This is a genomic window from Rhizobium sp. N122 (assembly GCF_002211295.1).
Taxonomy (GTDB): domain Bacteria; phylum Pseudomonadota; class Alphaproteobacteria; order Rhizobiales; family Rhizobiaceae; genus Rhizobium.
This window is the reverse complement of sequence record NZ_LOKU01000020.1, coordinates 1-57,671: the sequence shown is the minus strand read 5'-3', so window position 1 is coordinate 57,671 and position 57,671 is coordinate 1. Positions and strand designations below refer to the sequence as shown.

The 57,671-nt window shown below is 58.9% G+C and carries 47 protein-coding genes and 1 tRNA gene (1 of these 48 running past the window's edge); 38 read left to right on the top strand and 10 right to left on the bottom strand.

The genetic code is table 11. The features are described 5' to 3' along the window. The 3 genes in view from ATY75_RS15885 to ATY75_RS15875 are tightly spaced (at most 4 nt apart) and all read left to right on the top strand, a layout consistent with a single transcriptional unit that may run on beyond the window. Positions 1-326, top strand: the 3' portion of a protein-coding gene (locus ATY75_RS15885) for an ABC transporter ATP-binding protein (RefSeq protein WP_088938304.1). Its footprint begins 817 nt before the window's first position; 326 of the gene's 1,143 nt are visible here — the last part of the coding sequence; its start codon lies beyond the left edge, outside the window; its stop codon occupies positions 324-326. A gap of 4 nt (positions 327-330) precedes the next feature. Then, entirely contained in the window at positions 331-1,242 is a 912-nt protein-coding gene (locus ATY75_RS15880; RefSeq protein WP_088938303.1) for an ABC transporter permease subunit, read from the top strand. A 3-nt stretch (positions 1,243-1,245) separates the two neighbouring features. Next, positions 1,246-2,064 carry an ABC transporter permease subunit gene (locus ATY75_RS15875; protein ID WP_088938302.1) on the top strand — a complete coding sequence of 273 codons (819 nt, stop codon included), beginning with the start codon at positions 1,246-1,248 and terminating at the stop codon, positions 2,062-2,064. A gap of 2 nt (positions 2,065-2,066) precedes the next feature. On the opposite strand, the gene ATY75_RS15870 is transcribed toward ATY75_RS15875, so the two are convergent. Then, positions 2,067-3,959 carry an AsmA-like C-terminal region-containing protein gene (locus ATY75_RS15870; RefSeq protein ID WP_088938326.1) on the bottom strand — a complete coding sequence of 631 codons (1,893 nt, stop codon included), beginning with the start codon at positions 3,957-3,959 and terminating at the stop codon, positions 2,067-2,069. A gap of 240 nt (positions 3,960-4,199) precedes the next feature. Here ATY75_RS15870 and ATY75_RS15865 point away from each other — a divergent pair, with 240 nt between their 5' ends. Continuing rightward, entirely contained in the window at positions 4,200-6,152 is a 1,953-nt protein-coding gene (locus ATY75_RS15865; RefSeq protein WP_088938301.1) for an acetoacetate--CoA ligase, read from the top strand. 212 nt (positions 6,153-6,364) lie between these two features. Here the strand turns inward: ATY75_RS15865 and ATY75_RS15860 are convergent, their stop codons facing one another. Then, positions 6,365-10,231, bottom strand: a complete 3,867-nt coding sequence (locus tag ATY75_RS15860) for a PAS domain-containing sensor histidine kinase (protein WP_088938300.1) — start codon at positions 10,229-10,231, stop codon at positions 6,365-6,367. Positions 10,232-10,445: 214 nt separating this feature from the next. Here ATY75_RS15860 and ATY75_RS15855 point away from each other — a divergent pair, with 214 nt between their 5' ends. The 5 genes from ATY75_RS15855 (at position 10,446) to ATY75_RS34620 (ending at position 19,136) form a co-directional block, all read left to right on the top strand. Continuing rightward, the gene (locus ATY75_RS15855) at positions 10,446-10,895 is read left to right on the top strand and encodes a phasin (protein ID WP_049733034.1); all 450 of its coding nucleotides are present in this window, start codon (positions 10,446-10,448) and stop codon (positions 10,893-10,895) included. A gap of 130 nt (positions 10,896-11,025) precedes the next feature. Next, positions 11,026-11,102: transfer RNA gene (locus tag ATY75_RS15850), tRNA-His, on the top strand. A 678-nt stretch (positions 11,103-11,780) separates the two neighbouring features. Further along, positions 11,781-18,365, top strand: a complete 6,585-nt coding sequence (locus ATY75_RS15845; protein WP_088938299.1) for a M10 family metallopeptidase C-terminal domain-containing protein — start codon at positions 11,781-11,783, stop codon at positions 18,363-18,365. Between the two features lie 114 nt (positions 18,366-18,479). After that, a complete protein-coding gene (locus ATY75_RS15840) occupies positions 18,480-18,917 on the top strand; it encodes a DUF4174 domain-containing protein (RefSeq protein ID WP_065092099.1) in 438 nt (145 codons plus the stop codon). Positions 18,918-18,965: 48 nt separating this feature from the next. Beyond that, positions 18,966-19,136, top strand: coding sequence for a hypothetical protein (locus ATY75_RS34620; RefSeq protein WP_088938298.1), 171 nt, complete (start codon positions 18,966-18,968; stop codon positions 19,134-19,136). 102 nt (positions 19,137-19,238) lie between these two features. Here the strand turns inward: ATY75_RS34620 and ATY75_RS15830 are convergent, their stop codons facing one another. Together ATY75_RS15830 and ATY75_RS15825 are read right to left on the bottom strand one after the other, a co-directional pair. Then, the gene (locus ATY75_RS15830) at positions 19,239-20,120 is read right to left on the bottom strand and encodes a LysR family transcriptional regulator (RefSeq protein WP_088938297.1); all 882 of its coding nucleotides are present in this window, start codon (positions 20,118-20,120) and stop codon (positions 19,239-19,241) included. Next, positions 20,117-20,431 carry a putative quinol monooxygenase gene (locus ATY75_RS15825; RefSeq protein ID WP_088938296.1) on the bottom strand — a complete coding sequence of 105 codons (315 nt, stop codon included), beginning with the start codon at positions 20,429-20,431 and terminating at the stop codon, positions 20,117-20,119. Before ATY75_RS15825 ends, ATY75_RS15830 begins: the two co-directional genes overlap by 4 nt. Positions 20,432-20,610: 179 nt before the next feature. On the opposite strand from ATY75_RS15825, the gene ATY75_RS15820 reads away from it, so the two are divergent. The 10 genes from ATY75_RS15820 (at position 20,611) to ATY75_RS15775 (ending at position 31,457) form a co-directional block, all read left to right on the top strand. Continuing rightward, entirely contained in the window at positions 20,611-22,107 is a 1,497-nt protein-coding gene (locus ATY75_RS15820) for a CoA-acylating methylmalonate-semialdehyde dehydrogenase (protein ID WP_088938295.1), read from the top strand. Between the two features lie 155 nt (positions 22,108-22,262). Beyond that, complete coding sequence (locus ATY75_RS15815; protein WP_088938294.1) at positions 22,263-23,345, top strand: DUF898 family protein; 1,083 nt, start codon at positions 22,263-22,265, stop codon at positions 23,343-23,345. Further along, positions 23,335-24,384, top strand: a complete 1,050-nt coding sequence (locus ATY75_RS15810; RefSeq protein ID WP_088938293.1) for a M48 family metallopeptidase — start codon at positions 23,335-23,337, stop codon at positions 24,382-24,384. The genes ATY75_RS15815 and ATY75_RS15810 overlap by 11 nt, the downstream gene beginning before the upstream one ends. A 110-nt stretch (positions 24,385-24,494) precedes the next feature. Then, positions 24,495-24,977 carry an iron-responsive transcriptional regulator RirA gene (gene rirA / locus ATY75_RS15805; protein WP_065092105.1) on the top strand — a complete coding sequence of 161 codons (483 nt, stop codon included), beginning with the start codon at positions 24,495-24,497 and terminating at the stop codon, positions 24,975-24,977. A 359-nt stretch (positions 24,978-25,336) separates the two neighbouring features. Further along, a complete protein-coding gene (locus ATY75_RS15800; protein WP_003588419.1) occupies positions 25,337-26,932 on the top strand; it encodes an ABC transporter substrate-binding protein in 1,596 nt (531 codons plus the stop codon). An 87-nt stretch (positions 26,933-27,019) separates the two neighbouring features. Then, positions 27,020-28,024 (top strand): ABC transporter permease subunit, encoded by a 1,005-nt coding sequence (locus ATY75_RS15795; RefSeq protein ID WP_065092106.1) that lies wholly within the window; start codon positions 27,020-27,022, stop codon positions 28,022-28,024. A gap of 9 nt (positions 28,025-28,033) precedes the next feature. Further along, positions 28,034-28,924, top strand: a complete 891-nt coding sequence (locus tag ATY75_RS15790; protein WP_065092107.1) for an ABC transporter permease subunit — start codon at positions 28,034-28,036, stop codon at positions 28,922-28,924. Further along, positions 28,924-29,940, top strand: coding sequence for an ABC transporter ATP-binding protein (locus tag ATY75_RS15785; RefSeq protein WP_088938292.1), 1,017 nt, complete (start codon positions 28,924-28,926; stop codon positions 29,938-29,940). Before ATY75_RS15790 ends, ATY75_RS15785 begins: the two co-directional genes overlap by 1 nt. Further along, positions 29,937-30,890, top strand: a complete 954-nt coding sequence (locus tag ATY75_RS15780) for a peptide ABC transporter ATP-binding protein (protein WP_088938291.1) — start codon at positions 29,937-29,939, stop codon at positions 30,888-30,890. Before ATY75_RS15785 ends, ATY75_RS15780 begins: the two co-directional genes overlap by 4 nt. A 27-nt stretch (positions 30,891-30,917) precedes the next feature. Continuing rightward, positions 30,918-31,457 carry a gluconokinase gene (locus tag ATY75_RS15775; protein WP_088938290.1) on the top strand — a complete coding sequence of 180 codons (540 nt, stop codon included), beginning with the start codon at positions 30,918-30,920 and terminating at the stop codon, positions 31,455-31,457. On the opposite strand, the gene ATY75_RS15770 is transcribed toward ATY75_RS15775, so the two are convergent. From ATY75_RS15770 to ATY75_RS15760, 3 genes are all read right to left on the bottom strand, one after another. Next, entirely contained in the window at positions 31,447-32,694 is a 1,248-nt protein-coding gene (locus ATY75_RS15770; protein ID WP_088938289.1) for an FAD-binding oxidoreductase, read from the bottom strand. The genes ATY75_RS15775 and ATY75_RS15770 overlap by 11 nt on opposite strands. Positions 32,695-32,767: 73 nt before the next feature. Next, positions 32,768-33,271, bottom strand: coding sequence for an isoprenylcysteine carboxylmethyltransferase family protein (locus tag ATY75_RS15765; RefSeq protein ID WP_088938288.1), 504 nt, complete (start codon positions 33,269-33,271; stop codon positions 32,768-32,770). After that, positions 33,268-34,320, bottom strand: coding sequence for a type III polyketide synthase (locus ATY75_RS15760; RefSeq protein ID WP_088938287.1), 1,053 nt, complete (start codon positions 34,318-34,320; stop codon positions 33,268-33,270). The genes ATY75_RS15765 and ATY75_RS15760 overlap by 4 nt, the downstream gene beginning before the upstream one ends. A gap of 169 nt (positions 34,321-34,489) precedes the next feature. On the opposite strand from ATY75_RS15760, the gene ATY75_RS15755 reads away from it, so the two are divergent. Genes ATY75_RS15755 through ATY75_RS15745 form a run of 3 tightly spaced genes read left to right on the top strand, consistent with a single transcriptional unit; the run spans position 34,490 to position 36,474 of the window. Beyond that, positions 34,490-35,026: a tetratricopeptide repeat protein gene (locus ATY75_RS15755; RefSeq protein ID WP_088938286.1), complete on the top strand. Its 537-nt coding sequence runs from the start codon at positions 34,490-34,492 to the stop codon at positions 35,024-35,026. A 42-nt stretch (positions 35,027-35,068) separates the two neighbouring features. Beyond that, the gene (locus ATY75_RS15750) at positions 35,069-35,674 is read left to right on the top strand and encodes an RNA polymerase sigma factor (RefSeq protein WP_088938285.1); all 606 of its coding nucleotides are present in this window, start codon (positions 35,069-35,071) and stop codon (positions 35,672-35,674) included. Continuing rightward, complete coding sequence (locus ATY75_RS15745; RefSeq protein ID WP_088938284.1) at positions 35,671-36,474, top strand: Fis family transcriptional regulator; 804 nt, start codon at positions 35,671-35,673, stop codon at positions 36,472-36,474. The genes ATY75_RS15750 and ATY75_RS15745 overlap by 4 nt, the downstream gene beginning before the upstream one ends. Positions 36,475-36,496: 22 nt before the next feature. Here ATY75_RS15745 and ATY75_RS15740 read toward each other — a convergent pair whose 3' ends face one another. Continuing rightward, positions 36,497-38,422 carry an EAL domain-containing protein gene (locus tag ATY75_RS15740; RefSeq protein WP_088938325.1) on the bottom strand — a complete coding sequence of 642 codons (1,926 nt, stop codon included), beginning with the start codon at positions 38,420-38,422 and terminating at the stop codon, positions 36,497-36,499. Between the two features lie 840 nt (positions 38,423-39,262). Here ATY75_RS15740 and ATY75_RS15735 point away from each other — a divergent pair. From ATY75_RS15735 to ATY75_RS15660, 16 genes are all read left to right on the top strand, one after another. Continuing rightward, on the top strand, positions 39,263-40,180 hold the full coding sequence (locus ATY75_RS15735) for a galactose oxidase (RefSeq protein ID WP_088938283.1): 918 nt from the start codon (positions 39,263-39,265) through the stop codon (positions 40,178-40,180). 1,181 nt (positions 40,181-41,361) lie between these two features. Beyond that, the gene (locus ATY75_RS33955; protein WP_143535311.1) at positions 41,362-42,072 is read left to right on the top strand and encodes a hypothetical protein; all 711 of its coding nucleotides are present in this window, start codon (positions 41,362-41,364) and stop codon (positions 42,070-42,072) included. Positions 42,073-42,445: 373 nt separating this feature from the next. Further along, the gene (locus ATY75_RS15725; RefSeq protein ID WP_088938281.1) at positions 42,446-43,510 is read left to right on the top strand and encodes a Gfo/Idh/MocA family oxidoreductase; all 1,065 of its coding nucleotides are present in this window, start codon (positions 42,446-42,448) and stop codon (positions 43,508-43,510) included. Then, positions 43,507-43,992, top strand: a complete 486-nt coding sequence (locus ATY75_RS15720) for an acyltransferase (protein WP_088938280.1) — start codon at positions 43,507-43,509, stop codon at positions 43,990-43,992. The genes ATY75_RS15725 and ATY75_RS15720 overlap by 4 nt, the downstream gene beginning before the upstream one ends. Positions 43,993-44,216: 224 nt before the next feature. Next, positions 44,217-45,320, top strand: coding sequence for a DegT/DnrJ/EryC1/StrS family aminotransferase (locus ATY75_RS15715; protein WP_088938279.1), 1,104 nt, complete (start codon positions 44,217-44,219; stop codon positions 45,318-45,320). Beyond that, on the top strand, positions 45,317-46,912 hold the full coding sequence (locus tag ATY75_RS15710) for an oligosaccharide flippase family protein (RefSeq protein ID WP_088938278.1): 1,596 nt from the start codon (positions 45,317-45,319) through the stop codon (positions 46,910-46,912). The genes ATY75_RS15715 and ATY75_RS15710 overlap by 4 nt, the downstream gene beginning before the upstream one ends. Further along, the gene (gene hisH, locus ATY75_RS15705; protein WP_039618027.1) at positions 46,913-47,524 is read left to right on the top strand and encodes an imidazole glycerol phosphate synthase subunit HisH; all 612 of its coding nucleotides are present in this window, start codon (positions 46,913-46,915) and stop codon (positions 47,522-47,524) included. Further along, complete coding sequence (locus tag ATY75_RS15700) at positions 47,524-48,279, top strand: HisA/HisF-related TIM barrel protein (protein WP_225881681.1); 756 nt, start codon at positions 47,524-47,526, stop codon at positions 48,277-48,279. Before hisH ends, ATY75_RS15700 begins: the two co-directional genes overlap by 1 nt. After that, a complete protein-coding gene (locus ATY75_RS15695) occupies positions 48,272-49,432 on the top strand; it encodes an N-acetyl sugar amidotransferase (RefSeq protein ID WP_085741848.1) in 1,161 nt (386 codons plus the stop codon). The genes ATY75_RS15700 and ATY75_RS15695 overlap by 8 nt, the downstream gene beginning before the upstream one ends. Continuing rightward, positions 49,422-50,780 (top strand): oligosaccharide repeat unit polymerase, encoded by a 1,359-nt coding sequence (locus tag ATY75_RS15690; RefSeq protein WP_088938277.1) that lies wholly within the window; start codon positions 49,422-49,424, stop codon positions 50,778-50,780. The genes ATY75_RS15695 and ATY75_RS15690 overlap by 11 nt, the downstream gene beginning before the upstream one ends. Positions 50,781-50,788: 8 nt before the next feature. Next, a complete protein-coding gene (locus ATY75_RS15685) occupies positions 50,789-51,880 on the top strand; it encodes a glycosyltransferase (RefSeq protein WP_088938276.1) in 1,092 nt (363 codons plus the stop codon). Next, a complete protein-coding gene (locus ATY75_RS15680; protein WP_088938275.1) occupies positions 51,877-52,470 on the top strand; it encodes an acyltransferase in 594 nt (197 codons plus the stop codon). The genes ATY75_RS15685 and ATY75_RS15680 overlap by 4 nt, the downstream gene beginning before the upstream one ends. Next, positions 52,467-53,309 carry a class I SAM-dependent methyltransferase gene (locus tag ATY75_RS15675; protein WP_088938274.1) on the top strand — a complete coding sequence of 281 codons (843 nt, stop codon included), beginning with the start codon at positions 52,467-52,469 and terminating at the stop codon, positions 53,307-53,309. The genes ATY75_RS15680 and ATY75_RS15675 overlap by 4 nt, the downstream gene beginning before the upstream one ends. Before the next feature lie 9 nt (positions 53,310-53,318). Beyond that, entirely contained in the window at positions 53,319-54,269 is a 951-nt protein-coding gene (locus ATY75_RS15670) for an SDR family oxidoreductase (RefSeq protein ID WP_049735885.1), read from the top strand. Beyond that, on the top strand, positions 54,266-55,438 hold the full coding sequence (locus ATY75_RS15665) for a glycosyltransferase (RefSeq protein WP_088938273.1): 1,173 nt from the start codon (positions 54,266-54,268) through the stop codon (positions 55,436-55,438). Before ATY75_RS15670 ends, ATY75_RS15665 begins: the two co-directional genes overlap by 4 nt. Before the next feature lie 62 nt (positions 55,439-55,500). Next, complete coding sequence (locus tag ATY75_RS15660) at positions 55,501-56,277, top strand: glycosyltransferase family 2 protein (protein ID WP_064836835.1); 777 nt, start codon at positions 55,501-55,503, stop codon at positions 56,275-56,277. A gap of 4 nt (positions 56,278-56,281) precedes the next feature. Here the strand turns inward: ATY75_RS15660 and ATY75_RS15655 are convergent, their stop codons facing one another. Then, positions 56,282-57,106, bottom strand: coding sequence for a Wzz/FepE/Etk N-terminal domain-containing protein (locus tag ATY75_RS15655; protein WP_245317584.1), 825 nt, complete (start codon positions 57,104-57,106; stop codon positions 56,282-56,284). Between the two features lie 221 nt (positions 57,107-57,327). Continuing rightward, positions 57,328-57,671: polysaccharide biosynthesis protein (locus ATY75_RS15650; RefSeq protein ID WP_190241366.1), on the bottom strand; the 344-nt coding region annotated here is incomplete at its 5' end.

Here is a 57,671-nt window from a genome sequence, read left to right as displayed (position 1 = left end):
TCTCAGTCGACAGCGGCTTCAGCGTACGCGTCGCCGCTTCCGAGACGCCACCGGCCGGCAGCGCCGTCGGCTTCGCCATCCGGCCGGAAAAGATGCGGGTCACCCGCCAGGCGCCGGCCAACGCCTCGGTCAACGCCGCCAGGGGTGAACTCTGGGACATCGCCTATCTCGGCGACATGACCGTCTTCCATGTGAAATTGCAGAGCGGCAAGGTCGTCAAGGCCTCGTCCCTCAATGCGCAGCGCTCCGTCGACGATCCCTTCACCTACGATCAGGACGTCTGGATCTCGTTCGACGAGAACGCCGGCGTTCTGTTGAAGGATTGAGACCATGGGCAAGCTCACCTCCGGCCTCTACAATCGGCTCGTCATCACCATCCCTTATGCCTGGCTGCTGCTCTTCTTTCTGGCGCCGTTCTTCATCGTCTTCCGCATTTCGCTGTCGACGACGGCGATCGCCATGCCACCTTACGAGCCGGTCTTCTCGCTTGCCGACGGCTGGACCGGGCTCTGGAGCAAGATCGGAGAGCTCTCCTTCGACAACTACAGCTACCTCATCGAGGACGCGCTCTATTTCAATGCCTATGTCTCGAGCGTGGTGATTGCCGGCATCTCCACCTTCCTCACGCTGCTGATCGCCTATCCGATCGCCTATGGCATGGCGCAGGCGCCGCGCACCATCCGCCCGACGCTGGTGATGCTGGTCATCCTGCCGTTCTGGACGAGCTTCCTGATCCGCGTTTATTCCTGGATCGCCATCCTGAAGCCGGAAGGGCTGCTCAACCAGCTTCTCTTGTCGCTGCACATCATCGACAGCCCGCTGATCATCCTCAACACTACCACCGCCGTCTATATCGGCATCGTCTATTCCTATCTGCCCTTCATGGTGCTGCCGCTCTATTCGGCGCTCGAAAAGATGGACGGCACGCTGATCGAGGCGGCCCAGGATCTCGGCTGCACGCCGATCCGGGCCTTCTGGCGCGTCACCTTTCCGCTGTCGATCCCCGGTGTGGTGGCCGGCTGCATGCTCGTCTTCATTCCCGCCGTCGGTGAATTCGTTATTCCCGACCTGCTCGGCGGTTCGCAGACGCTGATGATCGGCAAGACGCTCTGGAACGAGTTCAACGCCAACAGCGACTGGCCGGTCTCCTCGGCGGTCGCAACGATCCTGCTGATGATCCTGGTGATCCCGATCGTCTTCTTCCAGAACGCACAGGCCAAAGCCGAAGAGCGGGAGAAATAAGTCATGCAGAGATGGTCCCGTTTCAACATCGTCTCCGTCACGCTCGGCTTTGCCTTCCTCTACTTGCCGATCGTGCTTCTGGTGATCTTCTCCTTCAACGAATCGAAGCTCGTCACCGTCTGGGGCGGCTTCTCCACCAAGTGGTATGTCTCGCTGCTCTCGAACCAGAGCCTGCTCGACGCCGCCTGGGTGACGATCCGTGTCGGCCTGCTGTCGGCGACGCTCGCCACCATCCTCGGCACGATGGCGGCGCTGACGCTGGTGCGCTACACCCGCTTTCGCGGCCGCATGCTGTTTTCCGGCATGATCTACGCGCCGCTCGTCATGCCTGACGTCATCACGGGCCTGTCGCTGCTGCTGCTCTTCGTGGCGATCGGCTTCGACCGAGGTTTCTGGACGATCATGCTGGCCCATACGACGCTGACCATGTGCTTCGTCGCCGTCGTCGTGCAGTCTCGGCTGCTGAGCTTCGATCGGTCGATCGAGGAAGCGGCACAGGACCTCGGCGCGCCGCCGGTGCGCACCTTTTTCGAGATCACCCTGCCGATCATCGCGCCGGCCGTGATCTCAGGCTGGATCCTGGCCTTCACCCTGTCGCTCGACGATCTGGTGATCGCGAGCTTCACCTCGGGGCCGGGCGCCACCACGCTGCCGATGAAGATCTACAGCCAAGTGCGCCGTGGAGTAACGCCTGAGATCAACGCGGTCTGCACGATCCTGATCGGCATCGTCACGGTCGGCGTCATCTGCGCCTCGATCGTCACCAAGCGCCGGGAAATCCAGCGCGAGCGGGATGAGCGAGCTGCCGCCGCCGGAGCTTAACTCTATTGCGCGTGCGGCGTATTGCCGAAGAGCGGCACCGGCGAGATCACCGGGTTCGGCCATGAGCCGCCGATGAAGAACGGCAGGAGCGGCAGATCCGCCGCCTTGGCCGGGTCGGTCGACTCAAGCGATCCGGACAGCGCCAGCCCGTTCGACTGATAGGTGATGACCCCGGACAGCGTCAGCGTCTCGGCCGTGCCGGCGATCTGGGCGTCGTGCATCTCGGCGGAGCCGTTGGCGAAATCGGCCTGCAGGTTCAACTGGTTGAACGCGAAGCCGCCGCCTGCCGCAGTACTCAGCGGAAAGAACGGCTTTTCGGCTGCCAGGGTCCTCAGCGCCGCAGCGTCGATGCCGGGGATCGTGCCTTCCCTCGTCCAGAAGTGCAGCCTGCCGGTGACGTCGGCAAGACCGGTCGTCCAGATCGCCTTCGGGGACTGCAGGTCGAGATCGAGCGATCCGGTCGCCAGCGGCAGCGGTCCCTTCAACTGCAGGCGTTCGGCAAGGGCTGCGAAGTCGGCATCGCGGATCGACAGCTGCAGCTTGCCGCCGCCGTCGAAGTCGCGCTGGGTCGCTTCCAGATGCGCGGTCATTTCGCCGCCTTCGAACCGGCTGTCGCCGATATCGAATTTCGCTTCGCCGCCGGCAACGATCATGCTGGCGCCGACATCGGAAAGCTCGAAGAGGCCCATCTGCGCGCGCCGGGCCGAAAGCCTGACGTCGACATCGAGTAGCCGCAGCGGCCCGCTGATGCCGGGGGAGCTTTCCTCCGCCTCGCCGGCGGCGAGCCTGAGCGCGAAGGCGTCGAGGAACGGCTTGAGGTTCATCTGGTCGAAGGCAAGTGTGCCGCCGATCTTCGGCCGTTTGCCGGGTTGGGTGAAAAGGTCCATGACGCCGGTGGCGCTCGCTTCGTTGAGCGACAGGCTGAGATTGTTGAAGCGCAGCCCGTTGCCCGACGACATGATGTCGGATTCCAGCGAGGCGCTCTTCAGCGTTGCGATGCCGGGGATCGATTTGCCCGACCATTTCAGAAGTGCCGGCATATCGGGGATGTTGGCGGTGATATTGCCGGAAAGAGCCGAAAGGCTGGCGATGCTGGCAATTCCCTGAAAGTGGGCCGTCAGCAGGTTCGATGTGAGCGACGTCCGCGTTTCGGCATTCCGGCCGGCAAAGGCAAGCAGCGGCTGGCGCGAGGCGAAATCGACCTTCAGATCCTCGCCGTTGATGCGGGCGATGACAACAGCCGAGATCGCGCCGGATAGTCTCGGCCAGGCGATATCGGCGGTGACCTTGTCGAAACGAAAGGTCTTGGCGCTCTTGATGTCGGTCACCGCAAACGTGCCGTCTTCGACCGTCACCGCGCCGATCTCGGCATCGAGATCGGGATCGAGCACCTCGGCGCCGTTTTCATAGCGCACGCCGCTGATCGCGCGGGCGAGCAGGCCGGCATAACTCCAGTCGATCAGCCCCTTCTCGTCGCGCGTCAGCGCCAGGTTGGGACGCACCAGGTGGAATTCGTGGAAGCTGGTGCGGCCTCTCAGCGCGTCGATGAGGCTGAAATCAGCCGACAGGCTGTCGATGCTGCCGAGCAGCCTGTCGCCGCTTTCGCGCGGCTGGCGGATAGTGATCTGGTTCAGCGTGATGCGCGGCGTCGGCCAGAATTCCAGAACCGGGCTGCCCTTGATCTCGGCATGGTAACCCGTCCATTTCGACAGGGCGTCCTCGATGCCCGAACGCACGAAACCGGTGGTGATCAGATAGGGTGCGGCGACCCGGAGCGCCACGAAAAGCGCCAGCGCGATCAGCAGGAACACCGTCGACAGGCGGGCGAAGGCCGGCAGCCAGCGCGAAACGGGTCCGATCTTCCTGCGCCACCTGCGATGTCTTGACGTGCTCATGATCTCCGCCGGCAATTCAGCCGGTTATCCCGTTAAGCGCTGATTTCGCCGGATATAGGAAATATCCGGCATATGCAAATCCCCCACCGTGACGCCCGTCTTTTCAGACGTGCTGAAGACGCCGCGGCACTTTGAAGCGATGCATCGTGCTTTCGAATGCGCAGGCTTGGATCGCGTCGGTTCCGCACTTTATAATGCAATGCAGCATGATATAAAGGCGGCATTGGGGAGGAGGATTGAATGCAGGATAACAGACCACTTTGGGTGCCCTCGGCGGACGCCGTTGCAACAAGCCCGATCCATGCCTTCATGGCGCGCTGCAACGCCGATTTCGGGCTTTCGCTTTCCGGCTTTGATGATCTGCATGCCTGGTCGGTCGCCGAGCGGGAGAAGTTCTGGTCGGCCGTCTGGGATTTCTGCGGTGTGAAGGGAGAGCGCGGCGCTGAGGTGCTGATCGACGGCGACCGCATGCTGGAAGCCCGCTTCTTTCCCGAGGCGACGCTGAACTTCGCCGAGAACCTGCTCTCGGGGCGCGGCGAGGCCGACGCCATCATCTTCCGCGGCGAGGACAAGGCCGCGGACCGCTGGTCGTGGGACCGGCTGCGGGCGCTGGTCTCTAAGCTGCAGCAGGCCTTCAAGGCGCAGGGCATCGGTAAGGGCGACCGTATTGCCGCGATGATGCCGAACATGCCGGAGACCGTTGCCGCCATGCTGGCCGCTGCCTCGCTCGGCGCCATCTGGTCGTCCTGCTCTCCCGATTTCGGCGAGCAGGGCGTGCTCGACCGCTTCGGCCAGATCGGCCCGAAGCTGTTCATCGCCTGCGATGCCTATTGGTATTCCGGCAAGCTGCAGGATGTCGGCGCCAAGGTCGCCACGGTCGCAAAGAGCCTGGGCGTGCCGACGATCGTCATCCACTATGCCGGCGATGCCGAGGCGGTCGCGCGCGCAACGCCCGGCGCTTCGACGCTGGAAGCCTTCGTCGCGTCCTATCAGGCAAGAGACGTCGAGTTCACGCCGCTCGCCTTTGCCCATCCGCTCTACATCCTGTTTTCTTCAGGCACGACGGGCGTGCCCAAATGCATCGTGCATTCGGCCGGCGGCACGTTATTGCAGCATCTCAAGGAGCAGCGGCTGCATTGCGGTCTGCAGGCGGGCGAGAAGCTGTTCTACTTCACCACCTGCGGCTGGATGATGTGGAACTGGCTCGTCAGCGGCCTTGCCAGCGGCGCCACGCTCTGCCTGTTCGACGGATCGCCCTTTGCCCCGGACGGTAATGTGCTGTTCGATTATGCCGCGGCCGAGAATTTCGCGATCTTCGGCACCTCGGCCAAATATATCGATGCGGTGCGCAAGAGCGGGCTCACGCCGCGTGCAAGCCACGATCTTTCCAGCCTGCGGCTGATGACCTCCACCGGCTCGCCGCTGTCGCCCGAGGGCTTCAGCTTCGTCTATGAGGGCATCAAGGAAGACGTGCAGCTTGCCTCGATCTCCGGCGGCACCGATATCGTCTCCTGCTTCGTGCTCGGCAATCCGCTGCAGCCGGTCTGGCGCGGCGAGATCCAGGGAGCCGGTCTCGGCCTTGCGGTCGACGTCTGGAACGACGACGGTAAGCCGGTGCGCGGCGAGAAGGGGGAACTGGTCTGCACCAAGGCCTTTCCGTCGATGCCGGTGATGTTCTGGAACGATCCCGACGGCGCCAAATATCGCGCCGCCTATTTCGACCGCTTCGACAATGTATGGTGCCACGGCGATTTTGCCGAATGGACCGAGCATGGCGGCCTGATCATCCACGGCCGTTCGGATGCGACGCTCAATCCCGGCGGCGTGCGCATCGGCACCGCCGAGATCTACAACCAGGTGGAACAGATGGCGGAGGTGGCGGAGGCGCTGTGTATCGGCCAGGAGTGGGACGATGACGTGCGTGTCATCCTCTTCGTCCGGCTTGCCGCCGGCGTGACGCTGAGCGAGGATCTGATCAAGGCGATCAAGACGCGCATTCGCACCGGCGCCTCGCCGCGGCATGTGCCGGCGAAGATCATCGCGGTCGCCGATATCCCCCGCACCAAATCCGGCAAGATCGTCGAGCTTGCGGTGCGCGAGGTCGTTCACAACAGGCCGGTGAAAAACCAGGAAGCGCTCGCCAATCCAGAGGCGTTGCAGCTCTTTGCCGGATTGGAGGAACTCAAGGATTGATAGCGGATCGGAAGTGACGAGCTTTTGGCACGGATCGATGCACTGTCATGGAAACCTTTCGTTAAGAAAGGTTTGTCAAATGTAAAAGCCAACTTGGGGGCCGTATATGAACGAGGCGGCCTGGAGCCTTCCGGCTTTCGATGATGGTGATCGACTGAGCTCTTGTTGAACAGCACCAAATTCAAGGCAGCCTCGGCTGCCTTTTTTTATGCTCAACCGGCCAGTACGCGCTGCGAGGGGAAGGTGATCTCGACCAGCGTGCCCTCGTTCGGCGCGGAATTGATCGAGAACACGGCTCGGTTGGCATCGACCATCGCCTTGGTCAGCGGCAGGCCGAGCCCGGTGCCGTCGCCGCGATGGCGCGATTGGGTCGAGGAGACCTGCCGGAACGGCTTCATCGCCTGGTCGAGTTCGCTGCGCGTCATGCCGATGCCGGTGTCGCGCACCCTCAGCACGACGCTGCCATTCGCCTCATAGGAGGTGGAAACGACGATCTGTCCGCCGGATGGCGTGAAGCGGATGGCGTTCGACAGGATGTTCAAAGCAATCTGCTTGATCGAGCGCAGATCCGCCACGACCTCCGGCACCGCATGCGACAGCGCCGTGCGGATGATGACGCGCTGGCCGTTTGCCTGCGGCTGCACCAGGGCTACCGCCTCGGAGACCGCTTCGTTGAGGCCGACGGCGGCAAAATCGAGATCCATCTCGCCCGCCTCGATCTTCGAAATGTCGAGCAGGTCGTTGACGATATCCAGCACATGGCGGCCGGAGCGGCCGATATCGTTGGCATATTCGATATAGCGGGGATGGCCGATCGGACCGAAGCGCTCGCCCGCCATCATGTCGGAAAAGCCGATAATGGCGTTGAGCGGCGTGCGGATCTCGTGGCTAACGCGGGCGAGGAAATCGGTCTTGTGGGCGTTGGCGGTTTCGGCCGCGCCCTTGGCGTTGCGCAACTCGTCCTCGGTGCGCTTCCATTGGGTGATGTCACGGATGACGGCGCAATAGCCGTTGGAGGAGGTGAGCTGGCCCATTGTCATGAACAGCGGCACGAAGCCGCCGGCGGCCTCGCGGCCGATCACTTCGCGCCCGTCGTTCAAGACACTGGCGACGCCATGGCCGGAGAGGCCGTGGAGATAGTCGAGCACCGCCTTCTGGCTTTCATGGGCAAACAGCATGACGAAGGGTTTGCCGCGCGTTTCCTGCTCGTCGTAATTGAACAGTGCGCTCGCCGACCGGTTCATCGAGCGGATGTCGCCCTCGGTGCCGATGACGACGACGCCGTCGGTCGCCGTTTCCAGGATCGAGCGCAGTTCTTCCACTTCGACCTGAAGCTTGGCGACCTTCTCGACCATGCGCTCGGGGCGGGCTTCGGACCGGCTGCTTTCCTTGCCTTCCACCGGCATCAGCGCCAGCATCAATGCGTTGGCGTCTTCCCAGCGCACCGATTGCAGCCGCGCCGTCACCGGAACCAGGCTGTCGTCGGCCTTGACCAGCATCATGGTGCCGGAACCCGCTGCCTTTTCCTCAAGCTCGCGGCGCTGCAGCAGGGCTTCGATGCCGCCGACTTCGCGCAATGCGTCGAGCGAGGTGTAGCCCGTCAGCCGCATGAATTCCGGATTGGCATGGATCAGCGCATCGCCGACATGGATGAGCACGGCAACCGGCAGCTGGTCGACCGTTCCCAGCGAAAGCCCGTCGGTCATCTTGACGCGCGGCGGGATGAAGCTCGTCAGCACCTCGATCTGGCTGACCGTCTCCTCCAGCCCTTCCGTCGCCTCGTCTTCGTCCACGACATCAGCATCCTCGGCGTCGTCGTCGCGTTGCGCGTCGGCAGCACTCTCGAAAATCGCTTCCTGCGGCGTGATCTCCTCAAGCGAAGGCACGTTCGCCTCGTCGGCAACGGGCGTTTCGGCCTCGAACTCTTCGGCCACGGAAGCCTCTTCGAAACTGGCCGGTTCGGTAACAGTGGGTTCTATGCGTGCCGGCGCGGCAGCTTCTTCCTTGCTGGCGCCGAAGGCTTCGAGACGCTTGGCGATCTCGCGGAAATTGGCCTGCTCGGCGGCCGTCAGTCCGGCGCCGCTGTTGTGGAGCTGAACGATCTTGTCGGAGAAACGGCGATTGGGCGTTTCGGCAATGCGAAGCGCCGGTGGCTCGTTCGAAGGTTCCGCTGCCGGCTTGTCGCCGGCCTCGGCGCGATCTTCCGCTTTTTCCGTAGCGCTTGGCTGGAAAAGCGGCTCGCCTGACTCCGGCTCGCCTGACTCCGGCTCGATGGGCGCCTGCTCGGCGGCAATCTCCTCAGGCGCCGGCTCCGTCTCCAGCCGCGGCTCGCTTACCGCAAGCGCCTCGTCCTCGACCTCATCGGTCAGGGTGGGCTCGCTCGCGACATCCTCCTGCACTGCCGGCACATCGTGGACCGCGTCGGCGACCGTCTCGGGCACCGGGCCGAGGCTTGCCGCATCATGGCCGACCCCATCCGGGCCGAGCGTCAGACCGAGCGCCAGCGGATCTTCCTGCGCATCGGAAAGCCGGACGACACCGAAGCCGCGGAAACCGTCGAAGTCGCGGTTGCGGGTATAGGTCGGCAGCGCCGCCAGATCGACCGGCACGACGAGGCTGGTGCCTTCGACCGGCCAGAGGATGGTTTTGCCCGACCATGTGTCGCGCCGCGCGAGCGCCTCGGCAAGCTTGCCGTCGGGATCGAGATTGAAGAGGGCGGCGACATCGCCGAAGGCGGAACCGATAATCTCGGATGCATGCGGACCGACGGCCTCGGCAAATTCGTGGCTGACCTCGGTGAACCGGCCCTCGGCATCGATCTTCCAGACAAAGCGCGTGGCGCGGCTGTTGGGCTTGAAGACGAAGCCGGGCGCAGCTGCAAGCTCAGGCGCAGGGGAGGCGCGGTGGGCCACGGGCGGTACGACGACGGGCTCTTCATATATTGCTGCCGGCGCCTCTTCGACAGGCGCGTCGGCGGCCTCGACACGCGGTTCGGTCGTCGTCGCCGATTCCACCGTCTGCGTGAGGGAGGTCAGGTCGTCTTCGATGATTGCGGCAGGCGCATGGGCCTCATCCGCGCGGCTGTCGATCACGCCGCCGTCGCTCTCCGGCTCGGCCTGTCCAGCGAAACCGGTTTCGTCGGCCACCTGGTCTGCGGATGCCGCTGCCGTCTCCGCCGCAAGTTCGGTTTCGCCGGTGATGTCCTCGAGCGTTTCCTCGACGTCCTCGATCCCGGAGACCGCGTCGATGATTTCGGTAAAGCCTGTGTCGGCAACCGGCTCGTCGCGGAAGTCTTCGGCCGGGGACACGGCGTCTTCATTCGAGGGCGCGTCAATCAAGTCGAGCCCAGGCGCATCGAGGGGGGGCGTATCGATCGGATCGGACGCGGCTGCGTCGATCGGGTCGAGATGGCCGATCGCCGTCTCCACGGCAAAGAGCAGGTTGAGCGCCGGCTCGTCGCTGAGCTTGCCGACGGCTGCCGGAAGATTGCCTCTGCCGGTCGCAACGGGTCGCTTCACCAGCCGGTCGGGATGCGCGCCGGCAAGATTGATCAAGGTCTTTGCCGTCTGCTGGGAGATGCCGAGCGAGGCAAAGCCCGGCGAGGCGGCGATGACGTCGCCATCGGCGCCGATCACGGCCATATGGGTGTCGGGATCATCGAGCCCCTGCAGCATCTGGGCGGCCGAGGCGCCTGACGTCAGCGGCTTTGCCGAGACCGGCACCGAAAACAGCATGGCCTTTTCGCCCGAGGAAAGCCGGATCAGTTCGGCCGCCGCCTGCACCTGCACACGCTGGAAGCCCTTGGCGACGCGGATCATCAGGCTTCTGTAGTCGCCGATATCGCCAAGCTGGCGTGCGGCCGTTTCCAACTGGCGGAAGGTGATGTCGGTGCGGTCGACGCCCTGATCAAGCAGATCATAGACGGCCGCATGGCCGAAAAGTTCGGCGCCCGCACCATTTGCCCAGAGCAGGCGGGCGAGATCGGCCGAAAACAGCACCATCGCCTCACCGCGCGAAAAGCGTTCCCGCACGCGTGCATGCACGGCGATATCGATGAACGGATATTGGACTGCGGGCATGATCGAACCTTGTCGCTGTCGGCCTTCTTAAATTAACGGCTTATTAATAACTGCGGGGCGCATGCGGGTCCAGAAGAGCAGGGGGTTTTCGGCCGGCAAGGTTAACGTCTTGTGCATCGCACAATAATTGTTGCAATGCACAATGAAATGTCTTATATAAGCGTCATCCCAACTATTGCAGGCAGCGACTGCCTCAGCCCAAAGGATGCGACCCATGGCTACCATAAAGACCGACGACGTTTTTTCAATCGCTTCTTTCGACCCGTCCAAGTTCGCGGAATCCTTCCGTGATTTCGCCGAAAAGGGCGCCCAGCAGTCGAAGGACGCCTATGCCAAGCTGAAGACCGCTGGCGAAGAAGCCGGCAAGACCCTCGAAGCCACCGTCCAGACGGCACAGGCCGGCAGCGTCGAGCTCGGCCTCAAGGCGATCGACATCCTGCGCGTCAATTCCGAGAACTCGCTGTCGCACTTCGAAGCGCTGCTCGGCGTCAAGTCTGCCGCCGAATTCTTCGAACTGCAGACCGCCTTCATCCGCAAGCAGGCCGAGCTCACCGTCGAGCAGGCGAAGTCGATCCAGGAAACCACCAAGCAGGTTGCCGAAAAGCTCGCAAAGCCCTCCAAGGACGCCGCCGAAAAGGCCATGGCTTCTTTCAAGGTTGCCTGATCGGTCTAGATCGATCGAAGACAAAAGGCTGGACCTCGCGTCCAGCCTTTTTGTATATTGACGAGGAATGGGGCTTGAATTCATCGCCAAGTCCTCGTATGTGACCCCCATCGCGCCCGGCGCGGTTTATGCGGTTGTAGCTCAGTTGGTTAGAGCGCAGGTTTGTGGCACCTGAGGTCGGAGGTTCGAGACCCCCCAACCGTACCATCTCCCCACGTAGGATCGCTTTCGAGCAAGTCGTTTTCGGCTAACGTTATTTCGAACGAATTGTCACTGCAGATGCTGAAGTAGTGTGCAAACCGCAAGCTTTTGGAAGCGCGGCGCCCTCAAGAGCTCGACGCTCTGACCGCGAATTGCTGCTTATTTGCCGCATCAAATCGAACATTTGGAATGGCACAACCGCCCATATGGTGCGATAGCGCCATCTGAGCTACATGTGCAGCAAATAGCACCAAGGTCCGCAATTGCGACGATCCGCCACTCGATCCAACAAGAATCCCCTACGCCAGCATGTCGCGGAAGATGCGAACAGCGAAGCCTACCTCGCCCCAAGAGAGGCGGAGATAGCTTTCGGAGCGTCGAAACATGCGGAGCCGATATCGCCGAACCTGAGACTTACTAAATTTCAGCACATCAATGTAACGTCAATTTAAGTGCCGTCATGCCAGCAATTGCGGAAGTTGGAACGGGCAGAACGCAGGATCCTGGAATATGTCTTGTAGCCCTTGAAAGAGGTTGCGGAGGAAGCGTTTCATAAGCGGTGGTTGCCAAGATCAAAAACATTCCTGAACAGAAATGAAGCTTTTAGTTGAATTTTCCCCTTTTATGAAGCAGAGGGAAATTGGTGTTAGGCGCGGCCGAGTGGAATAGGCAAACGGGGATTTTATGACGGACCTTATTACTCCGACGAAGAGCGTCAACACGACTGGCGATGCGAAAGTTGACGGGCTCTTCAGCGGCACCGCCTGGGACGGAACGATAACCTATGCGTTTCCTACCACCTCGTCATCGTATGTCGATGATGGCGTCAATATATACTATGAAAAGTACTATTCTTTCACTCCAATATCCTCGCAGCAGCAGTCTCACGCCTTGTTCTTTATGGAGCAATCCTACGGGAGTGCGGCAAATGACGGCTTCTCCGTCGAGGGGTTCACGAACGCCAACTTTGAGGCCGGAAGCGCGAATACCGCAACGGTGCGCTTCGCTCAAACGTCGGATCCCTATCTGGATACGGCGGGAGCCTATTTCCCAGCCGCCGACGGGCGGGGTGGGGATATCTGGTTCGGGACGGGATATGCTGGCACCGAAGCTGATTATCGCTTCCCGAGGTTCGGCAACTATGCGGGCCAAACCTTGGCGCACGAGCTGGGTCACGCGCTCGGGCTGAAACATGCTCACGAAGGGGGAACGGTCGTTCCAAGCGCCTTCGACTCGCTCGAATACACGATCATGACCTACCACACATTTATCGGAGACGATGAGAGTGGGGCCAAGTATGAGCAAAATGGCGCCCCACAAACCTTCATGATGCTCGACATCGCCGCCCTGCAGGAAATGTATGGTGCGGACTATACGACGAACAGTGGCGATACCGTCTACAAGTGGAATCCGAACCAGGGCATCACCTATGTCAATGGGGTGGCGGCCATTACGCCCGCTGCCAACAGGGTTTTCGCAACAATCTGGGACGGCGGCGGTATCGATACCTATGATTTGAGCGCTTATACCACCGCCCTCAAGATCGACTTGCATGCAGGGGGGTATTCGGTCTTCTCCCAGGGTCAGTTGGCCTATCTGGGCGGCGGGCCGAATGATGGCTATGCCCGCGGCAACATTTTCAACGCCCTTCTTTATCACGACAATGTCGCGTCGTTGATTGAGAACGTTTGGGCCGGCTCCGCCAACGATACCATTGTCGGCAACGAGGCGGACAATACACTCTGGGGCAATGCCGGAAACGATACCCTTACTGGCGACTCCGGCAATGACACGCTCGACGGCGGTGCCGGAAACGACAAGATGTCGGGCGGGGCGGGTGACGACGTCTACATCGCCGACAACGGCAATGATGCTGTCATTGAGAATGCCAATGAGGGGACGGACACGGTCCGGACGACGGTTTGGAGTTATACACTCGGCGCCAACGTCGAAAACCTGACCTATATCGGCACCGGCACGTTCGCCGGTGGTGGCAATGCGGCGGACAATGTGATCACCGGCGGGACGGGGTCTGATCGGCTGGATGGGAAGGCCGGTGCCGACACGCTGATCGGTGGTGCGGGCGACGATCAATATACTGTCGATAGTCTCAACGATGTTGTGATCGAGGCCGCCGGCGGCGGCGTTGACACGATCTGGACCGATCTTAACACTTATTCGCTGGCGGGGATCGCCAATGTCGAGAACCTATCCTTCTCAAGCGGCGGCAATTCTACCGGCACCGGCAACAGCCTCGACAATATAATCAAGGGTGGGACAGGCAACGACACGCTCTCTGGTGGGGTAGGCAACGATACTCTGATCGGTGGCTTGGGAACTGACACGCTCATCGGTGGGACTGGCAACGATACTTATGTCGTTTGGGATAACAGCGACACTATCATCGAAAACGTCGACGAGGGGATCGATACGGTTCAGACGACAATGGCGGCCTACACATTGGCAGCCAATGTCGAGTACCTCATCTACAGCTGGATTGGGGCGTTTGCGGGCACGGGCAACAATCTCGACAACACGATCACGGGTGGCGCTGCCAGCGATACGCTCTCCGGCGGCGCCGGCAATGACACGCTGGATGGCGGGGCAGGCGCGGACAGCCTGTTCGGTGGTGCCGGTAACGACACTTACATCGTCGACAATGCCGGCGACCTCGTCACCGAAGCCGCCGACGCAGGGATCGATACGGTTCGCACGACACTGGCAAGCTATACGCTCGGTAGCAATGTCGAGAACCTCACCTATAGCGGCACGGCAGCCTTTGCCGGGACCGGCAATAGCCTCGCCAACACGATCAAGGGCGGGGCAGGTGCCGACACCCTGGACGGAAAAGCCGGAGCAGACATATTGATCGGCGCAGCCGGCGACGACACCTATTTTGTCGATAACGTTGCCGACGTCGTCACTGAACGGCCGAATGAAGGAGCCGATCTGACCAAGACGACGCTTTCTTCCTATGCCTTGACCAATAATGTTGAAAGCCTGACCTTCATTGGCACCGGCGATTTCGCTGGGACTGGAAATGGTCTCGCCAATACGATCACCGGCGGTGCCGGCAACGACACACTTGACGGCGGCGTCGGCAACGACACGCTGAACGGTGGCGCCGGCAACGACATACTTGACGGCGGCGCCGGCAACGACAGGCTGGCAGGCGGCGGCGGCGACGACGTCTATATCGTCGACAGTGCGAGCGACGTGATCACCGAACTGGTCAGCGCCGGCACCGATGAAATCCGCACGGCGCTTGCAGCCTACTCGATCGCCGCACTGGTCAATGTCGAGAACCTGACCTACACGGGATCCGCCAACTTCACCGGCACCGGCAATGCGCTTGCCAACACGATCACCGGCGACGCCGGCAATGACACGCTTGATGGCGGGGCAGGTGCGGACAGCCTGATCGGTGGTGAGGGCGACGACACCTACATCGTCGACAATGCCGGCGACAGCGTCACCGAAGCCGCCGATGAGGGGGTCGATACGGTTCGCACGGCATTGGCGACCTATACGCTTGGCAGCGATGTCGAGAACCTCACCTATACCGGCACGGCAGCCTTTACCGGGACCGGCAACAGCCTCGCCAACATGATCAAGGGCGGGGCAGGTGCCGACACCCTGGACGGAAAGGCCGGCGCGGACATACTGATCGGCGCAGCCGGCGACGACACCTATATCGTCGATAACGTTGGCGACGTGGTCACCGAAGCCGCCAATCAAGGCACCGATCTGATCAGGACGGCGCTTTCTGTCTATGCGCTGACCAATATCGCCAATGTCGAAAACCTAACGTTCATCGGCACCGGCGATTTTAGCGGCACCGGCAATGCGCTTGCCAACAAGATCACCGGCGGCGCCGGCAACGATCTTCTGGACGGTGGCGCCGGCAACGACACGCTTGACGGCGGCGCCGGCGACGACATCTATGTGGTCGACAGTGCGAGCGACGTGATCAAGGACAGCGCCGGCACCGACGAAATCCGCACGGCGCTTGCAGCCTACTCGATCGCCGCCTTGGTCAGTGTCGAGAACCTGACCTACACGGGATCGGCCAACTTCACCGGCACCGGCAATGCGCTGGCCAACACGATCACCGGCGGTATCGGCAACGACACGCTGAACGGCGGGGCCGGTGCGGACAGCTTGATCGGCGGGGCGGGTGGCGACGCCTATGTCGTCGACAATGCCGGCGACCTTGTCAGCGAAGCGGCCGATGCAGGGATCGACACGATTTGGACGACATTGGCCGCCTACACTCTAGGGGCCAATGTCGAGAACCTCACCTACTTCGGTACGGCAGCCTTTGCCGGAACAGGCAATGATCTCGACAACATGATCACCGGTGGCGCTGCCGCCGATACGCTGTCCGGCGGTCTTGGCAACGATGTGCTGAATGGTGGACTTGGGGCCGATCGTTTGATTGGCGGTACGGGCGACGACATCTATATCGTCGACCATGCCGGCGACCTCGTCACCGAGGCTGCCAATGAGGGGATCGACACGGTTCGCACGACATTGGCGAGCTATACGCTCGGCAGCAATGTCGAGCACCTCACCTACATCGGCACGGCAGCCTTTGTCGGGATAGGCAATAGCCTCGACAACACGATCACGGGTGGCGCTGCCAGCGATACGCTTTCCGGCGGCGACGGCAATGATACGCTGAATGGCGGAGCCGGGGCCGATCGTTTGATCGGCGGGACGGGCGACGACACCTATGTCGTCGACAATGCCGGCGACCTCGTCACCGAGGCGGCCGATGCGGGGACCGACACGGTTCGCACGGCGCTGGCAGGCTATACGCTCGGCAACAATGTCGAGAACCTGACCTATACGGGAACCGCCAGCTTCAGCGGCGCCGGCAATGCGCTCGCCAACACGATCACCGGCGGCGCCGGCAATGATGTGCTGAATGGCGGGGCAGGTGCGGATATCTTGATCGGTGGTGCGGGCAACGACACCTATATCGTCGATAATGCCGGCGACATCGTCACTGAAGCTGCCAATGAGGGGATCGACACGGTTCGCACGAACCTGGCGAGCTATACGCTAGCCGGCAATGTCGAGAACCTGAGCTTTGCCGGCACAGGGACTTTCGCTGGTACCGGTAACAATCTCGACAACACGATCACGGGTGGGGCTGCCAGCGATACGCTTTCCGGCGGCGCCGGCAACGACACGCTTGATGGCGGGGTGGGTGCGGACAGCCTGATCGGTGGTGAGGGCGACGACACCTACATCGTCGACAATGCCGGCGACAGCGTCACCGAAGCCGCCGATGAGGGGGTCGATACGGTTCGCACGGCATTGGCGACCTATACGCTTGGCAGCGATGTCGAGAACCTCACCTATACCGGCACGGCAGCCTTTACCGGGACCGGCAACAGCCTCGCCAACATGATCAAGGGCGGGGCAGGTGCCGACACCCTGGACGGAAAGGCCGGCGCGGACATACTGATCGGCGCAGCCGGCGACGACACCTATATCGTCGATAACGTTGGCGACGTGGTCACCGAAGCCGCCAATCAAGGCACCGATCTGATCAGGACGGCGCTTTCTGTCTATGCGCTGACCAATATCGCCAATGTCGAAAACCTAACGTTCATCGGCACCGGCGATTTTAGCGGCACCGGCAATGCGCTTGCCAACAAGATCACCGGCGGCGCCGGCAACGATCTTCTGGACGGTGGCGCCGGCAACGACACGCTTGACGGCGGCGCCGGCGACGACATCTATGTGGTCGACAGTGCGAGCGACGTGATCAAGGACAGCGCCGGCACCGACGAAATCCGCACGGCGCTTGCAGCCTACTCGATCGCCGCCTTGGTCAGTGTCGAGAACCTGACCTACACGGGATCGGCCAACTTCACCGGCACCGGCAATGCGCTGGCCAACACGATCACCGGCGGTATCGGCAACGACACGCTGAACGGCGGGGCCGGTGCGGACAGCTTGATCGGCGGGGCGGGTGGCGACGCCTATGTCGTCGACAATGCCGGCGACCTTGTCAGCGAAGCGGCCGATGCAGGGATCGACACGATTTGGACGACATTGGCCGCCTACACTCTAGGGGCCAATGTCGAGAACCTCACCTACTTCGGTACGGCAGCCTTTGCCGGAACAGGCAATGATCTCGACAACATGATCACCGGTGGCGCTGCCGCCGATACGCTGTCCGGCGGTCTTGGCAACGATGTGCTGAATGGTGGACTTGGGGCCGATCGTTTGATTGGCGGTACGGGCGACGACATCTATATCGTCGACCATGCCGGCGACCTCGTCACCGAGGCTGCCAATGAGGGGATCGACACGGTTCGCACGACATTGGCGAGCTATACGCTCGGCAGCAATGTCGAGCACCTCACCTACATCGGCACGGCAGCCTTTGCCGGAACCGGAAATCTGCTCGACAACATTATCACAGGTGGGGTTGGCGCTGACACCCTCACGGGGGCTGCGGGCAACGACACCCTGATCGGCGGGACTGGCGCCGACAAGATGTTGGGTGGGATAGGCGACGACGTCTACGTCGTCGATATTGCGACTGACATCGTGATCGAGAATGTGAACGAGGGGACGGATACGGTCCGGACGGCGCTTGCAAGCTATACGCTCGGCAACAATGTCGAGAACCTGACCTATACGGGAACCGCCAGCTTCAGCGGCACCGGCAATGCGCTCGCCAACACGATCACCGGCGGCGCCGGCAACGACACGCTGAATGGCGGGGCTGGCGCTGATACGTTGATCGGCGGAGCCGGCAACGACACCTACATCGTCGACCATGCCGGCGACCTCGTCACCGAAGCCGCCGATAAGGGGATCGACACGGTTCGAACGAACCTGGCGAGTTATGCGCTTGCCGACAATGTCGAGAACCTGAGCTTTGTCGGCACTGGGGCCTTTGCCGGAACAGGGAATGCGCTGAACAACGTTATCGTCGGCGGCAGTGGTTCCAATACGCTAACCGGTGGCGCCGGAAACGATACCCTCACTGGTGGAGTAGCAGCCGACGTCTTCATTTATTTGACGAACTGGGGCCATGATACGATCACAAACTTCCTGGCAACCGGCTCCGCACATGACGTGATCTCAATCGATCACAGCATTTTCGCCGACTGGGAATCGCTTTTTGCGGCAACCGAGCAATCCGGGAATGATACAATTATCACTGCCGATTCCGACAACACCATAACGTTGCAGAACGTTGCTCTTTCAAGCCTTCAGTCTTGGGACTTCCTGTTTGCATAATTTTTTGCTCGGACTCGCGGCACGTTTCTGCCACGAGTCCGAGACTGGGATCCTATCGATTGGATGGAACCCATGCCGTCTCGGGCCGTTCTCCAAGTTGACTGGAGAATATGCATGTCGAAAACCCTTCTCTACGGCGCGACCAAAGTCGACGAGACGAACAGCGCCTATGCGCCGGTCGAAAGCCTCGCCCCATTCCAGTGGAAGAACCGCGTCTTCATCGTTTTTGCCGACAAGGACAATGCCCGCGCGGCCCGGCAGGAAAATCAGCTTTTGGCCGACCGCTCAGCCCTCGACGAGCGTGATCTGGTGGTACTCAAAATCTCAGGCGCAGCTGTCCGACCGCTCTTCGGTGCGGCGGACGGTCTTGACGGCGAGGCGATCCGCCGGGATCTCGAAGCGTCTGAGATTGGGGAATTCGCAGCCTTCCTTGTCGGCAAGGACGGCACGGTGAAGCTCAAGGTCAGCGAGCCGATCACCGATGGCGAGCTTTTCGCCATTATCGACAGCATGCCGATGCGCGCTGCCGAATCGCTGAAGCCGGACAAGTAACCCCGGCCCAGCGTCAGTTCAATCCAGCATCATGAAAGGGAGGCGGTCATGTCCGTGCCCAACGAACCCATTCCCGATCAGCCGCCGATGCCGGCGCCCGGCTGGAAACCGGTGCCGCCGATCACGGAACCCGAGCCGGACAGGCTGCCTGACGAGGTGCCTGTTCCCAACCCGGATGAGAATGACGAGCCGGCAAGGCACGTTCGCTCTAGAGCATGATGCCGAAAAGTGTGAACGGTTTTCGGACGACATCATGCTCTAACTCTTTAATTGAGAACAGGATTCAGATTTTAGGCCAACCGGGCCTAAAAACATCCTGTTCTAAAGAAAGATCTGCCGCTCGGCGCTGACGAGTTCCTGGAGGAAATCGACGACACTCCTGACGCGCACGAGGTCGCGCGCCGTTTCGTGATAGGTCGTCCAGTAGGCGCGCCGGATCGAGATATCGGGCAGGATGCGCTGGAGTTCGGGATATTGCCGGGCGATATAATCGTGCAGAATGCCGATGCCGGCGCCTGAACGTACCGCTTCCGTCTGGCCGATCGCCGTCGAAATCTCGAAGCCCGCATCCCAGCTTCGCATCACCTCGCCGGAGAAATTCAGCGAGGCGGTGAAGATCAGGTCTTCGACATAACCGATGCGCGGATGCGCCTTCAACGCCTCGATATCGCCGGGCGTGCCTTGGGAGATGAGATAGTCGCGCGAGGCATAGAGCCCGAGTGTATAGTCGGTGAGCTTGGAGGAAACGAGCCGGCCCTGTTCGGGCCGCTCCAGCGTGATGGCGATATCCGCCTCGCGCTGCGACAGCGAGAAGGAGCGCGGCACAGGGACAAGCTGGATCTTCAGCGCCGGATGACGCTCGATCAGCCGGCCTATGCGCGGCGCCAGAAAGGAAACGCCGAACCCGTCAGGCGCGCCGACGCGCACCGTCCCGGCGATCGCCGTATCGGTATGGCCGAGGCTGGCCTGGGCTGCGAGCATTTCCGTTTCCATCCGCTCGGCGGACGCCAGGAACACTTCGCCTTCGGCCGTCAGCTCGCAACCATTGGTGCGGCGGATGAAAAGCCGTGTTTTCAGCGCCTCCTCAAGCGAGGTCAGCCGGCGCGAGAGCGTAGCGTGGTTGAGCCCCAGCCGCTTCGAAGCGGCAAGGATCTGCCCGGTGCGGGCGACGGCGAGGAAAATCCGGACGTCGTCCCAGTTCATGGCTTGGCCCGCATTGCGATCGGATCGACGTCAAGAAGCGTCAGCGATGTCACCATGCCGGCCGTCTCGGTCTTGTATTTGAGGAAATGCGGTGTCCGCAAATGAGCCTCGTATGCCTCCTGGTCGGCATAGACCTCGAGAACACGGATCCGGTTCGGAGCGTCCCGGATGGAAACAGCACTCAGAGAAAGGACGCCGATTTCCAGCCTGACGGATGCCTCGATTTCTTCCTGGAGCAAGGCGCGATAGGCGTCGAGCCTATCCGGATCGATCTCGAGCTCCGCCATTCTGACGATGGGTTTGCTGCTCATCGGTTTGACCCCCTTGAGATTTGACTTGTCCGCGTGCCGTTCCAAGTTTGGGAGCAACAGTAGTGCCCGATGTCCTGGCAGCGCTATAATTTACGCACAACGGTTACTTATATCAGCGCATTGATTTGTGCAAATTGAAGTGCGATTATTCGCCATCCCAAAAACAGGAGGAGCATCCCATGCGTGAGATTGGTCATTTCATCGGCGGCAAGCAGGTCGCCGGCACCAGCGGCCGCACGAGCAACGTCTACAATCCGGCAACCGGCGAAGTGCAGGCGACCGTCGCGCTCGCAAGCGTCGAGGAACTGCGCGCCGCCGTCGAAAACGCCAAGTCTGCGCAGCCGAAATGGGCTGCCACCAACCCGCAGCGCCGCGCCCGCGTCTTCTTCAAGTTCGTTGAACTCCTGAACAAGCACATGGACGAGCTTGCCGAAATGCTCTCCAAGGAGCACGGCAAGACGATCGAGGATGCCAAGGGCGACGTCATCCGCGGCCTCGAAGTCTGCGAATTCGTCTGCGGCATCCCGCATCTCGCCAAGGGTGAGTTCACCGAGGGCGCAGGCCCGGCGATCGACATGTATTCGATCCGCCAGCCGGTCGGCATCGGCGCCGGCATCACGCCTTTCAACTTCCCTGGCATGATCCCGATGTGGATGTTCGCGCCGGCGATTGCCTGCGGCAATGCCTTCATCCTGAAGCCCTCCGAGCGCGATCCCTCCCTGCCGATCCGCCTTGCCGAACTGATGATCGAAGCCGGACTGCCCGCCGGCATCCTCAACGTTGTCAATGGCGACAAGGGTGCCGTCGACGCGATCCTCACCGATCCTGATATCGGTGCCGTCTCCTTCGTCGGCTCGACGCCGATCGCCCGTTACGTCTACGGGACGGCAGCGATGAACGGCAAGCGCGCCCAGTGCTTCGGCGGCGCCAAGAACCACATGATCATCATGCCCGACGCCGACATGGACCAGGCCGTCAACGCGCTGATGGGCGCGGGCTACGGATCGGCCGGCGAGCGCTGCATGGCGATCTCGGTTGCCGTACCGGTCGGCGAGGACACCGCCAACCGCCTCGTCGAAAAGCTGATCCCGAAGATCGAATCGCTGCGCATCGGCCCCTATACCGACGACCAGGCCGACATGGGCCCGCTCGTCACTAAGGACGCCTATACCCGAGTTCGCGGTCTTATCGACCGCGGCGTCGAGGAAGGCGCCAAGCTGCTCGTCGACGGCCGCGATTTCAAGCTCCAGGGCTATGAAGACGGCTATTTCGTCGGCGGCTGCCTGTTCGACCACGTGACACCCGAGATGGATATCTACAAGACCGAGATCTTCGGGCCCGTCCTCTCCGTCGTTCGCGCCCAGAATTACGAAGAAGCGCTGTCGCTGCCGATGAAGCACGAATACGGCAACGGCGTTGCGATCTACACCCGTGACGGCGATGCCGCCCGCGATTTCGCCTCGCGCATCAATATCGGCATGATCGGCATCAACGTTCCGATCCCGGTTCCGCTCGCCTACCACTCCTTCGGCGGCTGGAAGGCCTCAAGCTTCGGCGACCTCAACCAGCACGGCACGGACTCGATCAAGTTCTGGACGAAGACCAAGACCGTCACCGCCCGCTGGCCCTCCGGCATCAAGAGCGGCGCTGAATTCGTTATGCCGACGATGAAATGATTTTCACGACAGATCGATTTGCAATTCGGGGGCCTTTCGGCCCCCGTTTTCGATTTAAGGTTGTTGATTTCTTCGCTCTTTGCTTTTCTGTTGCTGCGCCCGACACGTGATTCTCATTATGGTCTGTTGGGCAATGTGCTGGGGAAACAAAGATCATGGATAACAAAGTGTCCGCGGGCGCCGCGGCAAATGCGTACGAGCGTGCCCGGTTTACCGGAACAGCATCGGAATATTTCGGCATCTGGATCGTCAATGTCCTTTTGACGATCGTAACGCTCGGCATCTACTCAGCCTGGGCGAAGGTGCGGCGTAATCGCTATTTCTACGGCAACACCGTCCTGCTCGGCCGTGGTTTCGAATATCACGCGAGCGGCAAGCAGATTCTCATCGGCCGCCTCATCGTCTTCGCCTTCCTTGTGGTGGCCAACATTCTGGCGGCGATCCATCCGCTGTTCTCGCTGGTGACCACGATCGTTGTCCTCATCGCCCTTCCCTGGCTGATCGTTAGAGGCCTTCGCTTCAATGCCCGCGTGACCAGCTACCGCAACGTGCGATTTGATTTCACCGGCACCGCTGGCGGCGCATTCGTCTGCGTGATGCTTGGAAGCCTCGTCGCTTTCCTGTCGCTGGGACTGCTTGCGCCCTTGGCCAGCCGCTGGCTCAACCGCTATGTTTTCAACAATCTCCGCTACGGCAATCGGCCGTTCGAGACCGATCCCAAGATCGGCGCGCTCTACCGCGCCCTTCTCATCCCGGCCCTGATGGTCGTGCTGGGCCTGGTGGTTCTCGCCGGGTTAGTCGCGATCGCGGTTGTCGGGATGCAGGCCAATGACCCCGGCGCATTCGAGCATGATGTCGCTATGTTAATGATAGTGTCGGGAATGTATCTTGTCGTTTTCGGCCTCATCATCGTCTACGGCCTTGCAGGCCTCATCTATCGGGCGGCCGTCCATAACATCGTCTGGTCGTCGACCCGCATCGACGGCCGGCATCTCTTGCGCAGTGATCTTTCCCGTGCGCGCTATGCCTGGATCGCTATATCGAACGTCGTGGTGACGATGCTTACCTTCGGCTTGATGCGCCCCTGGGCGGCGGTCCGGCTGGCGCGTTATGTCGCCGAGCATACGGCGATCCGCATCGAAGGCGAAATCGGCGAGGTCTTTACGCAGTTTCAAACGACTGGCGCCGCCATCGGTGCGGAATATATGAGCATGGAAGGGATCGATTTTGGTTTCTGACGCAGAAATCATAGCGAGAGGGGAATGGTATCCGCCGCACTCGAGCGGCGCTGTGCCCGCGCGCCTGCTGTCGCGCGGCGGCCGCCTGGTCGCCGTGACCGAAGAAGCGGCCATTCTTTCCGACGGCGATGTTGGACAAGTCTCCTTCACGCCGCGTGTCGGCTCGATCCCGCGGCGCGCGGTCTTTACCGACGGCTCCGTCTTCGAGAGCAGCGAGAATGATGCCATCGATGCCTTTCTTCGCGGCGGCGGCAGAAGCGGCTGGGTACATCGGCTGGAGGAATTTCATCCCCGCATCTTCGTCTTCGCGATCGCGGTCGTTTTGCTCGCGGTCGGAATCTATCGTTACGCGCTGCCGGCGCTCGTCGAAGTCGCCGTCTTCGTGACGCCGCCTGTTGTTTCCGAGGCGATGTCCTATAGCGCTCTCAACACGCTCGACAGCACGGCGCTGTCCGCCAGCCAGTTGGACGAAGCCCGGCAGGCCGAAATCGCCGCTCGCTTCCGCCAGGTCGCTGCCAATGCCGAAGGCGGCGCCGGCCGTTATGTGCTGAATTTCCGCGATGGCGGCTTGATCGGTCCCAATGCTTTCGCGCTTCCCGACGGCAATATCGTCATCACCGACCAGCTGGTGGAACTGGCGGGCGGCGACGACGAGATGATAACCGGCGTTCTCGCTCATGAGATCGGCCATGTCGAATACAAGCACAGCCTCCGGCAGCTTTATCGCGCCGCAGGCGTCGCCGGCCTCGTCATGCTGATTGCCGGCGATGTCGGCTCTGGAGTTGAGGATATCCTGACGCAGGGCGGCGGCCTCCTGGCATTGTCCTATTCACGCAGTGCAGAGGCGGAGGCCGATCGGCGCTCGGTGGAACTGATGCGCAAGGCCGGCATGGATCCTGTTGCGATCGCCCGTTTTTTCGATGTCCTGGAAGCCAAGCTCGGCGATCATTCCCACACCAGCATGCTCTCCACCCATCCGGGCAGCCCTGAGCGCAAGCAGGCAGTTCTGGAGTATGACCGGATCCTGCGGCAGGATTGACGACGCGGCATTTGGCCTCATAAGCTGAATGCGAATTTCATATTTTGGAATTGTTCAAAACTACCAAACCGCCTATATAGGTCTGAACAGGCACGAGTCAGGAGAATGGCATGCGGTTGACGAAGCAGACCAACTATGCGGTTCGCATGTTGATGTATTGTGCTGCCAACGACGGGCACTTGAGCCGGATTCCGGAAATCGCCAAGGCTTATGGCGTCTCCGAGCTCTTTCTTTTCAAGATCCTCCAGCCGCTGAACAAGGCGGGCCTGGTCGAAACCGTGCGCGGTCGCAATGGCGGCGTGCGGCTCGGCAAGCCGGCCGCCGACATCACGCTCTTCGACGTCGTCAGGGTGACGGAAGACAGTTTTGCCATGGCCGAATGTTTCGAGGATGACGGCATGGTCGAATGCCCGCTGGTCGATAGCTGCGGCCTGAATTCGGCGCTGCGCAAGGCGCTGAACGCCTTCTTCGCCGTGCTTTCCGAATATTCGATCGACGACCTCGTCAAGGCGCGTCCGCAGATCAATTTCCTTCTCGGAATTACCGGCGAGCAGCCTTATCGCAAACCCGAAATCGTTGCGCCCGCCGCCTGAATCTAAAGAGCAGGACAGACTTGTAAAACCGCGGTTGCCCCGGCAATCGCGGTTTTGTTTTGTCGCCTCTCGCCGGCACCGCAAGAGATAAATCTCTTCAGCGTGCACGCGAATCCGATCAGCCGCGGCACGTTTAAGGGGCGCAATTATCCAAAATACGACGAAATTCCGGACATTTTTATCCGAATCTGTCCGAATGAGGCCGATTTTTGACTGAAAATTTCTAAAATTGTCCAACTGGAAAAATTTTCTCCGTAGCCCGTTGCTTTCAGTAGATAAATGTCGTTCCATCGACCGTCGATCGGGATGCCAATCTGCGGTCTCCAGACATTAAAAAAGAACAACCGGGAAACAATATTATGAAAAAGATCTCTGTCATGCTGGCAGCGACGGCCCTGATTTCGGTCATGGCAACGTCGGCCTGGTCCAAGACCCTTGTTTATTGCTCCGAGGGCTCGCCGGAAGGCTTCGACCCGAGCCTTTATACGGCAGGCACGACCTTCGACGCCTCGTCGCGCACGGTCTATAGCCGCCTGGTCGAATTCAAGCATGGCGGCACCGAGATCGAACCCGGCCTCGCCGACAGCTGGAGCGTTTCGGCCGATGGCACGGAATACACCTTCAAGCTTCATCCGGGCGTCAAGTATCAGACCACCGACTTCTTCACGCCGACGCGCGATTTCAACGCCGACGACGTTGTGTTCTCCTTCGAGCGCCAGCTGAAGGCCGACAATCCGTGGAACAAGTATGTCGAGGGCGGCTCCTACGAATATGCCGCCGGCATGGGCTTCCCGGATCTGATCAAGTCGATCGAGAAGGTCGACGACCTTACCGTCAAGTTCACGCTCAACCATCCCGAAGCGCCGTTCCTCGCCGACCTCGCCATGGACTTCGCCTCGATCGTCTCCAAGGAATATGCCGACAAGCTCGCTGCCGACGGCAAGATGGCGCAGCTCAACCAGCAGCCGCTCGGCACCGGCCCCTTCACCTTCGTCGCCTACCAGCCGGATGCCGTCATCCGCTACAAGGCCAACGAAACCTATTTCAAGGGCAAGGAAAAGATCGACGATCTGGTTTTCGCCATCACCTCTGACGCCGCCGTCCGCGCGCAGAAGCTGAAGGCCGGCGAATGCCACCTGATCCCCTATCCGAATGCGGCCGACGTTCCCGAGTTGAAGAAGGATGGCAATCTGACGGTGATGGAACAGGCCGGCCTTAATGTCGGCTTCCTCGCCTACAACACGCAGATGGCGCCGTTCGACAAGCCGGAAGTTCGCCGCGCGCTGAACATGGCGATCAACAAGCAGGCGATCATCGACGCCGTCTTCCAGGGTGCGGCGGCGGTTGCCAAAAACCCGATCCCGCCGACGATGTGGTCCTATAACGACGCGGTTCAGGACGACAAGTATGATCCGGATGCCGCCAAGAAGGCGCTTGCCGATGCCGGGGTCAAGGATCTCAGCATGAAGGTCTGGGCGATGCCGGTGTCGCGTCCCTACATGCTGAACGCGCGCCGTGCCGCCGAACTGATCCAGGCGGATTTCGCCAAGGCCGGCGTCAAGGTCGAGATCGTCACCCATGAATGGGCCGAATATCTGAAGCTCTCCTCCGACGTGAAGCGCGACGGCGCCGTCATCCTCGGCTGGACCGGCGACAACGGCGATCCTGATAACTTCATGGATACGCTGCTCGGCTGCGATGCCGTCGGCGGCAACAACCGCGCCCAGTGGTGCAACAAGGAATATGACGACCTGATGACCAAGGCCAAGCTGACCGCCGATGTCGGCGAGCGCACCAAGGCCTATGAGCAGGCGCAGCTGATCTTCAAGAAGGAAGCTCCCTGGGCGACCCTCGATCACTCGCTCGTCTTCGTTCCGATGAGCAAGAAGGTCTCCGGCTTCTTCATGGATCCGCTCGGCATTCACCGCTTCGACGGCGTCGACGTATCCGAATAACAAGAAAAATGTAAGAATGCCCGGCAGAGCTGGGCGCAGCCGGCGGTCAGGCACCCCCTGACCGCCGGAAACTATTGGATATCTGCCATGTTGCGTTTTTTCATCGGCCGCCTCGCGGTGCTGATCCCGACATTCCTCGGCGTTTCCCTTATTGCCTTCTCGTTCATCCGCATGCTTCCCGGCGATCCCGTCATGCTCCTGTCGGGTGAACGCGTGATGGCGCCGGAACGGCACGCCCAGATCATGCATGATCTCGGTTTCGACCGGCCGATGTATGTGCAGTATTTCGACTATCTCGGAAAAGTGCTGCAAGGCGATCTCGGCACCTCGATCGTCACCAAGCGGCCCGTGCTCGGCGAATTCCTGACGCTGTTTCCGGCGACGCTCGAACTTTCCTTCTGTGCCATCATCCTCGCCGTCTGTCTTGGCGTGCCCGCCGGCATTTTTGCTGCCGTGAAGCGAGGCACGTGGTTCGATCAAAGCGTGATGGGTGTCGCCCTCATCGGTTATTCCATGCCGATTTTCTGGTGGGGCCTGCTGCTGATCATCTTCTTCTCCGGCTATCTCGGCTGGACACCGGTTTCCGGCCGGATTTCGCTGATGTATTTCTTCAAGCCGGTTACCGGATTCATGCTGATCGACAGCCTGCTGTCCGGCCAGAAGGGCGCGTTCTCCTCCGCCGTCAGCTATCTCATCCTGCCGACCATTGTGCTGGCGACCATCCCGCTTGCCGTCATCGCCCGTCAGACGCGCTCGGCGATGCTCGAGGTTCTGGGCGAGGATTATGTCCGCACCGCGCGCTCGAAAGGGCTGAAGCCGCTGCGCGTCGTCGGCGTGCATGCACTGCGCAATGCGATGATCCCGGTCATCACCACCATCGGCCTGCAAATCGGCGTACTTCTGGCCGGCGCCATCCTCACCGAGACGATCTTCTCCTGGCCGGGCATCGGCAAATGGATGGTCGATTCGGTTTTCAAGCGCGATTATGCCGTCGTCCAGGGTGGTCTTCTGCTGATTGCCGGCGTGATCATGCTGGTCAACCTGATTGTTGATGTCCTCTACGGCTTCATCAATCCGCGTATTCGTCACTAGGAGCGGTTCATGAGCACCGTCACCGTCAAATCAGGCCAGCCATCCGCCGCTGCGGAATTCTGGCACTACTTCTCCCGCAACAAGGGCGCCGTCATCGGCCTCGTCGTTTTCATCATCATCCTGGTCGTCGCAATCTTCGCACCGATCTTTGCGCCGCATGCGCCGAACGAGCAGAACCGCCAGGCGCTGCTGGCCGTGCCATCTTGGATGGAGGGCGGCAGCATTTCGTTCCCGCTCGGAACGGATGCCGTCGGCCGCGATATCCTCTCGCGCCTGATCTACGGCGCGCGCTTCTCGCTCTTTATCGGCGTCGTCGTCGTCACGCTTTCGGTCGTCTGCGGCGTTTTGATCGGCCTCGTCGCCGGCTATTTCCGCGGCAGGATCGATACGGCGATCATGCGGCTGATGGATATCATCCTGGCCTTCCCGTCGCTGCTGCTTGCTCTTGTGCTGGTGGCCGTGCTCGGGCCTGGCCTGACCAACGCCATGATCGCGATTTCGTTGGTCAACCAGCCGCATTTCGTGCGTTTGACCCGCGCCTCCGTCATCTCGGAGCGCGAGAAGGAATATGTGATCGCCTCGCGTGTCGCCGGTGCCGGCACTTTCCGACTGATGTTCAAGACGATCCTGCCGAACTGTCTTGGGCCGCTGATCGTCCAGGCGACGCTCGCCTTCTCGGCGGCGATTCTCGATGCCGCCGCCCTCGGCTTCCTCGGCATGGGCGCCCAGCCGCCGACACCCGAATGGGGCACGATGCTCGCCGAATCCCGCGAGTTCATCTCACGCGCCTGGTGGGTCGTAACATTCCCGGGTCTTGCTATCCTCATCACCGTCCTCGCCATCAACCTGATGGGTGACGGCCTGCGCGATGCGCTTGACCCCAAGCTGAAGAGGTCGTGATGCCGCTCCTCGAAATCGAAAATCTGACCGTCGAGTTCCAGACCTCTTCCGGTCTCTTCCGCGCCGTCGACCGCGTATCGCTTACCTGCGACAAGGGCGAGATCCTGTCGGTCGTCGGCGAATCCGGCTCGGGCAAATCCGTTGCCATGCTGGCCCTGATGGGGCTTCTGCCCTGGACGGCGAAGATCACGGCCGACCGCCTGCAGTTCGACGGACAGGATCTGCGGGGCATCTCCGGGCGCCAGCGCCGCAGGATCGTCGGCAAGGACATGGCGATGATCTTCCAGGAGCCGATGTCGAGCCTCAATCCGTGCTTCACCGTCGGCTTCCAGCTCGGCGAGACCCTGCGCGTCCATATGGGCCTCAACCGCAAGGAGCGTCGCGAGCGCTCGATCGAACTCCTGAACCTCGTCGGTATTCCGGCCCCGGAAGACCGGCTGTCGAACTTCCCGCATCAGATGTCGGGCGGTATGAGCCAGCGCGTGATGATCGCCATGGCGCTCGCCTGCAATCCGAAGCTGCTGATCGCCGATGAGCCGACGACGGCGCTCGACGTGACGATCCAGGCGCAGATCCTGGATCTGCTCGCGCGCCTGCAGAAGGAGCAGGGCATGGCGCTGGTGCTGATCACCCATGACATGGGTGTCGTTGCCGAAACCGCCGAGCGCGTGCAGGTGCAGTATGCCGGCCAGAAGGTCGAGGAGCAGCCGGTGAAGGCGCTGTTTCGCGATCCGCATCATCCCTATACCGCAGCCCTGCTCGCCGCCCTGCCGGAACGAGCTCAGGTCGGCCAGCGTCTGCCCTCGATCGCCGGTGTCGTTCCCGGCCAGCACGGCCGCCCGACGGGCTGCCTGTTCGCGCCGCGCTGCGGCTACGCCACGATCGAATGCGACCGCGGCGTCGTCCGCCAGGGGCCGGAGCTCGGGCTGGCGCTGTGCAACTATCCTTTGAAGGACGGCAAGCCGCTCGGGCATCCCGGCGTCATGGCCGTTGAACCGACAGGAGACCTGGTATGACGGGCGCCGTTCTCGAGGGCAGGGATCTCGCCCGCTTCTACGCCGTCAACCGCGGCCTCTTCAAAGCCGATGCCACCGTCAAGGCGCTGAACGGCGTCAGCTTCAGCCTGCATTCCGGCAAGACGCTGGCCGTCGTCGGCGAATCCGGCTGCGGCAAGTCGACGCTCGCCCGCCTCGTCACCATGATCGAGAACCCGACGTCGGGAGAATTGCTGATCGACGGCAAGCCCGCCCGTGTCGGCGACCGCAGCCTGCGTAGCCAGGTGCAGATCGTCTTCCAGAATCCTTATGGCTCGCTCAACCCGCGCCAGAAGGTTGGCGCAATCCTCGAAGAGCCGCTGAAGATCAACACCGATCTCAACGCCGCCGCCCGCCGCCGCAAGGTGGAGGAGATGATGGCCCGCGTCGGCCTGCGCCCGGAGCATCACGGCCGTTATCCGCATATGTTCTCCGGCGGCCAGCGCCAGCGCATCGCCATCGCCCGCGCTTTGATGCTGCGGCCGAAGGTGCTGGTGCTCGACGAACCGGTGTCGGCGCTCGACCTGTCGATCCAGGCGCAGGTGCTGAACTTGTTGATGGACCTGCAGAAGGAGATGGGGCTTGCCTATCTCTTCATCTCGCACGGCCTCTCCGTCGTCCACCACATCGCCGACGAGGTGATGGTGATGTATCTCGGCCGCCCGGTCGAAACCGGTCCGGCCGCCGAGGTCTTCGCCCGGCCGCGCCACCCCTATACCGCCGCCCTGCTGTCGGCCACACCGATCGCCGATCCGGAACGGGCCAAGAACCGCATCCGCCTACAGGGCGAACTGCCGTCGCCGCTGAAGCCGCCGTCCGGCTGTCACTTCAATCCGCGCTGCTGGAAGGCGCAGGACTATTGCCGTCAGGTTTCTCCCGAACTAGGTGGGGAAGGTGCGCAACAATATGCCTGTCACTTCCCGCTCGATTGAGCGGGACGGTCAGATTGTGGGGGAAATATGCCGGGTGAGCGGATGAAGGAATCCCACGCGATCATCGTCATGGGCGTCAGCGGCTGTGGTAAATCTTCCGTCGGCGAGACGCTGGCGGCAGCCCTGCATCTGGCCTTCGTCGAAGGCGATGCGCTGCACCCGGCCGCGAATGTCGAGAAAATGTCGAAGGGCATTCCGCTGACCGACGAGGACCGGATGCCCTGGCTCGACCGCATCGGTGAAGACATCAAGGCGTCGCTTGCAACAGGCGAGGGCATCATCGTCTCCTGCTCGGCGCTGAAGCGCATCTATCGCGACAGGCTGCGGGCTGCGGCCGGCGGAAACCTGTTCTTCATTTATCTTGAAGGCTCCAAAGCCTTGCTGACCAAACGGATGGGCGAGCGCAAGGGCCATTTCATGCCGGTCTCGCTGCTCGAAAGCCAGCTGGCGACGCTGGAGGTGCCCACAGGCGAGCCGGGCGTCGTCACCGTCGATATCGACGATACGATCGACGGCATTGCGGCAACGGCGCTCAAGGGCCTTGCCTCCCTCGGCGTCACGGGTTGAAACGCTCAGGCGAATAGGCCGCAATATCGACGAATGGTTTTTCGCCGGTGATGAGCTCGGCCAGCACACGGCCAGTCACCGGCCCGAGCGTCAGCCCGTGATGGGCATGGCCGAAGGCAAACCACAAGCCTTGATGGCGCGGCGCCTTGCCGATAACAGGCATCATGTCGGGTGTGCAGGGACGCGCGCCCATCCAAGGTTCGGGATCGAGCCTGTCGCCGAGCGGGAAGATCGTGCGCGCTACGGCTTCGGCCCGGTCGAGTTGGACCGGCGTCTTCGGCGCGTCGAGGGCTGCGAACTCCGCTCCCGTCGTCAGCCGGATGCCGCGGCGCATCGGCGCCAGCAGATAGCCGCGTTCGGCATCGAGCATCCAGTTGTTGAGCACGGCATCGCCCCTGGCGGCATAATGCATGTGATAGCCGCGCTTGACGCCGAGCGGGAAGGAATAGCCGAGCCGGCGCGTTGCAAGCGCCGCCCAGGGGCCGAGCGCGATCACCGCATCGTCGGCTTCGAGTGGGCCTTCTGCAGTCATGATCTTCCAACCCGAGCCGAACGGGCCGAATGAGGCGGCGTCGCCTGTGACGAAGCGGCCGCCGAGGCTTTCGAAATAGCCGCGATAGGCTGAGGTCAGCGCATGCGGGTCGAGCACCGACCACGGATCGCGCCAGCGGATACCGCCGGCAAAATCGCCTGTCATGTCAGGCTCCATGCGGGCGATGTCGGCCGAAGTCAGGCTGTCATATTCCACCCCGAATTCATTTTGCCAGAGCGCGGCCTCCGCTAAGGCGTCGTCATGCTTGGCTTCCGTGCGGAAGATCTTCATCCAGCCATCCCTACGGATCAGCGTTTCCGCATGTGAGGCCTCGATGAGGTCCTTGTGCTCGGCAATCGAATGTTGGATCAGCGGCGCATAGGCCCGGGTGATCACCGCGTGGCGCCGGGCATTGGAATTCCACCAGTAGCGGGCAAGAAAGGCGAGCTGGCTCGGCAGCGTGTTGAGATGGTAATGCGCGTCGATGCGGTTATTCAAAGCATAACGCAGCAAGAGGCCGAGCTGCTGGGGAAAACCGTAAGGAACAACACCTTCGCGCTGGATCAGGCCGGCATTGCCGAAGGAGGTTTCGTTCCCCGGATCCTTGCGGTCGATCAGCGTCACCTGTCGGCCGCGCCGCTGAAGATGGATGGCCGCCGACACACCGACGATACCGGCGCCGAGCACGATCGCGTTTTTCGTCATTCCCCTGCATTCCGCTTTGTTGTCGGGGTGAAAATGCTCCCGCCGATACTGCGGCGCAAACGAAAAATCGCATTCATTTCATAATCACTGCGCTTTTCAGTGCGGCATTTTCGGCCTTCATGCGGACGTAGAGGATGCAGGCGTTGAGAAGCGAAAAGCCGATCGCGTAGAAGGGCAGGCCGAAGGCCAACGGGAGGGCGGCGATCTCGCCGACGACGATCGCGTAGTTCGGGTGCCGGAGGAAGCGATAGGGCCCCGATGTGACGAGCGGTGCGCCGGGCAGGATGATGATGCGCGTCGTCCAGCGGTCCTTCAGCGTCGCCAGCACCCAAAGCCGCAACGCCTGCAGCCCGATGAAGACGGCAAACCAGGAGGGCTCGACCGGCCTGCCCGGCGCCAGCAGCCAGAGGCCGATGAGCCAGCCGGCATGCAGCGCCACCATGGCGGGATAGTGCTCCGGTGCCACTTCCCTGGCGCCCTTGGCGATAAGGGCAGCGGTGTTGCGCCGGGCAAGGACGAGTTCGCCAAGCCGCTGCAGCGTCACGAAGGTAAGCAGCGCGATCGACGGCCACATCATGACAGCCTCCGGAGCGTCACGCAGCTCGCCGAAAAGCCCGGCCCCATGGCAATCATCGCCGAGCGCTCCGGCAATCCGGCGCGGATTGCCCGCTCCAGCACGAACAGTATGGTCGGTGAGGACATGTTGCCATAGTCGGCAAGCACGCCGCGCTCGTGGTCGAGGGAGCCCGGCGTCAGCGACAGCGCGCTCTCCATCGCGGCCAGCACTTTGGTGCCGCCGGGATGGCAGATGAAGCGGCCGATATCGTCAGGTGTCAGCCTGTTTCGCGCCAGAATGGCTGTCACCGCCGGGCCGAGCTCCTTTTCGGCAAAGGGCGGCAGAGCTTGCGCGAGCACGATGCCGAAGCCGCCGTCGTCGATCTTCCAGCCCATAATATCGAGCGTGTCGGGAAAGAGATGTTCGCCGGTCGATTCCACTTCCGCCAGCCCACCATCGCCCGATCGCAGCACGCAGGCGGCGGCACCGTCGCCGAAAAGCGCCGTTGCGATGATGTTCGGTCGCGTCAGCTCGTCGAGGCGGAAGGCCAGCGTGCAAAGCTCGATCGAGACGAAGAGAACGACGGCGCCCGGCCGGCTTCGCGCCAGCCGCGCGGCGATCGCAAAGCCCGACACACCGGCCGCACAGCCGAGCCCGAACACCGGCACACGCTCTATATCGGCTCGGAAACCCATCTGCCGGGCCATCTGCGCATCGAGGCTCGGCGTCGTAAAACCGGTCGACGACACGGTCACGACGCAATCGACATCGCCGGCATCAAGCCCTGCCTGACGTAGCGAAGAGGTTGCGGTCTCGACGAAGAGCCTGCCTGCCACTTCCGCATAGGCCTGCATCCGGTCCTGCCAGCCATGCGGCTCGTCGAACCAGGCAAGCGGCCGCGCCGCATGGCGCTTTTGGATGCCGGCGCTGTCGAAGACGCGGGCAAGATGGCGGAAATCCTCGAAACGGTCGGCAAACAGCCGGCCGGAGGCTTCGACCGCCTCTTTCTGGAAAATGACATGTTCGGGTGCGGCGACGGCGAGGCTGACGAGTTTTACGCTATCTGTCACGAAATTCTCCTTGTCGTTCCCGGCGTAACGTTGAGAACACTCGGTTTCGACGATCTATTCGGCCTCGGTGGCATCACGAAGCCGTGATGACGAAAATAGAGAGGCTGCCGAATAAAGCTCGGGGCAGCGGTGTTTTCTCCTCGCAACGTCACCTTTGAGGAGTTTTCCGATGACGATCATGCCAGTCCGTTTTGCCTCCGTCCTTCTCGGCGGCTGCCTTGCCGCTTCCCTCTTCTCCGGCCCGGTCTTTGCCGTCGGCAATGACAACAGCACGATGCCGACCTGCAAGAAGGGCGAGATCTACGACCAGAAGACCAAGAAATGCGTCAAGCAGCAGAGCGCCAACGTCTCGGACGAGAACCGCACCGACTATGCCTATTCGCTGGCCAAAGCCGGCCGTTATCAGGAGGCGCTCGCTATGCTCGACACGGTCAAGGATCAGAACACGGCCGAAGTGCTGAACTATCGCGGTTATGCCACCCGCAAGCTCGGCCGCACCGACGAAGGCATTTCCTATTACCTCCGGTCGGTGAAGACCGATCCGCACTATGCCAAGGTCCGCGAATATCTCGGCGAAGCCTATGTCATCAAGGGCCGGCTCGATCTTGCCAAGGATCAGTTGAACACGATCAAGGCGATCTGCGGCACGGCTTGCGAGGAATATCAGGACCTGAACGCGGTCATTCTCGATCCGTCGAAGATCTGATCGGCGGCACGGGCGGGGACGCAGCCACGAAAGGGATACCGAATGTCGGTCGCGCGCACCACATTTCCTGCCTATAGTCCCGCCAGGACGGAATCGCCGGTTCACCCGGCGGTTCCATGGGATAGAGAATCGGCGGAGGCGGCCATCGCGAGCGCAGCGGATATCAGGAGCGGCCTGACGGAAAATCTGGCAAGGCTCTGGCGTTATGGTCTCGTTCTCTCGCATCAGCGCGATGTCGCCGACGATCTGGTGCAGGCGACCTGCCTTCGGGCGCTGGAGCGTGCCGATCAGTTCGTCGCCGGCACCCGGCTCGACCGCTGGCTGTTTTCGATCCTGCATTCGATCTGGCTGAACGAGATCCGTTCCCGCCGGGTGCGTGAGGGCCAGGGTTTCGTCGATGCCGGCGAGGTGCTGACCTTCGACGGCGTCCACGACACCGAGACCCATGTGATGGCGGGTCAGGTGCTCAAACGGGTGAATGCGCTGCCCGAAGCGCAGAGAACGGTGGTTTTCCTCGCCTATGTCGAAGGACTTTCCTATCGCGAGGTTGCAGGCATATTGGATATTCCGATCGGAACCGTGATGAGCCGGCTGGCGGCTGCCCGCGCCAAGCTCGCCAGTGACGAGCGGGAAGGGGGACGGCAATGAACACCAAGCAAATCATTCCCTCCGACGAGGAACTGACCGCCTTCATCGACGGCGAGCTGACGGCCGATGAGGCCGCGCGCATCGAGACCATGGTGAATGAAGACGAGAGCGTCGCCGAACGGCTGGAATTCCTGTCGCGCGCCAGCCTGCCCTTCGAGCAGGCCTTCGCTCCGCTGCTGTCGCAGGCCCCTCGCGAAAAACTGGAAGCAATGCTCGCCGCCATCCCGGTGGGTGAGGTCCCGAGATCCGGCTCCGCACCGGCCCTCGTCAGCCGCCGCCGTCTTCTTGGCGCGCTCGCCGCCTCGCTCATCGCCGGCATCGCTATCGACCGCGCCGTCCTCGGCATCGGCAAAGGCTTTTCTGCGAAGGATGAAAACAGCGAATGGCGCGCCGTGGTCGCCGACTATATCTCGCTCTATACGCCGGAGACGCTGGCCGGCCCTGCGCCGGAAAGAGACGTCCAGGCTGCTCAACTCGCAAGCCTCGACGAAAAGCTCGGCCTGTCGCTTTCCCCCGAAGCCGTCGCCCTTCCGGGCATCGATTTCAAACGCGCTCTGCTCCTGCAATATGACGGCAAACCGCTTGCTCAGATCGCCTATCTCGACCCCGAAACCGGCCCGATGGCACTGTGCATCGTCCGTTCCGATGGAGGCCCCAAAGCGCCGGACATCGAAAGCCGCAAGGGCATGAACGTCGTCTACTGGTTGAACGGAACGCACGCCTTCATGCTGATCGGCCACGCGGCAGCAGACAGGATGACGACGATTGCGGACGAGCTGCGCGGCAAGGTGGACGCGTAAGCGGTATCTTACGCGCGGTGGGTTAGTGAAGGCGAGCGCGATTTTGAAACGGCAGGCTGGACCGTAAATTCAGAAACGCTGATATGTCGGCCTCACGCATCGGCCGCGAATAGAAATATCCCTGGATCAGGAAACCGCCGAGCTCTCTGAGGGCTGTCACCTCTTCCTGCGTTTCGACACCCTCGATGACGCAGTCGAGACCCATGTCGCGACCGAGCGCCAGCAGCGATTTGACGATCTTGTAGCTGGCCGGCTTCCGATGCAGGTCGGTCACGAAAGTGCGGTCGATCTTGATCTTGGTGAGCGGCAGGGCATGAAGCCGCGAAAGGCTCGAATAGCCGATCCCGAAATCGTCAAGCGATATGCCGCAGCCGAGCGCCTTCAAGGTGGTGATCGCGCTTTGAATTTGGCCGAAATCGGCAGCGAAGGCTGTCTCGGTAATCTCGAGATCGAGACGTTTGGGATCGAAACGGCTTGCGTGGATAATGCTGATGATATGCAGCAAGCCTTCCGGCGAGGTCAGGTCCTGCGCCGACAAATTGAAGGAAAGACGAATACCGGCCGGCCAATTGGCCGCGACAGTGAGGGCTTTTTCGAGAAGCGGTCGCGTCAGGCGATTGATGAAGCCCGCCCTTTCGGCGACAGGAATGAACTGAACCGGCGAGACGCTGCCGAGAACGGGGCTCGTCCAGCGCGCCAGCGCCTCGAAGCCGATCGTTTCGTCCAACCGCACATCGACGATCGGTTGAAACACGACGCTCAGTTCCTCCTGCAGATCAGCCATCTGCAGGACCTGTTCGATCCGCGCATCACGGCGGATTTCCGCATCGTGGTCCGACGAGAAGAGAACGGCTTTGCCGCGCATGGTCCGCTTGCCGTGATAGAGCGCGTAATCGGCACGCTCGAAAAGATCGGCCGCGCTCCCGGCGTTATCGGGATATACCGCAAAGCCGATGGAGCACGAAATCTGGACGGCGGCTTCGGCAAAAATGAATGGCACCCGCAGCGCGGTGCACAGGCGTTCTCCGAGGGCGAGCAGTTCGGGCTCACTCGAAGGTCTTGAAATGATCAGTGCGAATTCATCGCCGCCAAGTCTCGCGAGATGGATATTCTGAGCGCAGAGCCCGGCCAGACGCTGGCCAACCTCGTAGAGCAGTTTGTCGCCGATGCCGTGGCCATAGAGGTCGTTGACCGGCTTGAAGCCATCGAGATCGATGATGCCGACTGCAAGGCTTTGCCCACTGGGCTCTGCTTGGCTGAATGCTTCCCCGAGATGGGAGAAGAACGCGCGGCGATTGGGAAGCTCGGTGAGGCTGTCAAGATTGGCGAGGCGAAAGTTCTCGTTGCTGAGCGCCTCGGTCTCTATCTTCGCCTCGATCAGCCGGGTGAAATCCCGGTACTGAATGAGAAGGGTGATCAGCATAGTGCCGGAAACAAGACCGGTATTGATGGCGATGGCAATGAAGACGGCATTGCCCGACAGGGCGAAAAAGATGAAGAACACGCCGTTGACGATGGCAGCGACGGTAAAGGCTGCCGGGCGCAGATGCATCAGGCAGAAAATGACGCCGATAACGGTAATCGCCATATAGAAGGCCACGTGGCTCTTGGCATAGGCGTCGCCGTAAGGAAACAACAGCAGAGCCCAGCCGGTGAAGGCGACGGCAATAATACTGGCGAGGCGATTGGTGCGCGAGAGCGCCCGCGCGGCGACCTCATGGGTCGGTGTAACGCGCAGGGAGCGCGACCAGGCCATAAGGCGAACCGCGCAGACCAATGTCAGCATGATCGGGATATAGACGGCCAACCAGGCTGGCGCGACCGACATATGGGTCGCCGCCAGCACCCATGTATTGGTCAGCAGGATCACATACATGAGCGGCAGCTGATAGGAAAAGGCCCGGTATTGCGCCTTGAGCAATTCCGGCTTGTCCAGAGGTATGGACATGAATGCCCGAACCTTCGCGAGCCTGCTCGTCGACGGGATCGGATCTGCTTTCATGTTTTCGCGCTCTGCTCGACGTTTGTGTAAGCCATGGTGTCCTCTGACCAGCCTGCCATGACGGTCCCCATCGGCCTTGGGATCATTGTTTGAAAAGATACAATCGAGTCATTCGATTGCATTCGGGCCTCTCGACAGACCGATCAGCTGTGCCGCCGACGTAAGTTCCGGGCACAGGCAGCCAGTTGGGCGTTTGGATTTCCACGACCAAACTAAGCATCCAATGCGTTAACGCTTCTGCACCGCAAGCCGATTGCGTGCGGGATTATTCGCAAAGTGGATATTCAGTTCGCGAGGCGGCTCGATGCCGCGTAAGGGCAGGAATGTCGCCCGCCGGTCGAGCGCGATGCACCGCCCCGATGCTGATCGGCCGCATCCCGTCTAGCCGGGTGCAGGAGCTGGCGGAGAGCGTTCGGAGCAAGCTTTCAGCCCAACTTTCGTCTTCCGTCGCCGCTCAGGATGTCATGATTTGCATTTGCTGCGGCGATAGAATATTGGCCCTCGAGCCTCGACCTTCATCCTGCCATGAAGTGGTACCGGTCTGACCAGGTCGCTCTCAACACAGCGATGCTTGTGCGGTCATAAGTGCCTGCTCCCCATTAAGTGATCCGGGATGAAATGATGAATTCAAGAGTCAAAAGGCTTTTATTTTTCTGCATACTTCCACCGGTCGTTTTTTGTCTTGTTCTCGGGTGGGTTTATAGCGGGGCACCGGGGCTCCCCAAACCCAGCTTGAAGCGGGTCGCCGTTGCCGATTGGCCGCCGCGCGATTCGGCTGGAGAATTCGTGTATCACAACAAGCTTTGGCTCTTGGGGGGCTGGAAAACAAAGCCGACAGAGTTGCTTCGGGATGTCTGGAATTCGGCCGATGGCGTCAAGTGGGATCTAGTCCAGTCGGAGCTACCTTTCTATTATACCGACCTACCGATGACGATCGTTTTCAAGGACCGAATGTGGGTACTCGGCGGCACCACACTCTCGGATCCGGAGCACCCCGCCACGAATTCAGTGTGGAACTCCGATGATGGAATCCACTGGAGCAACGTGCAAGCAGCGGCTTCATGGAGCCCAAGAACAGCCACGCCAATTGTCACGCTAAATGGCAAGCTGTGGATTCTTGGAGGCCTCGAGTGGGTTGATGGCAAGCAGACCCTTAAGAACGACGTGTGGAACTCCAGCGATGGTATCAATTGGACCAAGGTGACAGAGCACGCGGCATGGCAGCCGCGAGCATATCACGCAGCGGTCGCTTATCACGGAAAACTATGGGTTCTTGGAGGCGGGTCGTATCACCCAGACTACATCGCCTTGAACGATGTCTGGAATTCTGAAGATGGTCTCCATTGGAAAAAAGTTTCCGATGCGCCGTGGAGCGGGCGGATCTGGTTCTCGGCGGCAGAGTATCGAGATCGTATGTGGGTCATTGGTGGCTGGAGTAAAAGCACGCTGAACGTCGGCGGAATTTGGTTCACGGACAACGGCATTGATTGGACGCGATTGCCTTTATCTGACAGCTGGCGACCAAGGCATGAACAATCGACTTATGTCGTGGGCGATAAGATGATCATCGCTGCTGGGCATGCCGACCCAATCACAAATGAGGTGTGGGAGTTGAAAGTTCCTCCGTTATGGTTGAAATTCGATCGCCTCGTCCATCAGGTGCTGCCTTTTGTGAACGGGCGGACGGATGGCAGGGCAGACTAGCCCCGATAGTGGTCGTTAAAGACCAACCTGATGCACCAAGCCCTTGCAGATCCGCGGTCGACATTGTGTCTACCGTGGGTAGTCGATAGGAATAAACTGGATGTGCTTGAACTGGATGTGCTTCTTGGCGCGACGAATATGATCTCAACATTTCGTCCCAAAATCATGCTTGAGTTGGCTCCCTACGTGTATTCGGAAAACCAGAGAAATTCGATCAAATTTTGAGCATCACAGTTCGTCGATCGAGTTGAAGAAGTTGCTGCCGCAGAGCCTGGAATTGGTCTGTAAGGCAATTCCAGAAGGTGGAGGCATGAATGTTCTCGCAGAACCGAATGACAAGCGGCCTAATAATCAAGGTGGATCGATTGTCGCGAGTTGAGTTGTTCACTTACCCTCTCATTATTTGTATCCATGTCTATGCCTTAGTAGTCTTCGGTGCGACGTATTGGATCGATTCACGCGACTATATATCATTGGCCACTGCCATGTCTTCGCCTAGCGGACTGCAGCTGTTTTACCAAACAACAGGTCAATGGATATTTAGCCATCTCGGGCCTGGCGTGCCGGTAGCCTGGCTCTTGCTCAGCGAGTTGCCGGTCTCCTGGCAATGGCCGGCGCTCGCAATATTCCAGCACATGGTGGCTGCAGGGGCGCTCATTTTCGCATTTCGGACGGTTTATCGCCTTTGGCCATCGCCCGTGCACATGATTTTTGTCCTATTGCTGTTACTGCTGCCAGCGTATCAGGCATTTCATAATTCAGTTCTGACCGAATCGTGCACTTCATCTTTCGTTATGATTGGCTTTTCGTGTTGTTTAAGGATAGCGCGGGGGAATCGGTCTGTCAGTAGTTGTGTTGTTGGGGCACTTATAGTGATCGCGTGCGTGACCCAGTTTAGAAGTTACTGGGGAGCTATAGTCGCGTTAATGTTATTCTACGCACTTATTTCCCGGGCATTTCTTATTTCTAGATGGATGGTTGTCCTTTTCGCTGTGTCGGCCGGCTCGGCCCTAGCGTTTCCCACATACAGATATCTGCAGGACGGACAATTTTTTCTGCCAGCTGGCGGTATCAACCTTCTAATATCGGCGTCGCAGGCTAATCCGCACCCCTCGTCGACAGTGAATACGCTCCTTAACGTGGCAGGGTTTCCGGATACTTTGACGCATAGCGGTATCACAATGTCCGACGCGCTATTAATCGCTGAAAAGTGGAGAGCTGAAGGACGCTCCAATAGCGAGATCAACGAAAAGGCAGAGGAACTCGCCAGTGCGCTACGCTCGGATGGGGCGAGTGTTCAATTGAACCGGTTCTTATATGCCATGGCCTCAATCGGAGCGATCTTGCCGTCGGCGGTAGTTCCGCAAACGCATGAAGTCTTTCCGGGATACTCTCCCAGGAATTTTCTCGATCATCTTTACGGCTATTATCGTTGGCAAAGCTGGGCATCATCGGAGGACTATCGGTCTGCATTCGACCGTTTTTTTGGACCGCAAGCAGCCTCGGACGCGGCAGTTTTTCCGTTCGCGGTTCTATCAAACGCTAAGATCCATGCAGCATTCAATCCGTACATTTCGACCTTCGGGGTGGCGCTTCGTGACCCAATAAATATAGGTGTTCTGCCGCCCGACCTTTGGCTTTTGTTGGCTTTGCTGGCTGCTGCATTTTTGACGGTACAAGCGAAGGAGGTAACAATATTGCTTCTTTGTTCGTTGGCGCCAGCCTTTGCTGTCGCGTATGCGTTTCCTCTCGGAAACCCACGCTACTCAGTACCATTGCTTCCATTATATTTTTTCGTCATTTCGATTGGGGCGGCTCACCTCATCGCACGGTCGCGACTTTCGAGAGTCCATCAAAGGAGAGCCGCAAAAATATCATCCCATGTAAACTAGCGCTTTCAATTCCACCCCGTGTCAGCGTGGCCGCGTGAGTTTGGAAAACTAAGAGTACGTGGGTTTGCTGCCAGTGATGAAGATTGACTTTTTTGGCGAGAACACCCAATGAGGCCTAATCATTCCTGTCCGCGCGAGTCCCACATGGCAATGTGCGGTCGCCGATAAAACCGGGTGCCTCCGGTCATGCCACGGGTGCACAAGCAAATATGAGAAGTCTTCCAGAAAAAATCATTGCTGGCCATACCGGTATGGTGGGTTCGACCGTTGAACGACGCTTGATCGCGGAAGGGTGTCCGGCTAGCTCAGGGGATGTCAATGTGAATCGCCAAATTATTTTGGGCGGCGGATACTGTCGCGCGGGGAGAAGCTCTTGATAAAATTCGCTATTGTTGGATGCGGACGCATTGCTAAAAGACATTCCGAACTGTTGGGCTTGTCACAGATAACCGGGGCGTCGCTAGTCGCAGTTTGTGACGTAGTGGAAGAAAGGGCAAAGGAGTTCGGAGAAAGATTCGGCGTTCCTCACTATCAGTCCATCGACGAAATGCTCCAGAACACGGACGCCGATGTCGTATCGATATTGACGCCAAGTGGCATGCATGCAGAGCACGTCATAACTGCTGCAAAATACAAACGGCACATCGTGGTTGAAAAGCCAATGGCGCTGACTTTGACCGACGCTGAAGCGATGATCAAGGCGTGTGATGACAACAACATTCGCCTTTTTGTCGTCAAACAAAACCGGTTTAACGTCCCGGTCCTGAAAGCGCGCGAAGCTCTTGATGCGGGCCGCTTCGGAAAGCTCGTGCTCGGGACGGTTAGGGTACGATGGTGCCGCGATCAGAGTTACTATGATCAGGATAACTGGCGCGGTACCTGGCAATATGACGGCGGTGTCCTTGCCAATCAGGCAAGTCATCATATCGACATGTTAACTTGGTTCATGGGTGATGTCGAAAGTGTGCACGCGCGCGCGGCGACAGCGTTGGTGGATATCGAGGCGGAAGACACTGCCGTAGCCACACTGAAGTTCCGCAACGGTGCTCTCGGCATTATAGAAGCCACCGCAGCAACGCGACCCAAGGACATTGAAGGATCGATTTCGATACTTGGTGCTGGGGGCTCTGTTGAGATTGCGGGCTTTGCGGTGAACAAGATCCGCACCTGGCAGTTCGGCGACCATGACTTAGGCGATGAGCAAGTTATGGAGAGGTACTCTGTTAATCCTCCGAACGTTTATGGTTTTGGTCATCAGGCTTATTACGAACATGTCGTCGATTGCCTAGTGAACGATACAAAAGCCATCGTGGATGGTCATGAGGGACGTCAGAGTCTCGAGCTGATCTCCGCACTTTACGAATCAATCGCGTCCAATCAGGAAGTGAAATTGCCTTTGGAAGTGAAACATTCGAAACTGGGACGATCTTCGCAGTGACCGACGACTCCCCCACGCTCTGGAAGGCGCAGGTCAGAGACGTCGTTTGCGGCGCTCGGGTAAAAATAGTTGAGCCCGCCAATGTCTATGAATGCGAACTTGCGGATGATTGTTTCGTCGGTCCGTTCGTCGAAATCCAGAAGGGCGTGAAGATCGGGCCCCGCACAAAGATACAGTCACACAGTTTCATATGCGAACTTGTGGAGATTGGTGAGGATTGTTTCATCGGACATGGGGTTGTTTTTGTGAACGACCTTTTTTCGGGAGGTGGGCCTGCGCGGGGGAATCGCGCGCTCTGGAAGGAGACCCGGATCGGCAACCGAGTTTCGATCGGCTCAAACGCTACGGTCCTGGCAGTTCGGATATGCGACGATGTCGTCATCGGCGCAGGCGCGGTTGTAACCCGGGATATCACCATTTCTGGTACCTATGCCGGCAACCCCGCCCGGCCTTTACCTCGTTCGGCAAGGAATGAGGTTTAGGTTTGTCCCAAGAAGATCGTCGTTGGTGGACAACGTCGGTACATGCCCCAGGCTTTGCAGATTCTCGCCGTCAACTCCCGTGGGAAGGAGTGTTGGCCTCCGCCTTTCGCGAAGGGTTGTTTCAGCGTTGAGCCGATGCTTGGCTGAATGTTATTTTTGGTTGGCGCATATGGCGGCGCCGGCGCACACACGGAAATCATCGCAATTTACCGAGAGCAGGTTTCATGAAAGTTCCTTTCGCTGATCTTCATCTCCAATATCTCTCGCTAAAGGAGGAGATCGATGCTGCAATTGCTTCAGTCATCCGCTCGTCCTCGTTTATCAGGGGGCCATTCGTTCAGAAGTTCGAGGACGAATTTGCCGCCGCCGTCGGCGCCCCTTATTGCATCTCATGTGCGAATGGAACGGATTCGCTCTTCATCGCCATGCGCGCGCTAGGCGTCAAACCCGGGGATGAAGTTATTACGACTGCGCATTCGTGGATTTCAACTACCGAGACCATTTCACAGGCCGGCGGCAATGTTGTCTTCTGCGACACCGACGCTTCGACATACACCATCGATCCTGTTCAAATCGAAGCGAAGATCACGCCTAGAACGGTTGGCATCATCCCGGTTCATCTCTATGGCCAACCGGCCGATATGACTGCGATCATGGCTATCGCCCGGAAGCACGGTCTCTGGGTCATAGAGGATTGTGCCCAATCCCACCTGGCTGAGATTGATGGGCAGGTCGTCGGAAGTTTCGGGGATGTCGCTTCCTATTCTTTCTACCCGGGAAAGAACCTTGGTGCGATGGGCGACGCAGGCGCCATTACCTGCAAGGACAAATCACTTGCCGATCGGATGGCAATGTTTGCGCGGCATGGCGGGCTTTCAAAGGGCGACCACCAGATCGAGGGCATAAATAGCCGCCTCGACGGACTGCAGGCCGCGATCCTGTCGGTGAAGCTGCCGCGTCTGCCGGAATGGACCGCGAAGCGGCAGGAATGGGCGAGACGCTATGTGCGCGCCCTCGAAGATATTGGTGGGCTGGAACTACCTGAAACGGCAGCCGGGCGAAATCACGTCTATCACCTGTTTGTGATCAAGCACGAGCGGCGCGATGCCCTGGCAACCCACCTCAATCATGCCGGCATCCAAACCGTGGTCAACTATCCGATATCGCTGCCGTTCCTGCCGGCTTACGAACGCCTTGGGCATCGGCCGGAAGATTTTCCCAACGCGTTTGGAAATCAATCCAAGATTCTTTCAATTCCGATTTTTCCTGAAATGACAGAAGCTCAACTCTTGTACGTCGCAGATATGATCAGGGGCTTCGCCGAGTGAGTGACGAACGCCCGGAGAGCCATGGAAGGCGCAGCAATCTTCTTGGAAACTCAGGCTGGAATTTTGCGGGTTTCCTTTTTACGCTGATTGCTAATCTTGCCACGGTGCCCTTCGTCGTGCGCTGGATTGGACTGCAGGCATTGGGAAGCGCAGGCATAGTGATCGCTATCGCAGCTCCCGTGACGCTGATCGGCACGGTGCTCGGGCAGGCCGTTGTCAGGGAAATTTCCGCGCGGATTGGACGTGGCGAGGAGCATGCCGCCGCCCGTATTGCTATCGTCGGATTGAAAATCTGCCTGATCGCTTCGGCGGTGGCTTGGCTGGGGATCGTGCTTGCCGGTCCATGGATCATGGCCGGCATCGCCGGTGCGTCTCTTCCATCACAGAATCTCACCGTCTCCTTCCTCATTGTCGCAACCGGCACCGTGGCGCAGCAGTTCTCGTTTGTCCTGCAAGGTATTTGCGTGGGAAAGCAAAATTTTCAATTGGTGGCCAAAGCATCAGCGTGGAGTTCATTCGCAACCATCATCGTGACCTTGGGATGCACGTGGTCATTTCCAGTGCTGAATGGCTATTTGCTCGGATTTGCTGGAAGTCTTGTATTCTCGACTGCAGGATGGATATGGGTTACATCCTCGGAATTCCGGGAGAGCGGCAGATTGATCTCGTCGTCTACCGACGAACTGAAATCATTGCTTCATTTTGGAAAATGGCAAAGCCTTTCTCAGCTTGCCGGAATCTTTGGCAACCAGATTGACCGCTACGTTCTGGCTTCGCTCGCGCCGTCTGCCGTTGTCGGCCAATATAACGTGTGCAATCGCCTCCAGGAGGCCGCTTACATCGCGGTCATACGTATCTGCGAAGTCCTGTTTCCTCGATTTGGCAACATGTCGAACAGCCGCGAAGAGGAGCGGCATGATTTCTTCATGCTCGCCTCGTGGGGCAATTCGGCTTTCGGAGCCATCGTACTCTCGCCAATCGCGGTTCTCTCCAGGCCGCTGTTGACGGTTTGGGTCGGCGAAGAAACCGCTGCAGGCGGCACGCATCTGCTCCAGATACTCATTCTCGGCGGCATCGTCGGGTGCGGGTCGAATGTATTCCAGTATTACGCCATGGGAATGGGCAGAAACGCACCGGCTGCATATACATCGCTTGCCTATTCGGTGATGACGGTTGTTTTTTCTTTTGTTTCCATTTGGTTTTACGGTCCATACGCTGCCGGAGCAGGCTTGCTTGCTGCGAGCCTTGTAAGAGTGCCTCTCGCGCTTTTGGTGACTCGCAATTGCTTCTTTCGCACTTTCAGCGCGGAGCAAATGTTCGCCTGTACAGTTGCTCCTATCTTGGTTGGCATCTGCATAGTTGTCGGATCTTTAGGCCTGAATTTCACCTGGATCAATGGCTGGTTGTCCCTCGCTTTCGCGTATGTCTGTTCTGTCTGCGTTGTCTCCGCCGCGATCGCAGCCGTGGCGATGACGACGAAAACCGGGAGCATTATCTTGTCCCGTATCTATGGGTCCGTTAGAACGGCTTTGTCCGAGAGACGCCTGATTGGATGGAGTAACCATCTTGTGAAACGCAAGAGAGGGTTTTGAGTGATCACTGTGGTAGACTATGGCGTCGGGAATATCGGCGCAATTACCAATATGGCGGAGTATCTGGGGATCGATGCTCGGCCAAGCGGTGATCCCAAAGAGATCGAAAGTGCTGCGAAGCTCATTCTTCCAGGGGTCGGTGCGTTTGACAAAGCAATGGCCACGTTGAGAAACAGAAAATTAGTCGATCCACTGAATCACGCTGTGCGCGATCGGAGGGTTCCTGTTCTCGGCATATGTCTCGGTATGCAGCTGTTGGCGCGATCCAGCGAGGAAGGCTCGGAACCGGGACTCGGCTGGATAAATGCGGATGTGAAGCGCATCAGGCTGCCGGCAACATCATCCCTTAAAGTTCCTCATATCGGCTGGCTTGAGATAAGGCCGTGCCGAGAAAGCGCTCTGTTCGACAGGTCCAACCGGAGGGAGCGCTTTTATTTCGACCACAGCTATTTTGTCGATTGCGATGATCCGAATGACGTTACCGCCGTCATCGACTACGGCGAGGAGCTATGTTGCGCAATGAGTTCGAACAATGTCAGCGGCGTGCAATTTCATCCTGAAAAAAGCCACCGCTTCGGGATGCGGGTTCTTGAAGCATTCGGAAAGCTTTGATGAGAAAAAGGCTTATACCCGTCCTGCTGGTCGATCAGAAGCGTCGGCTGGTGAAAACGATAGAGTTTGGTGAGCGCACCTACGTCGGCGATCCCTTCAATGTTGTGCGCCTGTTCAACGAAAAGGAAGTCGACGAGATCTGCATTCTCGATATCGACGCCACGCGTACGGGGCGAGGTCCTGACCTCGGCTTCGTTCGCGAACTCGCAACCGAATGTTTCATGCCTTTGGCATATGGCGGCGGCATCACCGAGCTTAGGCAGTGCGAGGAACTTAACCGCTCCGGCGTCGAGAAGTTTGTACTCGGTCAAGGCGCGCGCAATTCGCAACTGGTGGGAGCGATCGCTGCCGATATGGGCAGCCAGGCTCTGGTTGCCTGTGTCGACGTTGAGGGTCGCGGTGCGGCGGCGAGCTGCTACGCTTCAAGCGGTGCGAGGCAAGAGCCGATAGAATTCTGCCTGAGGCTGCAGGATGCCGGTGTTGGCGAAATAATTCTTCAGTCGAAAACTCTCGACGGCACGCGCAACGGGTATGATCTTGAGTTGATCCAGTCGATTAGCCGAAAGCTGAGCATTCCGGTCGTTGCCTTGGGTGGCGCGGGAAACGTCGCCCACATGGAGGAAGGCCTTCATGCCGGCGCTTCCGCCGCGGCCTCGGGGAGCGCCTTCACCTTTATCGGCCGGCTAAGGGCAGTCCTTATAAGCTACCCTGCACCAGAAATTTTGGAGGAGACGGAGCAAGGTGCTCATGGATAACGCCTCGCGAGTTTGCTCATTTTGCGCCATGGACAATTCCAACCCGTCGATCGTGTTTGACGCAAACGGCCAATGTAACTGCTGTCGGGATGCGCTGAATCGCAAGCCGCACGAGTGGTGGACTGGCCCGGAAGGCGATGTTCGAATGCGGCGATTGATCGCCACATTGAAGGAAGAAGGCGCAGGTAAGCCATACGATGCGATGGTCGGGCTTAGCGGTGGAATCGACAGCGCGTTTCTTGCGCATCTCGCCGCCCGAAAGCATGGTCTTCGTCTTCTGGCGGTCCATGTTGACGGCGGTTGGAATTCCGAGCCCGCCGTCCACAATATTGAAATTCTTGTCCGAAAACTCGATCTCGACCTTCACACGTATGTAATCGAGTGGCAGGAGATGCGCGATCTGCAGATTGCGTTTATGAAGGCTTCTGTCCTCAATCAGGACATCCCGCAAGATCATGCATTCTTTTCCACCCTCTATAGGACAGCAGCTAAATTCGGCATTCGTCACTTCCTCAGCGGCGTAAACTTCGCGTCAGAATCGGTGATACCCCGCGGCTTTGGCTATCCGTCGATTGACGGAACACATGCGAGCGCGATTCAAAAACGCTTCGGCTCCTTGAAGCTCACGACCTATCCCTTCATGAGCCCTCTTGAGTATATTTGGCTTACCCGCGTCCGCCGGCAACTCACCATTCACCGTCCGCTCAACTACATCGACTACAATAAGGAAGAGGCGCGCACTGAGCTTCAGCGCGAATATGGGTGGCGTGACTACGGTGGCAAACACAGTGAATCCAGATTCACAAAATTCTACCAGGATATCTATCTTCCGAGAAAATTTAACTTTGACAAAAGACGGCTTCACCTTTCAAGTTTGATTGTTGCCGGACAAATGACACGGGAGGAGGCGCTGCGCGAAATTTCAAAGCCCATCATCTCCGTTCAGGATGCCCGCAGGGAAACAAAGTTCGTGGCCAAAAAACTGGGATTGAAGCCGGAAGAGCTCCAATCGTATATCGAGGCCCCGCCAGTACCGCACAGCAATTATCCGAACGGCATGTGGCTTCATAAAGCGCTTTTGCGCCTGCGTAACATGACACGGACACTCCTGCCGACACGTAACGCAGCCGCAGAGGCAGCAGATGTCGACTAGCCTCGTCTTTGCCATGGCTGTTACATGGTCGGTGGCGTTCTACGTCTGGAGGGTGGGGATCAATCTGACGCTTTCGTCAGTTTTTTTAGGTCTGATGCTGGCGCTTCATGGGCCCATGTATCTCTATTACACTCGAATATGGGGTATCCAGACTAAGTTTTTTGAGACAATCATGTCTTCCGCTCCCTACTACGATGCTATAGGCGCACTGGATCTCTCTCTTGCCCTTTCATTTGTTTGCATCACTATCGGTATAGCAGGAGCGGATTTCGCGTTCGGCGTTAACCATCAACAGATCCAGGCGGCACTGCATTCCTGGCGCACTCAGCCTGTCCGGATAGCCAGCGGTGTCGCTCAACGACTCAAAATAATCTCGACCATCGGCTTCTTTATCATTCTCGCCTTTATTATTGTTGAAAACAAAATCCCCCAAATTATTGTCTACTTCATTTCCGATGCAAGCGAAGTCGCGAAGATTGCGATGCGGCGCGAGTCGGGTGGAAGCCGCTTTTATCTTTTCAATCTCCTCGTCTCCAACCTATTTCCCTTCTCTGCTTTTTGCTGTTTTATAGCTTTAAGACAGCGGTCAATGAAACTGCCAGCGATCGCGTGGGCTTTTATCGTTGCCGTCATGGTGGCCAAGGCCTCGACTTTGAGCAAGGCGCCATTGGCGATATTTGTACTGCAGTTGATAGTCGTGGAACATCTTCGCAAATCTTTGGATCTGCCATTGGGGATGGCGATTAAATTTATTTCCCTTTGTGTTCTTTTGTTTGGTGCGATGGTGCTTGTTGCCATTCGTGAATTGCATGGTGTCGGCGACGCGCTCGATTTTCTATTTTATCGGATATTCATGATCGCAAACGAAAGTTTGCTTGAGTATTATGCCGCAATTCCAAGTGTTCTCCCCTATGGTTGGGGTAGTAAGTTCAGTTGGCTGGTAGGCTCTCTGACCGGTCAACCCAGTCAACCAACCTATGTACTGGTCGGCGCCGTCCATCGCGGCATGGAAGGTTCCACCTCGACAGCGATGTTTATCGCTGATGCCTGGGCCGACTTCTCTTGGGTGGGTGTGTTTCTATTTTCGCTATTCGCCGGTTTTTTTATCCGCTTGCTAGATATCCAGCTAATAGTGAAACGAGGGAAGACCGTCGCAACGATTGCGGGGCTGGCTCTCGGCCACTATGGAATATTCGTGATGCTTTCGACCGCACTTCAAACTGCGATGATGACTGGCGGTTTGTTTTTGATTGTTCCATTCGTGCTGGCGCTGTCCAGCTCGCTGAGGTGGGTGTCAGATAAGAACGACGGTGGACAAGAGCATCTTGTCCAGCTCGGACGGGTATAGAATCCAATATGCGCGTTTTTCAAAATTCCGGGGTATATGCTGCTTATATGCGGCGGCTTGATATACTCGCAGTTGATGCGAGAAGTTTTTCAGACAGATTGTCTCATTTTCTGGATGATCGCTATGGCGCTTGCCACATACTGAACCCGGTGATGGAGGCCTCTCCAGACACCTTCTTTACGAACGGCGATGACGAGATACTTCAACGATACTGGGCGGTAGAAAACGGTTTGCCCGCCACCTCCGACATGGAGCAGATCTTGCTGAGCCAGATCGAACATCACCGCAGCGAGATATTTTATAATTCGGATCCGATGCGATACGGGAACGATTTCGTCCGCAAACTTCCTGGCTGCGTGCGGAAGTCAATCATGTGGCGAGCGGCGCCTTCCGGCAATACCGACTTCGGCGCCTACGATTTGATCGTCTGCAACTTTCCTACCATATTGGAAGGTTATCGGAAGCTTGGCTGGCGCGCGGAATATTTTGCACCAGCCCATGATCCGGCAATGGATAGCTATGCCGAAAATCGAGACCGGCCAATCGATGTGCTTTTTGTCGGAGGCTATAGCCGTCACCATCGTCGGCGTGCAGAGATACTGCAAGCCGTGTCGGCTATTCGAAGGGATTTTAAAGTTTGTTACCACCTTGATCGGTCGCGATTGACTAGGCTTGCTGAGAGCCCGATTGGCTGGCTTCTGCCGCTTGGGAAGCACAGACGTCCGAAGAATATTCGCGCAGTGTCCCGTACCCCTCTTTTCGGACGCGAGCTTTATGAAGCGATTTCGCAGGCGAAAATTGTTCTAAACGGCGCCGTGGATATGGCGGGAACGGACAGGGGAAATATGCGGTGCTGGGAGGCGCTAGGATGCGGTGCGCTGATGGTCTCGGACTCCGGTGTTTATCCCGAGGGTATGGTCAATAATATCAGCATGGTAACATATGAAGATGCGGAATCCGCGGCGCGGACAATTGTGAATCTGCTTCGCGAACCGGAGCGCCTCCATGCGTTAGCCAACGAGGGAACCCGTACTGTACGAACCGTGTACAACAAGCGTGCCCAATGGCTTAACTTCCAACGGCTGGCTGCAAGCGCATGAAGCTTAGCCTGACCACGATCGCAAACATGGCGGCGGGATGGTTGGCCCGCAAGCGGAGCAAATTTCTCGTCGGGAGTGGTAGCAATGTCCGTTGGCTGGCGTTGCGATCCATTCGCGGAGGCAATGTGAAGGTCGGCGAGAACTGTATCATCAATTGCAATATCAGCTTCGATGATCCCCGCGGCAGCATCAGCATTGGTGATCGCTGCTATATTGGTGCCAGTCACCTGGTATGCCATTCCGGAATTACGATTGGAAACGATGTCATCATCTCATGGGGAGTGACAATCGTCGATCATGATTCTCATTCTCTCGACTGGGAATTGCGCAAGAACGATGTGACCGATTGGGGCTTGGGAAAGAAGGATTGGACGGGGGTTTCCATCAAGCCGGTGTTTATTCAGGACAAGGTGTGGATTGGTTTTGGCGTGAGTATCCTGAAGGGGGTGACAGTCGGCGACGGGGCAGTTATTGGAGCCCATGCTGTTGTCACGCGCGATGTCCCCCCTTACACCGTCGTCGCCGGTAACCCCGCTCGCATAATTCGGAATCTCAAGCGGACGCAAAAAGAGACAGAAGGTCAACCATGACGGCAACAAAGTTGGACACGTGGGAAGCTGCCGTCCAGTGGCTTCGGCAACAGCCTGACCAGCAAAAGCTGGTGCTCGATGCCTATTACGACGATCCGATTCTGCAGGCGGCCGAGCGGTATTGGCGGAGCGGCGAGTGGGGTGCCATTCGCGAATTTCTCCCGCAGGCGCCAGGAACTGCAGTCGATATCGGCGCCGGTCGTGGTATTGCCAGCTATGCTCTGGCAAAGGAAGGTTTTGAGGTAACGGCCCTGGAGCCCGACGCGAGCGACCTCGTGGGGGCTGGTGCAATTCGTGCCCTCTTCAAAGAAGTTCATCTTCCCATTTCGATCGCCGAGGAGTTTTCCGAAAAGCTCCCATTCTCCGACAATGCCTTCGATGTGGTCTTTGCCAGAGCCGTTCTGCATCACACCTCCGATCTGTCGGCCGCGTGTCGCGAATTCTTTCGAGTGCTCAAGCCCGGCGGGCGCTTCATCGCAGTTCGCGAACATGTGATATCGAGCGAACGCGATTTGCCGATCTTTCTCGATCGCCATCCCCTGCACAAACTCTATGGAGGAGAAAACGCCTTTCTTCTGAAGGAGTATCAGAACTCTATTGTTTCGGCCGGTTTCAAGATGGAAAAGCTCCTTATGCCGCTGGAGAGCGAGATCAACTTCGCCCCCTACACTCCGGCGGAGTTGAAGGCGCAGATTGCCATGCGATTGCCGTTCTTCGCCAGAGCCGTTCCAGCGCTTTTGAATTCTCGGTCGGTCTGGACGATCTTCTCGCATATCGCAGCAAAGTTCGATCGGCGGCCGGGCCGGCTATATTCGTTCGTCGCCACGCGGCCCCAATAAAGAAAAAGAATGGCTCGTATATTAATCACAGGCGCTCACGGATTTATCGGAAGATATCTGGCAAAGTCGCTTGCACTTGCCGGGAACTCCGTATTCGGCCTTGGGCACGGTACCTGGTCACCACTTCACGCCCAGCGCTGGGGGCTAGTCTCTTGGCATAATGGCGAGGTCGATATCCCCAATCTTCGGTTGATTCAACAGCAGTTTGGGACGGTGGACATTGTGTACCATCTTGCGGGGGGCTCGTCGGTCGGAGCAGCAATCGCAAATCCTCGCGAAGATTTCCACCGCACGGTCAGTTCGAGCATTGAACTGCTTGAATGGATGAGACTGGAGGCCCCTAAAAGCAGCTTAGTGGCGGTTTCTAGCGCTGCTGTTTACGGGGCAGGGCACACAGGTCAGATAGCTGAAACGGCGAAACCCAACCCCTTCTCTCCCTACGGTCATCACAAGCATATAATGGAATCTCTCTGCATCTCCTATTGCGAGAGTTACGAGTTAAAGGTCGTGATCGGTCGGCTGTTTTCAGTTTATGGGGAGGGATTACGCAAGCAATTGCTCTGGGACGTTTGCTCCCAGCTCGAGGTTCACCCTGAGCGACTCCTTCTCGGTGGCAGTGGCAACGAGCTTAGAGACTGGACGGCAGTGACCGACGTCGCGCGCGCGCTGTCGCTTATCCACACCGAGGCGAGCCCCTCGCCAAAGGTTATCAATATCGGCACCGGCCGCGGCACCAATGTTCGCGCGATCGTTGAAGGTATCGCCCAAGCATGGGCGGTCGATACCAATTTGGAAGCCAGGATTGAATTTTCGGGTAAAGCACGAGCTGGCGACCCTCAAAGCCTGATAGCCCAATCCGAGCAGCTCGCAGCCCTCGGGTTCGAGTGGCAAAAGGATTTGATGGAAGGCCTCTCAGGCTATGTCAGGTGGTTTCGATCGGAATCCGGTGTGAGATCATGACCCGTATTGCCTTTACGATGATCGGCGGGAAAGACTGGACCGGCGGTTATAACTATCTGATAAATCTCGCTAGGCTGCTGTCCGCTGATCAGAGCAAAGCTCTTACGCCCGTTATGTTCTTTGGAACCGACGTCGATGAAGAAGATATAACTCCATTTGCGGCTCTCAATTGCGTTGAGGTGGTCCGTAGCCCGCTCTTTAACAGATCCAGGAGCTTTAGATCTCTGCTCACCGGTCTTGTCACCGGCGCCGACTGGCGTGTGCGTAAGCTGTTCAGAACTCACCAGATAGATGTCGTATTTGAGGTGGCACAATTTTTTGGTTTCAATCTCGGCATCCCCGCTATTGCCTGGATCCCAGATTTCCAGCACCGCTTCCTCCCCCATCTCTTCAGTAAGCTTGGCTACTGGAAACGCGATATAGGGTTTAGAATTCAGGTCCTGGGAAAACGCGAGATCATGTTGAGCAGCGAAGACTCGCGCGTCTCGTGCGAAGTTTTCTATCCGTCCTCCCGGGGGCGCACACACGTCGTCAGGTTTGCGGTGCCGCCCAAGGTCGTGATTGTTCCTGCGGCTGCTCGTGCTCTTGCCGACAAATATGGACTGCCTGAGCGGTATGTCTTCCTTCCCAACCAGTTCTGGCAGCACAAGAACCATCTTCTTGTCGTGGAGGCATTGACGATCCTCCGTGGCCGCGGTCAAGACGTTACTGTCGTCGCATGTGGCAGCCAGTCTGATCCGCGCGACCCCTCTTATTTTCCGCGTGTGAAGGCTGCTATCGACAGTTCCGGTCTCTCCTCAAACTTCATTCTTCTCGGTCTTATCCCATATGGCGATCTTGCTCCACTCGCAACCGCTAGTATGGCCTTGCTGAATCCATCTCTCTTCGAAGGATGGAGCACGACAGTCGAAGAGGCCCTGTCGTGGGGCGTGCCGTTGATTTTGTCGGATTTGGACGTCAACAGGGAACAGGCGGGCGAAGTGGCCGTATTTTTCGATCGCCATGACGCGCAGGCGCTTGCAGACGCACTTGCTTCGGCAAATCTGTCTTCGCCGGATATTCTGTTCGAGCGGGCGGCGAAGGCACAGGCCATCGCTAATGAACGCGTCAACCGCTTCATCACTGATTTCCATGCGCTTGTTCAACGGGCTGCCACCAAACGCCGGTAGCAAACCACGGACGAAGGCCGGGGGACCACGCCTCTACCCACCAGCTATGAAAGTAAGTGTGAATGCGCGAACCGAAAATTTCAATCATCACCGTTGTCTTCAACAACGAAGCCACGATTGCTGATACGATCGAATCCGTTCGCGCTCAAAACTATCCAAATATGGAGTATATCGTCGTCGACGGACTCTCAAAGGACCGCACGCTTGATCGGATCAACGAACGCCGCGAGGTTATTACGCGCCTAGTTTCCGAAGAGGACTTCGGCATCTATGATGCCATGAATAAAGGAATAAGTCTTGCGACCGGCGATGTTATCGGCTTCATCAATGGCGACGACTTTTACATGCCGGGCGCTCTAGCAAAGGTCGCGGAGGCGTTCCGGGATCCGGCCTTGGAAGCATGTTACGGGGATCTCTGCTATGTTCGGCAAGATGATACCTCAACGATCGTGCGCGACTGGCGCTCTTCGCCTTTTGTACCTCGGGCTTTCGAAAAGGGCTGGTGCCCGCCTCATCCAACCTTCTTTGTTCGGCGCGAGGTCTACAAGCGCCTTGGATCGTTTGACCTCTGTTATAGGATTGCTGCTGACGTAGAATTAATGATGCGCTTTCTAGAACGCCACCGTATCAAGTCGAAATACCTGCCCGGCATTATGGTGAAGATGCGAATGGGCGGCACCACAAATCGCAGCTGGAAGAATATCCTGCAGCAAAACAAAGAAGTTCTACTTGCGCTTGAAACTCACGGGTTGAAAGCCAGCCCAGTACATTTCTTCTCCAGGAAGCTTGTATCGCGGGGCATGCAGGTACTTCGTGCGGCCTTGCTCAAGGTGCGCTAACGCATCAGCCGTTCGACCGGCTACGGCGATTTCGTTGCATGAGGTATGCGCTTTTAAGGAGGTTGATTAGAACGCCGATAACGAACCCGACAAAGAGACCTGCAGTCAGAATAGTTATCTTGGTCGGAGAGACGGCATTTGATGGAGCGTAAATTGGGGAAAGCAGAGTTGCAGACTTGCTTATTTCTAGTTTACCCGTCAAGTCGGCAATGTCCTTACGCAATGCGATCGCATCGTCGCGTGTCGCGAGATATATTGCCTGCTGCCATCCGGAATCCTGCGCCTCCTTCAGGAGCTTCGAATTTTCCGCCAGTTGATCCTGCAGTGACCTGATTTGAGATTTCAGATGTTCCGAGCTGGTGGACGCAACCAGCGTCTGCTGTTCTTGAACCCCCCGCACGATGGCGGCGACGCACTGCCGCGCCAATTCAGCGGTTGGGGCGGTAAAGGAAATTGCGATGACGTCATTGGGAACTGATGGTGCCGTCACCCTCAGATTTTGCGAAATCTGTTCGGCGGTTACCGGGCCGCCGTCAGAGCAGGCGGAGACGGTCTGCTGATCGAAAGCTGATGGAGATCGCAGACGAAAAGTAACATGCTCACGAGGCTCCACAAGACCGACGGCATCAGGATCGAGCTGTGTCGGAGCCGACGTGGTTGCGAGCACTAGTTGCGCGGAGGCTTGATAGTAAGGTTGGCTACGCCAGAGGAACGTGCCTGCTAGTGCAACTCCGATGGAGCAGCACACAATAATGATGGCCATGCCACGTCTCAGAAAGGCTACAACAGAGAATAGATTAATTTCCTCGTCAAATAATCTTTTTTCCATGATCGCAGCTTTCAGAATCCGCCATAGGCTCAAATTTAGCAAAGAATTTCATAACAGCTGGGAGCCTAAAGACGCTTCAATCCTATCGGACCTTCAATGTCAATCGTCAAAAGACCGCAACTTGGGCTTATCACGATGCCTCATGGGATCCCGTTTATCGCACGGCTATGCCGATCTTCGCCTGCCTCGTCGCGGTGATTTTACGGACGCTGCAACCACGTTCACGCCGCCGTATTGGTTTCGACGCCGACCAAAGCCAGATCCGAGACCTCGCCCGTTGACGAATAGCCGGAAACGAGCTCAGCCAATGTTGCACGGGCAGCAATCATATCGTTGCGATCCAATGCCGCATTGAGCGCGTTGAGCTTTTTCATAAGCTCCGGCCAGGACAGGAAATCCTCACGCGCCTTCATGATCCGGGGATGTTCGGTTGTCTCAGGATTGTCGCCGATCAGCAGTTCTTCATAGAGCTTCTCGCCGGGCCTGAGACCGGTCACCGAAAGCTCGATATCCCCTTCGGGACTGTTCTCGTCGCGCACGGTCAGCCCGGACAGCTCCACCATCT

What these genes read in the sequence shown, in the direction of transcription:
- ATY75_RS15675 (WP_088938274.1), top strand. Translation starts at nt 52,467, where the DNA reads ATGACGGCAACAAAGTTGGACACGTGGGAAGCTGCCGTCCAGTGGCTT.
- ATY75_RS15765 (WP_088938288.1), bottom strand. Translation starts at nt 33,271, where the DNA reads ATGATGTGGCCGTCGATCGCGCTGCTTACCTTCGTGACGCTGCAGCGG.
- ATY75_RS15865 (WP_088938301.1), top strand. Translation starts at nt 4,200, where the DNA reads ATGCAGGATAACAGACCACTTTGGGTGCCCTCGGCGGACGCCGTTGCA.
- ATY75_RS15775 (WP_088938290.1), top strand. Translation starts at nt 30,918, where the DNA reads ATGCCGGGTGAGCGGATGAAGGAATCCCACGCGATCATCGTCATGGGC.
- ATY75_RS15690 (WP_088938277.1), top strand. Translation starts at nt 49,422, where the DNA reads ATGTCGACTAGCCTCGTCTTTGCCATGGCTGTTACATGGTCGGTGGCG.
- ATY75_RS15845 (WP_088938299.1), top strand. Translation starts at nt 11,781, where the DNA reads ATGACGGACCTTATTACTCCGACGAAGAGCGTCAACACGACTGGCGAT.
- ATY75_RS15840 (WP_065092099.1), top strand. Translation starts at nt 18,480, where the DNA reads ATGTCGAAAACCCTTCTCTACGGCGCGACCAAAGTCGACGAGACGAAC.
- ATY75_RS15795 (WP_065092106.1), top strand. Translation starts at nt 27,020, where the DNA reads ATGTTGCGTTTTTTCATCGGCCGCCTCGCGGTGCTGATCCCGACATTC.
- ATY75_RS15750 (WP_088938285.1), top strand. Translation starts at nt 35,069, where the DNA reads ATGTCGGTCGCGCGCACCACATTTCCTGCCTATAGTCCCGCCAGGACG.
- ATY75_RS15800 (WP_003588419.1), top strand. Translation starts at nt 25,337, where the DNA reads ATGAAAAAGATCTCTGTCATGCTGGCAGCGACGGCCCTGATTTCGGTC.
- ATY75_RS34620 (WP_088938298.1), top strand. Translation starts at nt 18,966, where the DNA reads ATGTCCGTGCCCAACGAACCCATTCCCGATCAGCCGCCGATGCCGGCG.
- ATY75_RS15880 (WP_088938303.1), top strand. Translation starts at nt 331, where the DNA reads ATGGGCAAGCTCACCTCCGGCCTCTACAATCGGCTCGTCATCACCATC.
- ATY75_RS15870 (WP_088938326.1), bottom strand. Translation starts at nt 3,959, where the DNA reads ATGAGCACGTCAAGACATCGCAGGTGGCGCAGGAAGATCGGACCCGTT.
- ATY75_RS15700 (WP_225881681.1), top strand. Translation starts at nt 47,524, where the DNA reads ATGAGAAAAAGGCTTATACCCGTCCTGCTGGTCGATCAGAAGCGTCGG.
- ATY75_RS15860 (WP_088938300.1), bottom strand. Translation starts at nt 10,231, where the DNA reads ATGCCCGCAGTCCAATATCCGTTCATCGATATCGCCGTGCATGCACGC.
- ATY75_RS15665 (WP_088938273.1), top strand. Translation starts at nt 54,266, where the DNA reads ATGACCCGTATTGCCTTTACGATGATCGGCGGGAAAGACTGGACCGGC.
- ATY75_RS33955 (WP_143535311.1), top strand. Translation starts at nt 41,362, where the DNA reads ATGTCCGACGCGCTATTAATCGCTGAAAAGTGGAGAGCTGAAGGACGC.
- ATY75_RS15695 (WP_085741848.1), top strand. Translation starts at nt 48,272, where the DNA reads ATGGATAACGCCTCGCGAGTTTGCTCATTTTGCGCCATGGACAATTCC.
- ATY75_RS15815 (WP_088938294.1), top strand. Translation starts at nt 22,263, where the DNA reads ATGGATAACAAAGTGTCCGCGGGCGCCGCGGCAAATGCGTACGAGCGT.
- ATY75_RS15660 (WP_064836835.1), top strand. Translation starts at nt 55,501, where the DNA reads ATGCGCGAACCGAAAATTTCAATCATCACCGTTGTCTTCAACAACGAA.
- ATY75_RS15830 (WP_088938297.1), bottom strand. Translation starts at nt 20,120, where the DNA reads ATGAACTGGGACGACGTCCGGATTTTCCTCGCCGTCGCCCGCACCGGG.
- ATY75_RS15780 (WP_088938291.1), top strand. Translation starts at nt 29,937, where the DNA reads ATGACGGGCGCCGTTCTCGAGGGCAGGGATCTCGCCCGCTTCTACGCC.
- ATY75_RS15790 (WP_065092107.1), top strand. Translation starts at nt 28,034, where the DNA reads ATGAGCACCGTCACCGTCAAATCAGGCCAGCCATCCGCCGCTGCGGAA.
- ATY75_RS15685 (WP_088938276.1), top strand. Translation starts at nt 50,789, where the DNA reads ATGCGCGTTTTTCAAAATTCCGGGGTATATGCTGCTTATATGCGGCGG.
- ATY75_RS15875 (WP_088938302.1), top strand. Translation starts at nt 1,246, where the DNA reads ATGCAGAGATGGTCCCGTTTCAACATCGTCTCCGTCACGCTCGGCTTT.
- ATY75_RS15670 (WP_049735885.1), top strand. Translation starts at nt 53,319, where the DNA reads ATGGCTCGTATATTAATCACAGGCGCTCACGGATTTATCGGAAGATAT.
- rirA (WP_065092105.1), top strand. Translation starts at nt 24,495, where the DNA reads ATGCGGTTGACGAAGCAGACCAACTATGCGGTTCGCATGTTGATGTAT.
- ATY75_RS15855 (WP_049733034.1), top strand. Translation starts at nt 10,446, where the DNA reads ATGGCTACCATAAAGACCGACGACGTTTTTTCAATCGCTTCTTTCGAC.
- ATY75_RS15820 (WP_088938295.1), top strand. Translation starts at nt 20,611, where the DNA reads ATGCGTGAGATTGGTCATTTCATCGGCGGCAAGCAGGTCGCCGGCACC.
- ATY75_RS15770 (WP_088938289.1), bottom strand. Translation starts at nt 32,694, where the DNA reads ATGACGAAAAACGCGATCGTGCTCGGCGCCGGTATCGTCGGTGTGTCG.
- ATY75_RS15825 (WP_088938296.1), bottom strand. Translation starts at nt 20,431, where the DNA reads ATGAGCAGCAAACCCATCGTCAGAATGGCGGAGCTCGAGATCGATCCG.
- ATY75_RS15715 (WP_088938279.1), top strand. Translation starts at nt 44,217, where the DNA reads ATGAAAGTTCCTTTCGCTGATCTTCATCTCCAATATCTCTCGCTAAAG.
- ATY75_RS15655 (WP_245317584.1), bottom strand. Translation starts at nt 57,106, where the DNA reads ATGGAAAAAAGATTATTTGACGAGGAAATTAATCTATTCTCTGTTGTA.
- ATY75_RS15745 (WP_088938284.1), top strand. Translation starts at nt 35,671, where the DNA reads ATGAACACCAAGCAAATCATTCCCTCCGACGAGGAACTGACCGCCTTC.
- ATY75_RS15755 (WP_088938286.1), top strand. Translation starts at nt 34,490, where the DNA reads ATGACGATCATGCCAGTCCGTTTTGCCTCCGTCCTTCTCGGCGGCTGC.
- ATY75_RS15740 (WP_088938325.1), bottom strand. Translation starts at nt 38,422, where the DNA reads ATGTCCATACCTCTGGACAAGCCGGAATTGCTCAAGGCGCAATACCGG.
- ATY75_RS15680 (WP_088938275.1), top strand. Translation starts at nt 51,877, where the DNA reads ATGAAGCTTAGCCTGACCACGATCGCAAACATGGCGGCGGGATGGTTG.
- ATY75_RS15785 (WP_088938292.1), top strand. Translation starts at nt 28,924, where the DNA reads ATGCCGCTCCTCGAAATCGAAAATCTGACCGTCGAGTTCCAGACCTCT.